This window comes from uncultured Chitinibacter sp. (assembly GCF_945957625.1).
Classification (GTDB): domain Bacteria; phylum Pseudomonadota; class Gammaproteobacteria; order Burkholderiales; family Chitinibacteraceae; genus Chitinibacter; species Chitinibacter tainanensis.
In genome coordinates this window covers 112775-166489 of sequence record NZ_CAMFLP010000006.1, presented here as the reverse complement: position 1 = coordinate 166489, position 53715 = coordinate 112775, and the positions used below count along the sequence as shown (strand labels likewise).

62 protein-coding genes, 1 tRNA gene, 1 other RNA gene and 1 pseudogene (1 of these 65 running past the window's edge) are annotated in these 53715 nt (G+C 58.6%); 36 read left to right on the top strand and 29 right to left on the bottom strand.

Annotated features, from left to right (window positions below):
* Positions 1-283: 283 nt before the first annotated feature.
* The 10 genes from QV747_RS09515 to QV747_RS09470 all read left to right on the top strand — a co-directional run bounded on the left by QV747_RS09515 (position 284) and on the right by QV747_RS09470 (position 7694).
* Positions 284-895: a MotA/TolQ/ExbB proton channel family protein gene (locus tag QV747_RS09515; RefSeq protein WP_028449071.1), complete on the top strand. Its 612-nt coding sequence runs from the start codon at positions 284-286 to the stop codon at positions 893-895.
* 146 nt (positions 896-1041) lie between these two features.
* Entirely contained in the window at positions 1042-1461 is a 420-nt protein-coding gene (locus QV747_RS09510; protein ID WP_273431100.1) for a biopolymer transporter ExbD, read from the top strand.
* Between the two features lie 57 nt (positions 1462-1518).
* The gene (locus tag QV747_RS09505; protein WP_273431099.1) at positions 1519-2136 is read left to right on the top strand and encodes a hypothetical protein; all 618 of its coding nucleotides are present in this window, start codon (positions 1519-1521) and stop codon (positions 2134-2136) included.
* Between the two features lie 128 nt (positions 2137-2264).
* A complete protein-coding gene (locus QV747_RS09500; protein ID WP_273431098.1) occupies positions 2265-2696 on the top strand; it encodes a cupin domain-containing protein in 432 nt (143 codons plus the stop codon).
* Positions 2697-2738: 42 nt separating this feature from the next.
* Positions 2739-3791, top strand: coding sequence for a tetraacyldisaccharide 4'-kinase (lpxK, locus tag QV747_RS09495; protein WP_273431096.1), 1053 nt, complete (start codon positions 2739-2741; stop codon positions 3789-3791).
* A gap of 5 nt (positions 3792-3796) precedes the next feature.
* Entirely contained in the window at positions 3797-3976 is a 180-nt protein-coding gene (locus QV747_RS09490) for a Trm112 family protein (protein ID WP_028449075.1), read from the top strand.
* Between the two features lie 4 nt (positions 3977-3980).
* Positions 3981-4763, top strand: coding sequence for a 3-deoxy-manno-octulosonate cytidylyltransferase (gene kdsB / locus QV747_RS09485; protein WP_273431095.1), 783 nt, complete (start codon positions 3981-3983; stop codon positions 4761-4763).
* Between the two features lie 119 nt (positions 4764-4882).
* Positions 4883-5539: an adenylate kinase gene (gene adk, locus QV747_RS09480; RefSeq protein WP_028449077.1), complete on the top strand. Its 657-nt coding sequence runs from the start codon at positions 4883-4885 to the stop codon at positions 5537-5539.
* 200 nt (positions 5540-5739) lie between these two features.
* The gene (locus tag QV747_RS09475) at positions 5740-6984 is read left to right on the top strand and encodes a 6-phosphofructokinase (protein ID WP_273431094.1); all 1245 of its coding nucleotides are present in this window, start codon (positions 5740-5742) and stop codon (positions 6982-6984) included.
* Between the two features lie 35 nt (positions 6985-7019).
* Positions 7020-7694 (top strand): MarC family NAAT transporter, encoded by a 675-nt coding sequence (locus QV747_RS09470; RefSeq protein ID WP_051258737.1) that lies wholly within the window; start codon positions 7020-7022, stop codon positions 7692-7694.
* A gap of 226 nt (positions 7695-7920) precedes the next feature.
* Here QV747_RS09470 and miaA read toward each other — a convergent pair whose 3' ends face one another.
* Positions 7921-8865 carry a tRNA (adenosine(37)-N6)-dimethylallyltransferase MiaA gene (gene miaA, locus QV747_RS09465; RefSeq protein WP_273431092.1) on the bottom strand — a complete coding sequence of 315 codons (945 nt, stop codon included), beginning with the start codon at positions 8863-8865 and terminating at the stop codon, positions 7921-7923.
* On the bottom strand, positions 8865-10901 hold the full coding sequence (mutL, locus tag QV747_RS09460; protein ID WP_273431091.1) for a DNA mismatch repair endonuclease MutL: 2037 nt from the start codon (positions 10899-10901) through the stop codon (positions 8865-8867). Before mutL ends, miaA begins: the two co-directional genes overlap by 1 nt.
* Positions 10902-10987: 86 nt before the next feature.
* On the opposite strand from mutL, the gene QV747_RS09455 reads away from it, so the two are divergent.
* Positions 10988-11374, top strand: coding sequence for a response regulator (locus tag QV747_RS09455; protein WP_028449083.1), 387 nt, complete (start codon positions 10988-10990; stop codon positions 11372-11374).
* A 61-nt stretch (positions 11375-11435) separates the two neighbouring features.
* Here the strand turns inward: QV747_RS09455 and QV747_RS09450 are convergent, their stop codons facing one another.
* Both QV747_RS09450 and tsaE read right to left on the bottom strand, forming a co-directional pair.
* Positions 11436-12836, bottom strand: a complete 1401-nt coding sequence (locus tag QV747_RS09450) for an N-acetylmuramoyl-L-alanine amidase (protein ID WP_051258738.1) — start codon at positions 12834-12836, stop codon at positions 11436-11438.
* The gene (tsaE, locus tag QV747_RS09445; RefSeq protein WP_028449085.1) at positions 12797-13288 is read right to left on the bottom strand and encodes a tRNA (adenosine(37)-N6)-threonylcarbamoyltransferase complex ATPase subunit type 1 TsaE; all 492 of its coding nucleotides are present in this window, start codon (positions 13286-13288) and stop codon (positions 12797-12799) included. Before tsaE ends, QV747_RS09450 begins: the two co-directional genes overlap by 40 nt.
* Here tsaE and queG point away from each other — a divergent pair.
* Positions 13283-14362, top strand: coding sequence for a tRNA epoxyqueuosine(34) reductase QueG (gene queG / locus QV747_RS09440; RefSeq protein ID WP_273431088.1), 1080 nt, complete (start codon positions 13283-13285; stop codon positions 14360-14362). The two genes, tsaE and queG, sit on opposite strands and share 6 nt — an antisense overlap.
* 34 nt (positions 14363-14396) lie before the next feature.
* On the opposite strand, the gene QV747_RS09435 is transcribed toward queG, so the two are convergent.
* Both QV747_RS09435 and QV747_RS09430 read right to left on the bottom strand, forming a co-directional pair.
* Positions 14397-16280: a PAS domain-containing hybrid sensor histidine kinase/response regulator gene (locus tag QV747_RS09435; protein ID WP_273431086.1), complete on the bottom strand. Its 1884-nt coding sequence runs from the start codon at positions 16278-16280 to the stop codon at positions 14397-14399.
* A complete protein-coding gene (locus tag QV747_RS09430) occupies positions 16277-17590 on the bottom strand; it encodes an HD domain-containing phosphohydrolase (RefSeq protein WP_051258740.1) in 1314 nt (437 codons plus the stop codon). The genes QV747_RS09435 and QV747_RS09430 overlap by 4 nt, the downstream gene beginning before the upstream one ends.
* 62 nt (positions 17591-17652) lie before the next feature.
* Between QV747_RS09430 and pxpB the strand changes: the two genes are divergently transcribed.
* From pxpB to pxpA, 3 genes are read left to right on the top strand one after another with little or no spacing between them, the layout of a single operon-like run.
* A complete protein-coding gene (pxpB, locus tag QV747_RS09425; protein ID WP_273431084.1) occupies positions 17653-18294 on the top strand; it encodes a 5-oxoprolinase subunit PxpB in 642 nt (213 codons plus the stop codon).
* Entirely contained in the window at positions 18294-19271 is a 978-nt protein-coding gene (locus QV747_RS09420; RefSeq protein WP_052190643.1) for a biotin-dependent carboxyltransferase family protein, read from the top strand. The genes pxpB and QV747_RS09420 overlap by 1 nt, the downstream gene beginning before the upstream one ends.
* 5 nt (positions 19272-19276) lie before the next feature.
* Positions 19277-20008 carry a 5-oxoprolinase subunit PxpA gene (gene pxpA / locus QV747_RS09415; RefSeq protein WP_273431081.1) on the top strand — a complete coding sequence of 244 codons (732 nt, stop codon included), beginning with the start codon at positions 19277-19279 and terminating at the stop codon, positions 20006-20008.
* A gap of 8 nt (positions 20009-20016) precedes the next feature.
* On the opposite strand, the gene QV747_RS09410 is transcribed toward pxpA, so the two are convergent.
* Together QV747_RS09410 and QV747_RS09405 are read right to left on the bottom strand one after the other, a co-directional pair.
* Positions 20017-20820 (bottom strand): alpha/beta fold hydrolase, encoded by an 804-nt coding sequence (locus QV747_RS09410; RefSeq protein ID WP_273431079.1) that lies wholly within the window; start codon positions 20818-20820, stop codon positions 20017-20019.
* Positions 20821-20860: 40 nt separating this feature from the next.
* A complete protein-coding gene (locus tag QV747_RS09405) occupies positions 20861-21664 on the bottom strand; it encodes a fused MFS/spermidine synthase (RefSeq protein WP_273431077.1) in 804 nt (267 codons plus the stop codon).
* A 214-nt stretch (positions 21665-21878) separates the two neighbouring features.
* On the opposite strand from QV747_RS09405, the gene murI reads away from it, so the two are divergent.
* Entirely contained in the window at positions 21879-22688 is an 810-nt protein-coding gene (murI, locus tag QV747_RS09400) for a glutamate racemase (RefSeq protein WP_273431075.1), read from the top strand.
* A 74-nt stretch (positions 22689-22762) separates the two neighbouring features.
* Here the strand turns inward: murI and QV747_RS09395 are convergent, their stop codons facing one another.
* Positions 22763-22966: a hypothetical protein gene (locus tag QV747_RS09395; protein ID WP_028449092.1), complete on the bottom strand. Its 204-nt coding sequence runs from the start codon at positions 22964-22966 to the stop codon at positions 22763-22765.
* Between the two features lie 170 nt (positions 22967-23136).
* Between QV747_RS09395 and QV747_RS09390 the strand changes: the two genes are divergently transcribed.
* The 7 genes from QV747_RS09390 to QV747_RS09360 all read left to right on the top strand — a co-directional run bounded on the left by QV747_RS09390 (position 23137) and on the right by QV747_RS09360 (position 27940).
* Positions 23137-23514, top strand: a complete 378-nt coding sequence (locus QV747_RS09390) for a CidA/LrgA family protein (protein WP_273431073.1) — start codon at positions 23137-23139, stop codon at positions 23512-23514.
* Positions 23511-24239, top strand: a complete 729-nt coding sequence (locus QV747_RS09385; RefSeq protein WP_273431071.1) for an LrgB family protein — start codon at positions 23511-23513, stop codon at positions 24237-24239. The genes QV747_RS09390 and QV747_RS09385 overlap by 4 nt, the downstream gene beginning before the upstream one ends.
* A gap of 158 nt (positions 24240-24397) precedes the next feature.
* Positions 24398-24817: a hypothetical protein gene (locus QV747_RS09380; RefSeq protein WP_273431069.1), complete on the top strand. Its 420-nt coding sequence runs from the start codon at positions 24398-24400 to the stop codon at positions 24815-24817.
* 220 nt (positions 24818-25037) lie between these two features.
* Positions 25038-25439, top strand: a complete 402-nt coding sequence (locus QV747_RS09375) for a hypothetical protein (RefSeq protein WP_273431067.1) — start codon at positions 25038-25040, stop codon at positions 25437-25439.
* A 149-nt stretch (positions 25440-25588) separates the two neighbouring features.
* Positions 25589-26011 carry a MaoC family dehydratase gene (locus QV747_RS09370; protein WP_047393107.1) on the top strand — a complete coding sequence of 141 codons (423 nt, stop codon included), beginning with the start codon at positions 25589-25591 and terminating at the stop codon, positions 26009-26011.
* A 166-nt stretch (positions 26012-26177) separates the two neighbouring features.
* Positions 26178-27317 (top strand): DUF3419 family protein, encoded by a 1140-nt coding sequence (locus tag QV747_RS09365; RefSeq protein ID WP_273431065.1) that lies wholly within the window; start codon positions 26178-26180, stop codon positions 27315-27317.
* Positions 27314-27940, top strand: a complete 627-nt coding sequence (locus QV747_RS09360; protein ID WP_273431063.1) for a class I SAM-dependent methyltransferase — start codon at positions 27314-27316, stop codon at positions 27938-27940. The genes QV747_RS09365 and QV747_RS09360 overlap by 4 nt, the downstream gene beginning before the upstream one ends.
* Here the strand turns inward: QV747_RS09360 and QV747_RS09355 are convergent.
* The 3 genes from QV747_RS09355 to fabI all read right to left on the bottom strand — a co-directional run bounded on the left by QV747_RS09355 (position 27895) and on the right by fabI (position 31195).
* Positions 27895-28905: a hypothetical protein gene (locus tag QV747_RS09355; protein ID WP_273431061.1), complete on the bottom strand. Its 1011-nt coding sequence runs from the start codon at positions 28903-28905 to the stop codon at positions 27895-27897. The two genes, QV747_RS09360 and QV747_RS09355, sit on opposite strands and share 46 nt — an antisense overlap.
* Positions 28906-29032: 127 nt before the next feature.
* Entirely contained in the window at positions 29033-30373 is a 1341-nt protein-coding gene (locus QV747_RS09350; protein WP_273431059.1) for a bifunctional enoyl-CoA hydratase/phosphate acetyltransferase, read from the bottom strand.
* 54 nt (positions 30374-30427) lie between these two features.
* Positions 30428-31195, bottom strand: a complete 768-nt coding sequence (gene fabI, locus QV747_RS09345) for an enoyl-ACP reductase FabI (protein ID WP_034618964.1) — start codon at positions 31193-31195, stop codon at positions 30428-30430.
* Between the two features lie 320 nt (positions 31196-31515).
* Between fabI and QV747_RS09340 the strand changes: the two genes are divergently transcribed.
* Positions 31516-32322, top strand: a complete 807-nt coding sequence (locus QV747_RS09340) for a ferritin-like domain-containing protein (protein WP_273431056.1) — start codon at positions 31516-31518, stop codon at positions 32320-32322.
* Positions 32323-32369: 47 nt separating this feature from the next.
* Here the strand turns inward: QV747_RS09340 and QV747_RS16635 are convergent.
* The 4 genes and pseudogenes from QV747_RS16635 to QV747_RS09320 form a co-directional block, all read right to left on the bottom strand.
* Positions 32370-32465: pseudogene (locus QV747_RS16635) on the bottom strand (PEP-CTERM sorting domain-containing protein); the annotation flags it as partial.
* A 604-nt stretch (positions 32466-33069) separates the two neighbouring features.
* Complete coding sequence (locus tag QV747_RS09330) at positions 33070-33693, bottom strand: lytic transglycosylase domain-containing protein (RefSeq protein ID WP_047393458.1); 624 nt, start codon at positions 33691-33693, stop codon at positions 33070-33072.
* A gap of 206 nt (positions 33694-33899) precedes the next feature.
* Positions 33900-35615, bottom strand: a complete 1716-nt coding sequence (locus tag QV747_RS09325; RefSeq protein WP_273431053.1) for a proline--tRNA ligase — start codon at positions 35613-35615, stop codon at positions 33900-33902.
* Between the two features lie 70 nt (positions 35616-35685).
* Positions 35686-36066 carry a hypothetical protein gene (locus tag QV747_RS09320; protein WP_047393123.1) on the bottom strand — a complete coding sequence of 127 codons (381 nt, stop codon included), beginning with the start codon at positions 36064-36066 and terminating at the stop codon, positions 35686-35688.
* A gap of 121 nt (positions 36067-36187) precedes the next feature.
* Between QV747_RS09320 and QV747_RS09315 the strand changes: the two genes are divergently transcribed.
* On the top strand, positions 36188-37279 hold the full coding sequence (locus QV747_RS09315) for an imelysin family protein (protein ID WP_273431050.1): 1092 nt from the start codon (positions 36188-36190) through the stop codon (positions 37277-37279).
* Between the two features lie 103 nt (positions 37280-37382).
* Here the strand turns inward: QV747_RS09315 and QV747_RS09310 are convergent, their stop codons facing one another.
* Positions 37383-37571, bottom strand: coding sequence for a 4-oxalocrotonate tautomerase family protein (locus QV747_RS09310; protein WP_028449109.1), 189 nt, complete (start codon positions 37569-37571; stop codon positions 37383-37385).
* 112 nt (positions 37572-37683) lie between these two features.
* Here QV747_RS09310 and QV747_RS09305 point away from each other — a divergent pair, with 112 nt between their 5' ends.
* Positions 37684-38655, top strand: a complete 972-nt coding sequence (locus tag QV747_RS09305; protein ID WP_273431048.1) for a PhnD/SsuA/transferrin family substrate-binding protein — start codon at positions 37684-37686, stop codon at positions 38653-38655.
* Between the two features lie 56 nt (positions 38656-38711).
* Positions 38712-38797, top strand: a tRNA-Tyr gene (locus QV747_RS09300).
* Between the two features lie 87 nt (positions 38798-38884).
* On the opposite strand, the gene QV747_RS09295 is transcribed toward QV747_RS09300, so the two are convergent.
* Entirely contained in the window at positions 38885-39895 is a 1011-nt protein-coding gene (locus tag QV747_RS09295) for a serine/threonine protein kinase (RefSeq protein WP_273431046.1), read from the bottom strand.
* A gap of 167 nt (positions 39896-40062) precedes the next feature.
* Here QV747_RS09295 and QV747_RS09290 point away from each other — a divergent pair, with 167 nt between their 5' ends.
* Together QV747_RS09290 and QV747_RS09285 are read left to right on the top strand one after the other, a co-directional pair.
* Positions 40063-41220, top strand: coding sequence for a GGDEF domain-containing protein (locus QV747_RS09290; protein WP_273431044.1), 1158 nt, complete (start codon positions 40063-40065; stop codon positions 41218-41220).
* Positions 41217-42824 carry a dipeptide ABC transporter ATP-binding protein gene (locus QV747_RS09285; RefSeq protein ID WP_273431042.1) on the top strand — a complete coding sequence of 536 codons (1608 nt, stop codon included), beginning with the start codon at positions 41217-41219 and terminating at the stop codon, positions 42822-42824. Before QV747_RS09290 ends, QV747_RS09285 begins: the two co-directional genes overlap by 4 nt.
* A 78-nt stretch (positions 42825-42902) precedes the next feature.
* Here QV747_RS09285 and QV747_RS09280 read toward each other — a convergent pair whose 3' ends face one another.
* The 3 genes from QV747_RS09280 to hpnC are packed head-to-tail and all read right to left on the bottom strand — an operon-like array spanning position 42903 to position 44721.
* Entirely contained in the window at positions 42903-43268 is a 366-nt protein-coding gene (locus tag QV747_RS09280) for a hypothetical protein (protein WP_273431040.1), read from the bottom strand.
* Positions 43268-43858 carry a thermonuclease family protein gene (locus QV747_RS09275; protein WP_047393137.1) on the bottom strand — a complete coding sequence of 197 codons (591 nt, stop codon included), beginning with the start codon at positions 43856-43858 and terminating at the stop codon, positions 43268-43270. Before QV747_RS09275 ends, QV747_RS09280 begins: the two co-directional genes overlap by 1 nt.
* Positions 43855-44721: a squalene synthase HpnC gene (gene hpnC, locus QV747_RS09270; protein ID WP_273431038.1), complete on the bottom strand. Its 867-nt coding sequence runs from the start codon at positions 44719-44721 to the stop codon at positions 43855-43857. The genes QV747_RS09275 and hpnC overlap by 4 nt, the downstream gene beginning before the upstream one ends.
* A 111-nt stretch (positions 44722-44832) precedes the next feature.
* Here hpnC and QV747_RS09265 point away from each other — a divergent pair, with 111 nt between their 5' ends.
* A complete protein-coding gene (locus tag QV747_RS09265; RefSeq protein WP_273431036.1) occupies positions 44833-45237 on the top strand; it encodes a helix-hairpin-helix domain-containing protein in 405 nt (134 codons plus the stop codon).
* Between the two features lie 98 nt (positions 45238-45335).
* Here QV747_RS09265 and QV747_RS09260 read toward each other — a convergent pair whose 3' ends face one another.
* The 6 genes from QV747_RS09260 to QV747_RS09235 all read right to left on the bottom strand — a co-directional run bounded on the left by QV747_RS09260 (position 45336) and on the right by QV747_RS09235 (position 48702).
* Entirely contained in the window at positions 45336-46121 is a 786-nt protein-coding gene (locus QV747_RS09260; protein WP_028449116.1) for a peptidyl-prolyl cis-trans isomerase, read from the bottom strand.
* A gap of 29 nt (positions 46122-46150) precedes the next feature.
* A complete protein-coding gene (locus tag QV747_RS09255; protein ID WP_028449117.1) occupies positions 46151-46414 on the bottom strand; it encodes a BolA family transcriptional regulator in 264 nt (87 codons plus the stop codon).
* A 15-nt stretch (positions 46415-46429) separates the two neighbouring features.
* Positions 46430-46732 (bottom strand): YciI family protein, encoded by a 303-nt coding sequence (locus tag QV747_RS09250; protein ID WP_028449118.1) that lies wholly within the window; start codon positions 46730-46732, stop codon positions 46430-46432.
* Between the two features lie 17 nt (positions 46733-46749).
* Positions 46750-47493 (bottom strand): septation protein A, encoded by a 744-nt coding sequence (locus QV747_RS09245; protein ID WP_273431032.1) that lies wholly within the window; start codon positions 47491-47493, stop codon positions 46750-46752.
* Positions 47494-47615: 122 nt separating this feature from the next.
* An RNA gene (gene ffs / locus QV747_RS09240) (signal recognition particle sRNA small type) lies at positions 47616-47713 on the bottom strand.
* Positions 47714-47763: 50 nt separating this feature from the next.
* Positions 47764-48702, bottom strand: a complete 939-nt coding sequence (locus QV747_RS09235; protein WP_273431030.1) for an asparaginase — start codon at positions 48700-48702, stop codon at positions 47764-47766.
* Positions 48703-48761: 59 nt separating this feature from the next.
* Here QV747_RS09235 and smpB point away from each other — a divergent pair, with 59 nt between their 5' ends.
* A complete protein-coding gene (gene smpB / locus QV747_RS09230) occupies positions 48762-49220 on the top strand; it encodes an SsrA-binding protein SmpB (RefSeq protein WP_028449121.1) in 459 nt (152 codons plus the stop codon).
* A gap of 108 nt (positions 49221-49328) precedes the next feature.
* Here the strand turns inward: smpB and QV747_RS09225 are convergent, their stop codons facing one another.
* Together QV747_RS09225 and plsY are read right to left on the bottom strand one after the other, a co-directional pair.
* Complete coding sequence (locus QV747_RS09225) at positions 49329-50126, bottom strand: PEP-CTERM sorting domain-containing protein (RefSeq protein WP_288791499.1); 798 nt, start codon at positions 50124-50126, stop codon at positions 49329-49331.
* A gap of 160 nt (positions 50127-50286) precedes the next feature.
* The gene (plsY, locus tag QV747_RS09220; RefSeq protein WP_273431025.1) at positions 50287-50916 is read right to left on the bottom strand and encodes a glycerol-3-phosphate 1-O-acyltransferase PlsY; all 630 of its coding nucleotides are present in this window, start codon (positions 50914-50916) and stop codon (positions 50287-50289) included.
* 85 nt (positions 50917-51001) lie between these two features.
* Here plsY and QV747_RS09215 point away from each other — a divergent pair, with 85 nt between their 5' ends.
* The 5 genes from QV747_RS09215 to QV747_RS09195 form a co-directional block, all read left to right on the top strand.
* The gene (locus QV747_RS09215; RefSeq protein WP_028449123.1) at positions 51002-51361 is read left to right on the top strand and encodes a dihydroneopterin aldolase; all 360 of its coding nucleotides are present in this window, start codon (positions 51002-51004) and stop codon (positions 51359-51361) included.
* A 179-nt stretch (positions 51362-51540) separates the two neighbouring features.
* Complete coding sequence (locus QV747_RS09210; RefSeq protein ID WP_273431022.1) at positions 51541-52485, top strand: Tim44 domain-containing protein; 945 nt, start codon at positions 51541-51543, stop codon at positions 52483-52485.
* A 120-nt stretch (positions 52486-52605) separates the two neighbouring features.
* Positions 52606-52980: a hypothetical protein gene (locus QV747_RS09205; protein ID WP_273431020.1), complete on the top strand. Its 375-nt coding sequence runs from the start codon at positions 52606-52608 to the stop codon at positions 52978-52980.
* A 6-nt stretch (positions 52981-52986) separates the two neighbouring features.
* Complete coding sequence (locus QV747_RS09200) at positions 52987-53640, top strand: Crp/Fnr family transcriptional regulator (RefSeq protein WP_047393164.1); 654 nt, start codon at positions 52987-52989, stop codon at positions 53638-53640.
* A 64-nt stretch (positions 53641-53704) separates the two neighbouring features.
* Positions 53705-53715 carry the 5' end (the start) of a Crp/Fnr family transcriptional regulator gene (locus tag QV747_RS09195; RefSeq protein ID WP_051258746.1) on the top strand. Its footprint extends 643 nt past the window's final position, so only the first 11 of its 654 coding nucleotides appear in the window; the start codon lies at positions 53705-53707; the stop codon falls past the right edge of the window.

Sequence of the window (53715 nt, the reverse complement as noted above, 5' to 3'; positions counted from 1 at the left end):
GGTTAAGTTATTGATTTGTATGCTTATTGATCTGGCGCAAAATATGAGAAAATGATGACGAAACTGGCCGGTAGCGCTTGAAAATGGCTGGCTGGCGCAACTTAGTCACAAAGTTATCCACAGAAATTGTGGGTAAACGGATTTTTCTCAATCAGATCTGTCGCTTAGTCTCTGGCAAGCGGATTGCGACACTTCCCCCGCGCGCAAATAGCGGCTAAAGTTACGCGGTTTTCTGGCTTTACTCCAGAGCCTCCGGATTTCTTTTGATTAGGGTTCCCATACTATGTTCGCCATCATCCAGGCAGCGGGCTGGCCAATCTGGCTGATTATCGCCGCTTCCATCGCCACAGTGACCATCATCATCGAGCGCCTGCTAAGCCTGCGTAAATCGCAAGTCTTGCCGGCCGGCCTGTTGGCCAAAGTGGTGCAGGATTATCGCGCGAACGGCGTAAATGCCGAAACCCTGAATAAACTGGCCGCCTCTAGCCCATTGGGCCGCGTGTTTGCCGCTGGCCTGAAAAACGTGAAAAGCTCACGCGAAATCATGAAAGAGTCGATCGAAGAAGCCGGCAGCGCCGTGGCCCACGATTTGAATCGCTATCTGTCGACCTTGGGTACTTTGGCTTCGGTGACGCCGCTGTTGGGCCTGTTTGGCACGGTAGTGGGCATGATTGAGATCTTCGGCTCGCAGTCACCCACCGGCGGCAGCAACCCGGCTGCGCTGGCCTACGGTATTTCGGTGGCCCTATATAACACCGGCTTTGGCATTATCGTGGCGGTACCTGCGCTGATGTTCTACCGCTATTTCGCCAGCAAAGTGGATGATTTTGTGGTGGAAATGGAGCAGCAAGCCATCAAACTGGTCGAAGTCGTTCACGGCGAGCGCCACCAATAATTCGCTAAGAACGGGCGGCAAGCCCACGGCCAGCATAGAGCTGACGCGAAACCTATCTGTACTTGGTAGTGAATGTCGGTTTCTTGTCGCTTTGGTCGCCGGGCGTTTCGCGCCGTTCTTGCAGCCTGTTGAAGGACTGAAAAGCCATGAAATTTCGTAAAGGACGCGGCCGCGTTGAGCCGGAAATCAATTTCATCCCGCTGATTGACGTATTGCTGGTGATTTTGATCTTCCTGATGGCCACAACCACGTATTCCAAATTCGCCGAGCTGAAAATCAATCTGCCTACGGCCGATGCCGAAAAACAGCAGGAGCAGCCGAAAACCATTCAGGTGGCGATTTCGGCGCAAGGCCAGTATGCGATCAATGGCCAGACTGCGGCCTTTGGTAGCCCGGATGATTTCTCTGTGCAACTGCGCCGCGCGGCGGGCGAGAGCTCTGATCCGATGGTGATCATCAACGCCGACGCCCAAGCTACCCACCAAGCGGTGGTAAACGTCATGGAAGCCGCCCGCCTTGCCGGCTTTGGCAAACTCACCTTTGCCACGCAAACCACGGGTAAATAACCCGGTACTACTCACCAAAACGGCGCTGCGGCGCCGTTTTTTATTGCAGGACGCAACATGCAGTGTGCTCAATTAAGCGCGACCGAATGGCCCTATCAGGGGCTTTTATTTAGCCCCAGTACGCCCGATCCGCAGCAGCGGGTCTTGGTGTATCTGCATGGTGCGGGGGAGCGGGGTGAGGATTTGAGCCTACTCACGCGCTATGGCTTGCCGGCGCTTTTGGCCAGTGGGTCGCTGACGCTGGATTTTGCGGTGCTGTGCCCACAAACTGCGGCCGGCCAAGATTGGCAAATCCCGCAGCTCTGCGCCTTGCTGGCTCAGCTTAGGCAAGAAGGTAAAACAGTATTGCTGGCGGGGTATAGCCTTGGTGGCCTTGCGATTACTGATCTGCTGGCGCATACCCATGCAGAATGCGCGGGCTATTTGGTGATTGCCGGTCAGGCCCGCATGTCGCCGCTGTCCGTTGGCTCCGCGGCGATATTGACCGTGCAGGGTGACTTGGATGATTGGGCCGATACGCAGCAGTGGTTGGCCCAGTTACAGGCGCAAGGGCATGCGGCGAGTGCTGTGGTTTTGCCTGGCGAGGCGCATTTTATTTCTGAGCTGATTTACCAGCAGCCGGTCATTCTGCGCTGGCTGAACGCACGCGGTTTTGGTTGGCCTGTGGCGCAATAATGGTGTGGCCACGTTCGCACGGCGTTCACGCCGCCGTGCTGGCATTTAGCCTGCCACCTAGGGTTTTCCACTATACTGCGCGCCGCTAGCCCGGCCCCGATCGGGCGCATAACTTGCGGAGCGATGAAATGAAGCAACTGGCATTCCTATTGTCGGCCTTGTGCCTGAGCGTGTTGGCGCAGGCCGAAGAAGGCAAAGAAGTTTACAAAAAAGAAGTGACCGCCACCGTGGTGTTTAAATCGGGCAAAACGGCCAATGGCCAGCCGATTTTGTATCCGACCACCGACGCCCCCGAAGCCACCATGCTGCATGTGGAAATCCCGGTTGGCAAAGAAACCGGCTGGCATCAACACCCGGTGCCGGGCTACGCCTATATCCTCAATGGCGCGCTCACCGTTTACCTGAAAGACGGCAGCAGCAACACCTTCCGTGCTGGCCAGGGTTTTGCCGAAGTGGAAAATACCCTGCACAATGGCAAAAACGAAGGCAATGAGCCGGTGAAACTGGTGGTGGTATTTACCGGGATTGCCGGGCAGCCGGTTACCGTGAAAGCCCAATAATCCTTGCATACGGCTGCCCCGGCGTGGGTGGCCAGAGATCTCATGAAGCTTGAAGCCCTGTTGCTGCGCATTTGGTATTGCCCTCGGCCACCCCTGCTGGCGTGGCTGTTGTGGCCGCTGTCTGGTCTGTTTGCAGTGCTGGCGGCGGTGAATAAAGCGTGTTTCAAGCTCGGGCTGAAAGCCACCACCCAGCTGCCGGTGCCGGTGGTGGTGGTGGGCAATATTACCGTTGGCGGTACGGGCAAAACCCCGCTGACGATTGCGCTAGCGCGTCGGCTGGGCGAGCTGGGCTGGCAGGTGGGGATTATCTCGCGCGGCTATGGTGGCGCTGCGCAGCTGCCGACCGAAGTGCTGCCCGATAGCCTGCCGGCCACGGTGGGCGATGAGCCGCTGCTGTTGCGGCGCGCTACGGGCGTGCCGGTGTTTGTAGCGCGGCAACGTGCCGCGGCCGGGCAGGCGCTGCTGGCGCGCTATCCGGCGGTGAATCTCTTGCTGTGCGATGATGGCCTGCAGCATTACGCGCTGGGGCGTGCGCTGGAAATTTGCGTGGTGGATGGCGCGCGTGGGCTGGGCAATGGTCTGCGCTTGCCGGCCGGCCCTTTGCGTGAAAGCCCGGCGCGCTTGCGCACGGTGAATGCCGTGGTGGTGAATGGGGTATCTGCCACTGAATCAATCAAATCAAGCGCCATAGATGAATACCTGGCTGGGTATCTGGGCGATTATCAAATGACGCTGGCCGCCGGCGCTTGCTATCGGCTCGATCAGCCCAACCTGACGGCTACCGCGGCCAGCCTGCCGGTGCGCGGAGTTTTGCATGCGCTGGTGGGTATCGGGAACCCCGAGCGCTTTTTTGCTACGCTGCGCGCGCAAGGCTACGCATTTCGCCCGTGTGCGTTTCCTGATCATCATGCGTTTGTGCCGGCCGATCTGCCGGTTTTGGGCGCTGATGATGCGCTGATCGTGACGGAAAAAGATGCGGTCAAGCTGGCGGCGATGAATCCGCCGCCGCCAAGTGATAGAATCTGGGTTTTGCCGGTGGCGGCGCAGTTGTCGCCCGATCTGGCCTGCCGAATCGACGAATTTTTGAAGAGATAATCACAATGGATGCCAAATTGCTGGAAATTCTGGTTTGCCCGGTCTGCAAGGGCCCACTGGTGTTCAACAAAGCCCAGCAGGAACTGATCTGCAAGGCCGACCGGCTGGCATTCGCAATCAAAGATGGCATTCCAGTCATGCTGGAAAGCGAAGCCCGCGCGCTGGCCGACGGCGAAGAGGCTTAAGCGCATGAGCTATGTGGCCATCATTCCGGCGCGTCTGAAATCCACCCGTTTACCGAATAAACCGTTGGCCGATATTGCCGGCCAGCCCATGATTGTGCGCGTGGTGGCGCAGGCGCTGAAAGCGCAGGCCAGCCAAGTGGTGGTAGCGACCGATGCCCCCGAAGTGGCTGCCGTGGTAAAAGCCGCAGGGCAGCAAGTTTTGCTCACCCGCGCCGATCACCCCTCGGGCACCGATCGGCTGGCCGAGGCCGTGGATTTATTGCAGCTGCCCGATGAGGCGATTGTGGTGAATGTGCAGGGCGATGAGCCGCTGCTGGATCCCGCCCTGATTGATGCCGTGGCCGCCCAGCTGGCCGCCAACCCGGCGCTGGCGATGGCAACCGCCTGCCATCCTATTCATGATGCCGCCGATTTTTTTAACCCGAATGTGGTCAAAGTCGTGTGCGATGCCGCGCAGCGCGCCATGTATTTCAGCCGTGCGCCGATTCCGTGGGATCGCGATGCATTTGCCGAAGATAACGAAGACGAAGACTGGGTATTGCCCGCTGAGCTAGGCGCACAAAGGCATATCGGCCTATACGCCTATAGGGCAGGGTTTTTGCGCGCCTATGCCAAGCTGGCCGCTTCGCGCCTAGAAGACATCGAAAAACTGGAGCAGCTGCGCGTGTTGTGGCATGGCTACCAAATCGGCGTGTATCAGGCCAGCGTAGCGCCGGCTGCCGGGGTGGATACGCCGGAAGATCTGGCCCGCGTGCGGGCGGTGTTTGCTGGCGAGGCTGAGGCCTAAATGAATTTGATGCGTGATGTGCTCGCACGCCACGCGGTGCATGCTGATGAATTGGCTCCAGCAGAAGAAGCCAAAACAATGATTGGATTCACTTTTTAATTAACACGGGGAACCGAGCAATGCGTTTAATCCTTCTGGGCGCACCAGGCGCTGGTAAAGGCACTCAAGCTAATTACATCCGCGAAAAATTCAATATTCCACAAATCTCAACGGGCGACATGCTGCGTGCGGCGGTGAAAGCCGGCACGCCGCTGGGTTTGGAAGCCAAGGCGATTATGGATGCGGGCGGCTTGGTGCGCGATGACATCATCATCGGCCTGGTGAAAGAGCGTATCGCTCAGCCAGACGCAGCCAATGGTTTCCTGTTTGACGGCTTCCCACGCACCATTCCACAAGCTGAAGCGATGATCGCTGCTGGCGTGGATATCGACTACGTGGTGGAAATCGATGTGCCAGATGCCGCGATTGTGGAGCGTATGGCTGGCCGTCGTGTGCATGTGGCTTCTGGCCGCACTTACCACGTGACGTTCAATCCACCAAAAGTGGAAGGTAAAGACGACGAAACCGGCGAAGATCTGATCCAGCGTGATGATGATAAAGAAGAAGTGGTACTGAAACGCTTGGGCGTTTACCACGAGCAAACCGAAGTATTGGTCGGCTTCTACGGCAAGATGGCCGCTTCGGGCGACGCTAAAGCGCCTAAATACATCAAGATCGACGGCACGCAATCGGTTGACGCCGTACGCGACGCGACACTGCAAGCGCTCGGCGCCTAAGCCGCTCGCCGCCGCGACACCTACACCGCCCTTCGGGGCGGTTTTTTTTATGCCGCACTTTCATGTGCGTGTTAGAGGACGTGGCTTGGAGTGGGGTAGGGCTACGATCTTGCCGTTTAGCGGCTAAAAGCCGCCGTCAAAGCGGCAACGGCTGTTGCAGTGCGCAAAAATAGCAGGATCAGGCTGACTTGGAGCGCCCCATGCCGCGCAATGCTGTATACGCCCAATCGGGCGGTGTAACCCCGGTGATTAATGCTTCTGCAGCGGGTTTGCTGCTGACGGCGCGGCAGTATCCGGTGCATTTTGGCCGGCTGTTTGCCGCGCAAAACGGCATTCTGGGCGTATTGAATGAAGCGTTGATCGATACCGCCGTGCTTAGCCAGCGTGAGCTGCAGCAGCTGAAGAACACCCCGGGCGGTGCTTTTGGTTCCTGCCGGCATAAACTCAAAACCGACAGCGAGCTGCGTCGGCTGCTGGCCGTGTTGCAGGCGTGGGATGTGGGCTACTTTTTTTACAATGGTGGGGGCGATTCGGCCGATACCTGCCTGAAAGTGGCAGAGCTAGCGCGCGCGGCCAATTACCCTTTGCAGGCCATTCATATCCCCAAAACCATTGATAATGATCTACCGCTGACCGATTGCTCGCCTGGTTTTGGCTCGGTGGCCAAATATGTGGCCACCAGCGTGCGCGAGGCGGGGCTGGATGTGGCCTCGATGGCGGCGAGCTCAACCAAAGTCTTTGTGCTGGAAGTGATGGGCCGCCATGCCGGCTGGATCGCCGCGGCCAGCGCGCTGGCCAGCCGCCACGATGCCGAACCGCCGCATCTGATTTTATTGCCGGAAGTGCCGTTCGAGCGGGCGCGTTTTGTGGCCGCCGTTGAAGATACCGTGGCCAGGTATGGCTATGCAGTGATTGTCGCGGCTGAAGGTGTGAAGGATACCCAGGGGTTGTATCTGAGCGAAGCCGGTGGCAAAGACGCGTTCGGCCATGCCCAGCTCGGCGGGCTGGCCCCTAATCTGGTGGAGATTATCAAAGCTGCGACTGGCTTTAAATGCCACTGGGCGGTCGCTGATTATCTGCAGCGCGCGGCACGGCATATCGCCTCTGCTACCGATGTGCAGCAAGCGTTTGCTGTGGGGCAGGCCGCCGCCCAGTTGGCGGTGGCGGGGCAAAATGAAGTGATGGTCAGTATCGAGCGCCTGAGCGATGAGCCCTACACCTGGGAAATCGGCGCGGTGCCGCTGGGCATGGTGGCCAATATCGAAAAACCGCTGCCAGCGGAGTTTATCAGCGCGGATGGCTTTGGTATTACCCCTGCCGCGCGCCGCTATTTGCTGCCGCTCATCCAGGGCGAGGCGCCGCCGGCCTTTATCGATGGCTTACCGGACTATGGCCAGTGGTCGTGGGTGACAGAAGGCGCTAAACTACCCCCGTATCGCCCATAAGGCGGCTACCCACCTAGCATAGCGGTCCATACCCCATGGAAAAAATCCTGTTTGAAATTCTAAGTACCATCCTGGCCACCATCTCGGCGCTGTTACCCATTGCCAACCCCTTGATGACCGTCGCCATTTTGCCGGGCCTGGCGGCGCATTTATCCGATGCCGAGCGTGACGCCCAAGTGAAGCGCGCCTGTATCTATATGGCCGCCATTCTGGTGACCTTTTTGCTGGCCGGCGCGCTGATTATGGATTTTTTCCAGATCTCGATTCCCGGCCTGCGCATTGCCGGTGGCCTGATCGTGAGTTATTTCGGTTTTGATATGCTGTTTGCCGAGCCGCACGACCCCGCCGCCAATAGCACCCCGGGTAAGCGCGATATTTCCTTCACCCCGCTGGCCATGCCGTCCTTGTCGGGCCCCGGCTCGATTGCGGTGGTGATCTCGATGTCATCAGGGGTACACGGCCAGACCGCTTTGCCGATCTGGTTAGGTTATCTGACGGTGGTGTGCGGCATTTTGCTGGTGGCCTATATCGCCTGGATTACCCTGCGCGCCTCCAGCAAGCTGTACCGGTTTCTGGGCGAGGATGGCATTAACGCGATTTCCCGCATCATGGGCTTTTTGCTGATCTGTATCGGGGTGCAATTCATCATCAACGGCGTTGGTGGCCTCTTGCACGACCCGCATTTCTGGCCGCACGCGGTCAGCCGCTAAAAATAATTAACGGCGCCTCGGTGCCGTACAGATTGATGACAAACCCCACTCGCAAAGCGAGGCTCCCCTCAAGGAGGGGACGGGAGGGGTGGGAATAAAACATAAAGTCTGCAGATTTAAACCCTTATTTCCTAGGCTCGGCTTTGCCGAGACTTGAAAATCGTGGTTTTCCACTTTGTCAGCAGCAAAAACGGCGCCTCGGCGCCGTTTTTGCTGTGCTGGCGGCTTAAATGGCGGCCCAGCGCGCCACCTGGCTGGCAATTTGCTGTGCGGCATCTGGGGCCAAGCAATCCAGCCGCAGCACATCATCCATACCGCGCAACCAGGTGAGCTGGCGTTTACACAGCTGGCGCGTGGCCACGATGCCGCGATAGCGCATCTCGGCGTAGTCGCATTCGCCGGCCAAGTGTTCCCACATTTGCCGGTAGCCCACGCAGCGCATCGAGGGCAGCTCGATATTGAGCTGGTATTTCTGTTGCAGGGCACGCACTTCATCGGCAAAACCATTCGCCAGCATCAGGTCATAGCGTTGGGCAATGCGTTCGTGCAGCACGCCGCGCTCGGAAGGCTCCAGCGCGATTTTCAGCAGGCGATAGGGCAAGGCCGCCGCGCCAGGCTCGGCCAGAATCGCTGACATGGGCCGCCCAGCCAGTAGGCAAATTTCAATCGCCCGCTCAATCCGCTGGGTTTCGCTGGGCATCAGTCGAGCCGCAGTGGCGGGGTCGAGCGCGGCGAGCTTGGCGTGCATATGCACCCAGCCATGGGTGTTGGCCTCGTGCTCCAGTTCAGCGCGCAAGGCCGGGTCAGCAGGCGGCAGCTCGTGCAGGCCATTTTGCAGCGCATTGAAATACAGCATAGTGCCGCCGACCAGCACGGGCACTTTGCCGCGAGCGCTAATTTCGGCCATCAGCGCCAGCGCATCGGTGCGAAACTGCCCAGCGGAATAGCTCTCTTCCGGGCTAATGATATCCAGCAAGTGATGCGGGGCGCGGCGCTGCTCCTCGGCATCGGGTTTGGCCGTGCCGATGTCCATATCCTTAAACACCAGCGCCGAATCAACCGAGATCAGCTCCACCGGCAAGCCCGCTTCCACCAGCGCAATCGCCGCTGCGGTTTTACCGCTGGCTGTGGGGCCCATTAAAAAAATCGCGGGGGGAAGTGCGGCTGACATTATTGGCCTCGCATAAAAAGTTTATCCAGATCATGCATCGACAGGCGAAACCACGTTGGGCGGCCGTGATTGCATTGGCCTGAGCGCTCGGTGGTTTCCATTTCGCGCAGTAGGGCGTTCATTTCCGGGATGGTGAGGGCGCGATTGGCGCGCACTGATCCATGACAGGCCATGGTGGCCAGCAGCTCGTTGCGCCGGCCGGCGAGCACTTGCGATACGCCCACCATGCGGATATCGCGCAGCATGGCTTGCGCCAGCTCCACCGGGTTGGAGTGTTGCAACAGCATCGGCACTGCGCGCACCGCCAGTTGGGTGGGCGAGGAGACGGATAATTCCAGCCCCAGCGCGGCCAGCTCGACACCGTGATCTTCGACAGTGGCCACATCGAGTTTATCGGCGCTAAATACATGCGGGATCAGCAGCGGCTGCATCGGCATGGCGTGCAGATCAAGGGCCGTTTTGAGTTTTTCGTACACCACGCGCTCATGCGCGGCATGCATATCGACCACGATCAGGCCGTCTTCGGCCTGGCTGAGAATATACACGCCATGCAGCTGAGCCAGCGCAAAGCCCAGTGGTGGGATCGCGGCATCATCGGCGGCGGGGATGGCCTCGCGGCGGGCAGCGCCGGCCGGCAAATAGGCATCCACGCTGCGGGCGGCCACCGGGCGCTGGGCTGCCAGTTGCTGCATCCAGGCGGGTTTGTCGCTACTGGCTACGCTGCTGGCTGTGGCTTCAGCGGGCGCTCCGCCGGCGCGCAAATCGCCAAAAAGCTGGTCATACAATGCCAATGGCGCTGCGCTCACTGTGGGCGAGGCGGCGGGGCTGGCCTGATAGCGGGGTGGATTTTCCTGTGCGAGCCGCGTGGCTGGCTCGCTGGGCATCGGTAGCGGCATCGCCTGCTGATGGCGGTAGGCGTGTTGCGCATAATCTTGCGGCTTCATTTCGCCTTGGGGTATGTCTACCTTAGCTATGATTTCTCCGGTTTCTGGGTCGATACCCTCCGGGGTATTGCTGGCGCCGGCCGTGGTTTTGGCCAGCGCCTTGGAGAGGCTGGTAAACAGAAAGCGATAGACGGCCTGGCTTTCGCGAAAGCGCACCTCGATCTTGGTGGGGTGCACATTGACATCCACGCCTTCGGGGTCGAGCTCCAGAAACAGGCAAAACGCCGCATGCAGATTGTGATGCAGTACGTCGCGATATGCTTCGCGCAGCGCGTGCTGTACCACTTTATCGCGCACAAAGCGGCCATTCACAAAAAAGAACTGCGCTTCGCGGCTGGATTTACCCAGCGTTGGCGAGCCGGCGATGCCATACAGCCGCAGGCCTTTGCCATCGGCGCCAAAGCCTTCGTCCACCATGATGCCGGTGTTGACGAATTCTTCGCCAATAATCGCCGCCGCGCGGCGGGCCAGATCGCCGGCGGGCCAGCGCTGCTGGGCGCGGCCATTGTGCAAGGTGGTAAATGCCACGCTCGGGTTGGCGAGCGCAATCCGCTCGATCATGGCGGCGCAGTGGGCGTATTCGGTGGCGTCGGATTTGAGAAATTTCTTGCGTGCCGGCACCTGATGATACAAATCGTGCACTTCAATCGTGGTGCCCGCGGCCAGCGCGGCCGGCTCCGGCTCAAGTAATCGGCCATGATCGGTCTCAACGCGCCAGGCATGTTTGGCCAGCTGGCCGTCTTCACTGAGCCGGCTGGTGAGGGTCAGGCGTGACACCGAGGCAATCGAGGCCAGCCCCTCGCCGCGAAAGCCCAGCGTACCTACGCGGGCCAGATCGTCCATGCTGGCGATTTTGCTGGTGGCATGCCGGTGCAGCGCCAGCGCTAGCTCGTCTTTGGCGATGCCGCAGCCATCGTCAATCACCTTGATCAGCTTGGTTCCGCCGCCGTGCAGCTCGATTTGCAAGCTGCGGCTGCCGGCATCGATGCTGTTTTCCAGCAATTCTTTCAGTGCCGAGGCGGGGCGCTCGACCACTTCGCCGGCGGCAATCTGGTTGACCAGATGGTCTGACAATAACTGGATACGTGGCATGGCGAGGGATGTTCTAAGATGAAGCTAGGCAGGCTGCCAGTATACCAGCCGGGCCGGGGATCAATCAGCAAACAAGGTGTGCGAGCATGTCGATGAAAAAAATCAGCTGTGTGATCGTTGACGATGACGCGATTATGCGCAATTTGATGGCCAGCCTGCTGCGGCGGCTGGAATTTAATGTGTTGGCCGATCTCGGACAGGGGCACGAGGCGCTGCGCATTTGTATGGATCGCAGCCCGCAGCTGGTGCTGCTGGATATCAATCTGCCGCAAACCGATGGCATGGAATTACTGCCGCAATTACTGCACCTCAATCCGGCGCCCAAGGTGATTATGGTGAGCGGTGAGGCCACGGGCGAGAAAGTGCGCGAAGCTTTGGCGCTGGGCGCGAGCGGCTTTGTGGTGAAACCCTTCACCCCGGCCCGCCTGCTGGATGCCATCAGCAAGGCGATGGGAGTGAAGATCGAGATGTAGTGGTTTGCTGGGTATTGCGCTGCCAGCCTTTCATCTATTGGCTTTCAACGCTATACCCTGCTTATTGCTGCGCCAGCTTGGTGCGCGACAAGGGCGGGTTCTTCGCAAAATAGCGTTTGATCCCGCGAAACAGCGCTTGCGCCATTTTTTGCTGATAGTCTTCGTCGATCAGCTTTTTCTCTTCTTCCGGATTGGAAATAAACGCCGTTTCCACCAGCACCGATGGAATATCCGGCGCCTTGAGCACCGCAAAGCTGGCCTGCTCAACATTGGGTTTGTGCAGGCGATTAATCCCGCCCAGCTCGCCCAGCATCACTTTACCGAGCTTCAGGCTGTCGTTGATGGTGGCGGTGGTGGTGAGATCCAGCAGCGTGCGGCGCAAATCTTCCGCGCCCGATTTAATTTTCACCCCGCCAATCAGATCGGCATCATTTTGCGTTTGCGCGAGCCAGCGCGCCGCGGAGCTCGAGGCGCCGCCTTCCGAGAGCGCAAACACCGAGCTGCCATTGGCATCGGGCCGGGTAAAGGCATCGGCGTGAATCGAGACAAACAAATCGGCCTGCACCGCGCGGGCTTTTTTCACCCGTACGCCCAGCGGTACAAAAAAATCAGCATCGCGCGTCATCACCACGCGGAAATTCGGCTCGTTTTGCAGTAATTCGCGCAGTCGCTTGGCAATCTGCAGCACCACGGTTTTTTCATGCGTGCCCGATGGCCCTACCGCACCGGGGTCTTCGCCGCCGTGGCCGGGGTCGAGCACCACCGTGATCAGCCGATCAACTTTCAGCTTGTCGCGATCCACGCTGTCGTTAGCGCGGGTTTTCTCGCCCTGGCTGGCCTTATTGTCGGCGGGCTTGGCCTCGGCGGTTTTGGTTTCGCCGGCTTTGCTGGCTTGGCTGGCAGATTTGTCCGGTTTGTTAAAGGCCGGCGGATTAGGGTCGGTTTTGAGCTGGCCGTTGTCGTTCAAAAAGGCCAGTAGCTCGTCGGTTTGCACCGCCGGATACAGATCGATCACCAGCCGGTTTTTGTATTCGGCCACCGGATCAAGGGTAAAAATCTGCGGTTTGACTTCGGCTTTGAGATCCAGCACCAGCCGCACTACGCCGGGCTTATTGCGGCCCGCGCGCAAAAGCTTGATATAGGGGTCGTTGTCGCCGACTTTGCCGGCCAGGCTTTGCAGCTCGCTGTTTAAATCCACGCCTTCCAGATCGACCACCAGCCGCTCTGGGTCTTTGAGCGAAAACTGCTTAAAGCTCAGTGGCGCATTCGATTCAATGGTGACGCGGGTATAGGCATTGGCCGGCCACACCCGCACGGCGATCACGCTGGCCGCTGCGGCGGCGAGCCCCACTGGGGTCACCGAGAGCAGCAGCGTGCCCGCCAGCGTGCGCAGCACGGCACGGCGAGCGAGCGGGGTTTCGCTCAGGGCGCTGGTGAATGAGGGTGTAACTTGTTCTGACATGCCAAACCTAAAGTAGTGAGCGCGCGCAGGGTGAAGCGCCGGCCTGCGCCTTCCGGGGTCAGGGTAATGATCCAGTCGGGGGCGGGTAATTGGCCCTGGGCTTTATCCGCCCATTCGATCAAACACACCGAGTCTGGATTGAAATAATCACGGAAACCGGCGTCTTCCCACTCGCTTGGATCATTAAACCGATACAAATCAAAGTGATAAAAGTATAAGTTAGAAATTACATAAGGTTCAACCAAGGTATAGGTGGGGCTTTTCACACGCCCCGCATAACCGAGGGCCCGCAGCAGGCCGCGGGTGAGGGTGGTTTTGCCGGCGCCGAGGTCGCCTTCCAGAAAGATGGTCATGCCGCCCGCCAGGGCTGGGGCCAATTGCTGGCCGAGCGCCAGCGTGGCGTCTTCATCGCTTAAAAAACCAGAGAAGGCGGTATCATTGTGCGTATGCATGCATCGAACCCAATGGATTATCAGGCGCTGGCGACTCGGATTAAAGAGTGGGCCAGCGAGCTTGGCTTTGCCCGCGCTGCGATTACCGGCGTGGATTTAGCACACGCCGAAACCGGGCTGGCCGACTGGCTGGCGCGCGGGTTTCATGGCGAGATGGATTATATGGCAAGGCATGGTTTAAAGCGTGCCCGACCGGCAGAATTAGTACCAAATACCGTGGCGGTGATCAGTGTTTTCATGCCGTATCGCGCTGGAGGCCTTGATCCACATGCCGTGCTGGCCGATACCGAGCGGGCGTATATCTCGCGCTATGCTTTAGGTCGAGACTATCACAAGGTGCTACGTAATCGCTTACAGCAATTGGCCGACCGGCTGGCGGCGCAGATTGGCCCCTTTGGACATCGGGTGTTTGTGGATTCGGCGCCGGTGCTGGAGGTTGAGCTGGCCAAGCAGGCGGGGCTGGGTTGGCGTGGCAAACACTCTTTATTGCTCAATCGCGACTTTGGCTCGTTTTATTTTCTGGGCGAACTATTTACCGATTTACCGCTGCCGCCTGATCCGCCGTTACCGAAAGAGCATTGTGGCAACTGCACGGCCTGTATCGACGCCTGTCCGACGCAGGCGATTGTGGCGCCGTATCAGGTGGATGCGCGGCGCTGTATTTCCTACCTGACCATTGAGCTGAAAGGCCCGGTGCCGCTGGAGTTTCGCCGCGCCATCGGTAATCGCGTGTATGGTTGCGATGATTGCCAGCTGGTGTGCCCGTGGAACCGCTTTGCCGCCACCAGCGCCGAAACCGACTTTGCCATTCGCCATGGTCTTGATGATGTGACGCTGCTGGCATTGTTTGCCTGGAGCGAGGACGACTTTAATACCAAGATGGCCGGTAGCCCGATTTACCGCATTGGCTATGCCAAATGGCTGAGTAATCTGGCGCTGGGCCTGGGTAATGCTACCCCCAGCCCAGCCATCGGCGCGGCATTGGCCGCACGAGCGGATGACCCTAGCCCGCTGGTGCGCGAGCATGTGGCTTGGGCTTTGCAGGAAGGTGGGTATGTAGCTAAAGGCTTTTAGTTGTATGGCCTGTGGCTAGATACGGTGCGGGGTATTAGTCTTTGCGCGACTCGCGGCCATAGCAGGCCAGTACATCATCAATAGTTAGCAGCGCCTGACTAATCTGCAGCGGCTTACTCAGATAGGCGACAAAACCACTGGCCAGTGCGTCGTTAATTTGCTCGGGCAAGGTGTTACCAGAGAGCGCCACGCAGGGGATATCACGGGTGCTGGCATGATTTTGCAGCTGGGTGTAAATGCTTTGCCCGGTGCCATCGGGGAGCTGCTGGTCAAGCAAAATCAGATCGGGTTTGAGCTGCTTGGCCATGGCGATGCCATCTTGCCCGGTTTTGGCCACATACACATGGTATTGCGGCCGCTGTTTGAGCAGCACATTTTGCAGCAGCTTTTGCGACAGCAAATCGTCTTCGATATACAGCAAGGTGCGGCTGCGATCATCGGCCGGGGCGGTGATGATGCTGGCCTGCGCCTTAAATGGCTCCGCGCCTGGCAGTTCGATCCAGAAAGTACTGCCCACATCCAGTTGGCTGCTGACGCCGACTTGCCCTTGCATCAGTTGCGCCAGCTTGCGGGTAAACGCCAGCCCGATGCCAGTGCCCTCGATCCGATCCAGGTGCGAACCGACGCGGTTAAAGGTGGTAAACAGCTGCGCCTGATCTTCTTCGGCAATCCCAAGCCCGGTATCGCGCACATTGATGCGCCAGCCGTGCTCGCCCGCGCGCTCCACCTGAATATCCACCCGCCCGCCTTGGCGATTGTATTTAATGGCGTTCGAAATCAGATTGAGCAGCATTTGCCGCAGCCGGCGCTCATCGGCCAGCACCGTGGCGGCGGGTAGCGCGGCGGCGCTGAGCGTCACCTGATTATCCCGCGCCAGCAGCTGGGTGAGATTCAGGCATTCCTGAATACAGGTGGGCAGATTGATGGGCTCTAGTTTGAGCTTAAGCTTGCCCGCCTCGATACTGGCCAGATCCAGCACTTCATTGATTAATTCCAGCAAATGCCGGCCGGCCTGATGGATATAGCCACCCAGCACCTGATGCTCATTGCCGCTGTCGTTTTCAATCACCTGGGCAAAACCCATCATGGCATTGAGCGGGGTACGCAGCTCGTGGCTCATGTGGGCGAGGAAATCGGATTTGGCCTGATTGGCTTGCTGAGCCTGATCGCGGGCTTCGCGCAGCTGGGCTTCGATGGCTTTGAGTGCCGAAATATCATGCAGGCAAAACAGCCGGCCGATCGGCGCATCGCGGTATTGTTGCGGGCAGCTGGTGATTTCATACACTCGCCCATCGCGCAGAGCAAAGGTTTGCTGCTCGCTCACAAACGGGTCGTGATAAAGCAGCCGCAGCCAGTCGTCAAAGCGACGCGCGTCGGGTAATTGCTGTTTGAATTCGCTTAAGGGTTGGGCAAACAGATCGGGCAGACGCTGTTCAATCGGCCAGACTTGCAGCAGGCGATGGTTGTAATGCTGGATAACGCCATCCAGATTGGTAACCAAAATGCCATCTACCGTGGATTCCAGCGTGGCGGCCAAGAGGGCGCTGGTTTTGTCGCTTTCTTCTTCCAGTTTTTTGCTGGCGCTGATGTCTTGCACCGAGATAATGCACACCGGCCCATCGCCGCTATCCACCAGGCGGATGGTTTTACTCACGCTAAACAGATGCCCTTGCGCGTGGCGGTATTCGCCTTCGACGCGGGTGACTTCCTGTAGCCCGCATTGGCGCACGTCTTCCCAGAAAAACACATCCTGCAGACCAACTTCGATCTGGCTGATCGGCAGGCCCAGCAAGGTGCTCAGCGGATAACCGAGCAGGCTTTCGCAGGCCGGGTTGGCGGCCACGATGACTTCCTGCTGCGGGTCCACCGCCAGAATGGCGATCGCACAATAATCACTCAGCAGGTGTGGGGCGATCATGCTTGGGGCTCGCTGGGGCTAAAGTAATACGTCATCCGTTTGCGCGGATTCAGGTAGCTCAGCACCGGCCGCGCCAGCTGGCTGGCTTTAAGCGCCTTGCTGATATTCAAATCCGGATGACGTTCCAGATCCAGCACCATGGCCTGCTCGGCCGGGATAGACGGATCATAAACCAGCACTTGCGGCTTTAAGGGGCGCGAGGCATTCACTGCCACCACCAGCCCGTAATATTCATTGGATAACTGCACCAGTGTGCCCGGCGGGTATACGCCCAGGCTGCGAATCAGCATATTCATCGCCGCCGGATCGAATTTGGGCTTTTGCTGGGCAAACATCAGCGATAAGCCCTCATGCGGCGTGAGCGAGGTGGCCGGATTGATTTTATTGCAGTGATTGTCGTAGGTATTCACCACCGCCAGAATCCGCGCCAGCGGGTGGATTGAATCAATGCCCAGCTGCTTGGGGTAGCCACTGCCATCGCAGTGCTCATGATGCTGGGCGATAATCAGCTGCGTTTCGGCATCGAGCCCCGCGCGGCGGGCGGTATCGACGCCCCATTGGCAATGCTGCTCGTAGAGGCTTTTTTCGGCGCGATTGAGAGGCTCGGTTTTTAGCAAAATCCGGTCGGGCACTTCGACCTTGCCGCAATCGTGCAGCAGGCTGGCCAGCGCCAGTTTTTCGATTTGCGCCCGGCTAAAATTCATTTCCCGCGCCAGCATCATTCCCAGTACGGTGGTATTGAGCGAATGAAAATACAGATCATCGCCCAGCGCCTTGTCGTTCATCAGGTGAATGGCAATGTCGTTGTCGGTGAGCAGCGTATCGAGCATGGTGCCCACCAGCACTGTGGCGGCGGTCACACTGTCTTTGGGGTTGCTGTGCACCTCGCGATTGAGCTTGCGCACCGTGCCGGCCGCCGAACTAAAGGCCTTGGTACACTCGGCCAGTAGCGCCCGGCGGCGCTCTTGTTCGAGCTGCCGCTGGCGTTTGGCCGCCATTTCGGCGGCAATGGCCGGGTCGATTTCGATGGGGGCGGCTGCGCTGACCGCCGCGGGCTCGAGCGCCTGAGTGGCTGCTTCAGCCGGGGGGCAATCGCTCTTTTCCGGGCTGTAACGGATTTGTTTCAAGCCAAGATTTTTAATTGTCTTAATTTGCTCGTCAGATTTGAGCTTGAAACTACCGAAAGGGAACGGGTGGTCCATCCAGTTCAGATCCAGATGGATAAACAGGCCGACTTGCAGTTGCTCCGGTGAAATATATGCGGCAGATTCGTCTTGGGGCATGGCCTGGCGGGGGATCTCGGTGGGCATTCAATCGTCTATTAGTATGAGCTAAAAATGTTACTTTTGCAGTGTCGACGGAGCTAGCCACGATGAGTTCGCCAATGATTCATCCGCTGGGGGAGGCCGCGCTGGTGCTGGATGCCGGAGTGAGTGCGCAAACACGCTTGCTGGCCATGGGGTATCTGGCTGAACGCAAATCAAACCGGCTTTTCCAGCTTATACCCGGGGTGGGTAATATCACGATGCGCTTTAATCCGCTGCAGCTGGCAAGCAGCGAGGCGCTGGTGCTGCTGCAAAGCCTGTGGGCGCAAGCCGAAACGGTCAGTTTGCCGCCACCGCGGCAGTTTGAGATCCCGGTGGTGTATGGCGGGGCCGCCGGCCCTGATCTGGCGCTGGTGGCCGAGCATTGTCAGCTCAGCGAAGCGGCGGTGATCGAAGCGCATGCCAGCCCGTGGTATGACGTGCTGTGCATTGGGTTTTTGCCGGGGTTTCCCTATTTGGCGGGCTTGCCCACCGCTTTGCACACCCCGCGGCGCAGTGTGCCCCGGCATCAGGTAGCCACTGGCGCCGTTGGGATCGGTGGTGCGCAGACGGGGATTTATCCTTGCCCCAGCCCGGGCGGCTGGCAGCTGATTGGTCAAACCAGCGTCAATTTGTTTGACCCGACCCGCGCCGAGCCCTGTTTGCTGCGCGCTGGCGATCAATTGCGCTTTGTGCCGCAGGAGGCCTGATGGGACACAAACACATACTGCTGCGGCTGGAAAAAGCCGGCGTACAAAGTACGGTGCAGGATCTGGGCCGGGTGGCCGCGGCCAGCTGGGGCGTGCCGGCCGGTGGCGCCGCTGATCCGCTGGCGCTGCAGCTGGCCAATCTGCTACTGGGCAATCCACCTGAAGCCGCTGCGCTGGAAATCACGCTGGGTGGGCTGCGCGGGCAGTTTGAACACACGACCTCGTTTGCGCTGGCTGGCGCCGATTGCGAAGCGCGACTGGATGGCGAGCGCCTGCTACCCAATGCTGTGTACCGCGCCTGCAAAGGGCAGCAGCTGGTGCTGGGCACGCCGGCGCACGGCATGCGCACTTATCTAGCCTTGCCGGGCGGGCTGGATGTACCGCTGCTGGCCGGTAGCCGCGCTACCTTGCTGCCGGCGGCGCTGGGCGGCTGGCAGGGGCGGCCGCTGCGCAAGGGTGATGTGTTGCGTGGCCTGCGGCGTGATAAACACTGCCCGCCCTGTGCCATGGCCTTGCCGCCCCGTGGGCATATCTTGCGCTATTTGCCCGGCCCGCAGTGGGGCGAGCTGGGGAGTGAAGGCCAGCGTCGCTGGCAACACACGGCCTGGCAGCTCGATCAGCAATCCAACCGGATGGGCTTGAAGCTCAATGGTGCCGAGCTGGTCATGGAAACCCCGCTGCAGCTCCGCTCGCATGCGGTCTTGCCGGGGACAGTGCAGTTGCCGCCAGGTGGCCAGCCGATTGTGCTGCTGGCCGATGCGCAGCTCACCGGCGGCTATCCGGTGATCGCCCAGATTATTCAGGCTGATTTGTGGCGACTAGGGCAGTTGCGCGCCGGCGAGCGCGTGCAGATGCAGCAGGTCGATGAAGCTAGCGCGCTGGCAGCGCTGCGCGAGCAGCAGCAGTGGTTTCGCCGATTGGCCCAAGTGCGGGCTAGCTTGCGCCCGCTGCAGCCAGCGCAAAGCAGCGTAGAATAAGGGCTATGCAGACTCATATTGATTTAAACGCCGATCTGGGCGAGGGCTTTCCGCTTGATGCCCAGCTGATGCCTTTACTCAGCTCGGTGAATATCGCTTGCGGTGGCCATGCCGGCGATGTGGATTCGATGCGCGCCACCGTGCGGCTCGCGCGCCAATATGGCGTGCGCATTGGTGCGCACCCTAGCTACCCGGATCGCGAGCAGTTTGGCCGGCGCAGCATCGATCTGACCGAGAGCCAGCTGGTGTTTAGTCTCACCGCCCAGCTGTGGGCGCTGAAGGCCGTGTGTATCGAAGAAGGCGTCTCGGTGGCGTATGTGAAGCCGCATGGCGCGCTGTATAACGATGCGGCGGCGTCGCGCCCGCTGGCGCAGCAAATTGCGCAAATGATTCGCGAAGTAGACCCCGATCTGGCGCTGATGGGCCTGGCTGGTTCGGCGCTGATCGACGCTGGCCGTGCGGCAGGTTTGCGAGTGATTGAAGAGGGCTTTGCCGATCGTGCGTATCTGCCCGATGGCCAGCTGCAGCCGCGCAGCCAGCCCGGCGCGGTGCTTACTGACCCCACTGCCGTGCTTGAACAGGCGCTGTGGCTGAGCCAGCGCGTTGATTCCCTGTGTTTGCATGGCGACAACCCCGCTGCGCTCGTGCAGGCCCAGCTGATTCGCCAGGCGCTGGAGCAGGCGGGGATCCGTATCGCAGCCGATTATGATCCGCATGCCGGTTTGTTTGTGAGCTAAAGCGCGGCTTAATCCCAGCGCTGAGCGGCCAGCCAGGCGCACAGGCGTGCGCTGAAAGCCGCCGCGCTGCTATCCCACATCATCGCGTGCCCGGCTGCAGGCAGCCGCTCGGCGCTCACGCCCCAGGCTTGCGCGGTGAGTGCAACATCGGACCACGGGATAATATTGTCATGCTCGGCTCCGAGCACCCAGACCGGATAATTCACCGTTTGCGGCCAGTTTTTCCACCATTGCGGCAGCCATAATTCGCCGAGCGCGGCCATCGATTCGGGCTGGGCGCGGCTGGCAAAGGCTTCCACCTGCAGCATGGGGGTTTCTGGCGCGAATAAAAGATGCCGCAGCATCGCGGCATCCAGCTGCGTGGTGTGCCCGAGTGCAAAACCCTGCAAGCCCAGCAGCAATTGCGGATGCACGGTGCTCATGTATTGCAGCGAGCCGGCCAGCCCGTAAGGCGGAATACTGGCCAGCAAAATCAGCGCTTTAGGCGGTGTGGCGCGGGCGATTTCCTGTGCCAGATAGCCGCCCAGCGAATGGCCGAGCAAAATGCAGGGCTCGCCAATTTGCGCCAGTGCCTGCCGCACATCGGCCAGATAATCGCCGAGCTGGTTGTGCGCTAATTCCCAAAAGCCGCTGCTTTGGCCGTGCCCGCGCAGGCTCAGTGCATGGCTGGTGTAGCCGGCAGCGGCGAGCTGGGCTTGCACCCCTTGCCAGCACCAGGCGCCGGCAAAAGCGCCGTGGAGCAGTAAGAGGGGCGGTGCGCCATTGGCTTGGCTGGGTTTAAGGCTAATCAGTTCGAGGTCGGGTGCGGGCATGGTGGGAACAAAAATAAAGGGAAGAATGGGCGCCAGGCGCTTAGGCGCCTTCGCGCGGGCCGGGCAGGCCCGGCTCGAGGCCATCGTGGCGCTGCAGAGCGCGGCTCAGGCGCTGGCCGAGTTTGGCCAGATCCACACTATGCGCCGCGCTGCGCTCGCGGCACCGGCTTTGCAGCAGGCGATTGGCCGGCAAGCGGCCACTGGCCAAGGCATACACAATCCGATTGGCGCTGTGATCGGCGCCGATCGCGAGCGTGGCGCCATGAAAGCTGGTGCGGATGCGCTGGTAATAGCAATCAAAGCGCGGATCACTGCCCCAGAGATTAACCACCAGCACCCCATCCGGGCGCAGTTGGCGACGGCAGGTGTCAAAGAAAGTCTGGCTGGCCAGCCGCTCCGGCATGCCATTGGGGCCGTAGGCATCGATCAATAGCACATCGAAGGGCGCGTGCCGTTCTGGCAGCCAATCGCCCCCATCGGCGCAGCTAATCTGCAGCCGCGGGCTGTGGGGCACAGCAAACTGCGGGGCCAGCGCGATCACGGCCGCGCTGATTTCGGCCACGGCAATCTGGCTGGTCGGTAGGTAATGATGGCAGTACTTGGCCAGCGAGCCACCGCCCAGACCGATCATGCCGATATGGTGGGTATCTTCCTGCAGCAAAACAAAACCAAGCATGCTGCGCGTATACCCCAGGATAAGCTCATTCGGATGTTGTTTATTCATCCGGCTCTGGACGGTTTTTAGATCAAACATCAGCGAGAGCTCATCACCTTCGTCATAGACAAAGGGTTGGCCGGTTTCGCTTTCGGCCAGCAAGCTGGCAAAACTGGGGCTCTGACTCACGGGGCAAGGCCTGAAGGAAGAAGGCTTCACGCTACCGTCGCGCGCGCAGCTTGTCGAGCCTGCGCCCTCGTTTGCCACCCGTGATGCACACTGGCTTGATCTGCGCCAAGCTTGGCGCGGATTCTGCGCCGGCGGCGGCAGAATGCCCGTGCAATGCCTATCACGCCCCGCGCGCGCAAGGTAGAATGGCGGCTTTTGTGGCTGCGGCGTGCGTATGCAAACTTCTTTGCCTTCTCATCCGATTGGGGTGTTTGATTCCGGGGTGGGTGGACTGACCGTGGTGCGGGCCCTGATGGATCGCCTGCCGTTTGAAAACATCATTTACTTTGGCGACACCGCCCGCGTGCCCTACGGCGTGAAATCGGTGGCCACCATCGAACATTACACGCAGCAGATCGCCGATTTTCTGCAGCAGCAGCAAGTAAAAATGCTGATCATCGCCTGCAACACCATGGCGGCGGTGGCGGCGGACAAAGTGCGGGCCAATTCGCCCGTGCCGGTGCTGGATGTGATCGAGGCCGGCGCGCGCAATGCCGTGGCGCATACCCGCACTGGCGGCATCGGCGTGATCGGCACGCCCACTACAATTAATTCCAATGCCTATGCCCGCGCGATTCATCAGCTGAACCCGGCTACCCGCGTGTATTCACAAGCCTGCCCGCTGTTTGTGCCGCTGGTGGAAGAGGGCTGGCTGGATCATCCGGTCACGCGCATGACCGCGCAGGAATACCTCAAGCCGGTGTTCGTTGAATCGATCGATACGCTGGTGCTGGGCTGCACGCACTATCCATTATTAAAACCGCTGCTGCTGGATGTGTGCGGCAACCGCATGCAGCTGGTGGATTCGGCCTTGTCGATCGCGGATCAGACCGCCGAAATTCTCAATAGCAGTGGCCTGGCCAATAACGCCCATCAGCTGCCCGAGTACCGCTTTGTGGTCACCGATCTGCCGGTGAAATTCCAGACCATCGGCGAGCGCTTTCTGGGCCGCAGTCTGGGCAAAATCGAGCTCACCCAGCTCTAAACTTAAGCTCGTGCCCCACGCAACAAAGCCCGCAGCAGCGGGCTTTGTGATTTTATGACATTGTGCATTATTGCCTAGGCGGCGCGGCGGCGGCTTTGGGCCCGATCGAATAAAATACACTCAATGGCCGCACACATCGAATGGGCCTTAAAGACCGAGAAGGCACTCGGGCGTTGGCGAATCAGCGTGTGCAGGCTGTCTTTCAAGACATTCAGTTCACTATCAGGTAACTCATACAGCCAATCGTACGGGGTAGAACCATAATTGGGGCGTGGCATGATCAAACCTCTGTGCAACAACAGCATTAGTAATGACATTGGCTTTCAGCTTGAACCGATTTTGCGCTGATTTGAAGCTGTTGCTGATAAGTGGTTTGGTGTCTTGAATTTGTCAGTTTTGCTGTGGCTGGGGCAGTTGCTGCGCTTGGCATGGCCGGGGTGAATTAATCATGTTGTACGGCATCACCATTATTTTCGCGACTTTATTCGCTGGCGAAGCACTCAGCCGGCTGTTGCAGCTGCCGATTCCGGGGGCGGTGATGGGCATGCTGCTGCTCACGCTGATCGCGATTTTACGCCGTGGTCTGGATCGACGAGTGGTGGATGCCGCCGGCGCCATGCTGCGCTATTTGGGAGTGCTGTTTATTCCGGCCGGGGTGGGCTTGATGACCTTGGGCGACGAAATCGGCCGGCAGGGCTGGGCCTTGCTCGCTACCTTGCTGATCTCCACAGTGATGACCATGGCCGGCACGGCTTGGATGCTGCAACATCTGTTGCGCCGCAAAGACCGGCTGAATAAAAACGCCATTCAGGATGAGCTGCCATGAATACCTTGTGGTTGTTGTGGCTGCAGTTAAGTCATATTCCGGCGTTCTGGATTGCGCTGACCTTATTGGCCTTTGGGATTGGCGATGCGCTGTATGTGCGGGCGGGGGGCTTTCCGCTGCTCAATCCGGTGCTGATCAGCGTGTTATTGCTGATTAGCCTCTTGCTGTTCACCCATGTGCCGTACCCGGTGTATTTTGCCGGCGCGCAGCCCATTCATATCCTCTTGGGCCCGGCCACGGTGGCGCTGGCGATTCCGCTGTATAGCAATTTGCAGCGGGTACGCGATTACGCACTGCCCCTGTTGCTGGCCTTGCTGTTTGGCTGTGTGTTGGGAATCGTCTCGGCGCTGGCATGCGGGCAATTGTTTGGACTGTCGGCCAGTAGCTTGGCCTCGATTGCGCCCAAATCGGTAACCACGCCGATTGCCATGGCGCTGGCCCAGCATGCCGGTGGCAATGTCTCGCTGGCGGCGGGGTTTGTGATTCTGACCGGCATTTGCGGCGCCGTGTTGGCCGTGCCGATTTTCCGCCTGTTGCGCATCGAGCATGAAATTGCCCAAGGCTTTGCGCTGGGGATGGCCGCGCACGGGGTGGGCACATCGCGGGCGATTCAGCTCTCCGAAACCGCCGGTGCGTTTTCCGGCTTGGCGATGGGGCTGAATGGGGTGCTGACCTCCTTGCTGCTCTCGGTGGTGCTGGGCTCTTGGTGGTCGGTTTTTGGTTGATTATTGCTAGGGGTATTGCCGTGAAATCAAAGTATTCAAAGGCGTTTTGGGTAATACGTGCCGGGGTATTTTGTAATATGCCATCGACGTGTGTTGGCTGATGGCTGGCGCGCGCTAGCCGTGCTCTAATGCCAGCTCCGGACGATGGAGGAACAATAATGACAATCCGCATGACCCTGGCGCTAAGCGCGCTCTTACTGTGCAGCCCACTCGTGCACGCGCACGACGAGGCCACCATGGCCGCAATGAAAGCCCCTCATGGCGGTCAGCTGAAAATGGCCGGCTGGTATCACTTTGAACTGGTGCAGCAGGGCCGCAAAGCCGTGCTGTACATCACCGATCACGCGGGCGTGGCCAAGCCCTCGGCAGGCGTGAAGGGGGAGCTGAGCACCGTGAGCAATGGCAAAACCCAAACGCTGACGCTAAGCCCTGCCAAACCCAATCTGCTGCAGGGCCAATGGGCCAGCGCACCGGCGAAGGGTGCTACCATTCAGGCCAAGATCACCTTTCCGGATGGCCGCAGCGAGCAAACCAGCTTTGGCCCCGCCGCCGCGATGGATCACAGCCAGCATCACTAAGATCGCTTTGCGAGTCCCCAGCGCCCACTGTGTGTATGCACAGTGGGCGTTGTTGTTTTACCGCGTTGGTCGCGCAGGAATAGCTGGCATTAGTGCACAAATGGGCGAGTTCCCTCCTTGTAAGGTGGATTCTTACGCAGACTGGTCATGATGGCGCTTGCTACGCTGTGGGCATTCATTAGCTGCGCCCACCGGCGCTATTTTGCTCAGGAGGTGCCCGATGGCCCGTGCTTTACCCATGTGGATGTTGTCAGTGTGTTTATTGGTATTCAGTGGCTGGGCACAGGCGCGCGGTGAGCATGGCGGCAGCTGGGAAAAACTGGCCAGTAAAAATGTGGGTATTCTGGGCGAGCGCGATAGCATTCATGTGAATCGTGGCCCGTATAACAAGCTGCGCCTGAGTGTGCACAAGCGGGCGGTAGAGTTTTCCCGGGTGTTTGTTGAGTTTCGCAATGGCGATCGGATCGAAGTGCCAGTGCGCGAGCGCATCCACGCCGGCGGCCAAAGCCGGGTGATCGATCTGCCCGGCCGCGGGCGCTATATCAAAAAAGTCATTCTCTGGTACAAAACCGCGCCGGGTAGTCTGGAGCGGGCGCAAGTGGCGGTGTGGGCGCGGCGCTAGGGCTGTAGCGGGTGGGTGAATCTGTCATTGTTTTGTGCAGTGCAGCGTGATAGGCTCAAAGCCTTAGTGTTTACGCAAGTGTTTGTTTCAATTGGTTTGCTCAGGTTTGTATTGCCTTAATTTGCACGACTCAGCTCGGAGACGCCCGCATGCCGTACTACTTCGAAGACCTGACGCTCGATCTGAGCGCCGAATACCGCAAAACTCTCACCGAAACTGATGTGGTGCTGTTCGCCGGCCTCACCGGCGACAACAACCCAATGCACATCGATGCCGAATTCGCCGGCCAAACCCGCTTTGGCGAGCGCATTGTGCACGGGATGCTGACCGCTAGTTTTCTTTCTACCGTGATCGGCATGCACTTGCCCGGGCCGGGTTGTATTTACATGGCGCAGAATATCCGCTTTGTAAAACCCGTTCACATTGGCGAAACCGTCCGGGCCACCGCTCGCGTCGTCGAGCTATGGCCCGACAAGCAACGCGCCAAGCTGATTACCGAATGTTTTGTGCGCGATACCGTGGTGCTGACTGGTGATGCGTTAGTGTGGGTGCCCAAACGGCCAGTGGGTTGAGCGTTTGCCAAAATCTTGCTCACCAAGCGCTTAGCGTTCACGGCCCGTTCGTTGCGCGGCTAGTTTGTGCTGTGCGCCGTAGTGCTTAATCCCAATGTGAGCCACGACCGCGTTACCCGCATGTATTAGAATCGCCGCCAATTCTAAAAAGAGCGAGGGGCATGGTATGGCATATTCTCAATCCTGGCGTGATGCATGGTTTGCGCGGGTGTTTTCGCGGCTGGATGTCTTCAAAATTTTATTTGAAGACACGGATATTGAGCGGCGCTATTTTGCGCTTCAGCCTGATTCACGTGTGTTGGTGATTTCAGGCGCGGGCTGTGGCGTGGCCAGTATGCTGGCGCATCGTCCTGCCAGCATTGATGCGGTGGATATGAATCCGCACCATCTGGCGCTCACCGGCCTGAAAGTCGCCGCCACCCGCCAACTCAGCTGTAGCGATACGCTGTATGCCTTGTTTGGTCATGGTCGCCATGCGGATGCGCCACAGCTGATCAATACCTTAACGCAGGAGCTGCCAGCATGGATGCAGCAGTATTGGCGCAAGCATGCGGGCAAATTCAGTCATGATTTTTACCGGCAGGGTTTTTTCTACCGCATTATCGGGACTTTGCATCGCCAGATGCAGCTGGATGCCGACTGGCTGCGGGCTTTAGCGGGGTTGCCGGTGGCTCAGCGTCAGCAACTGGCGGGAGCGCGTTATCGGCAGGTATTGGGCAAAAGCTGGATCCGCGCCGTGGTCGATTCGCCATTACCTTTGCTGGCGCAGGGGATTAATTTCCGCCAGCGTGATCTAAATTTACACAGCAATGCCGCCCAATCGATGGGTCAGGTGTTGCTGAATCTGGTGGATCAGCTTGCCACTACCGATGTGGCGCGCAACTGGATTATCTGGCATTGCCAGTTGGCTCAGTTTGATCATCAGGAGCGAGCCTGTCGGCCGCCGTATTTGCGGCCTGAGTTACATCAGCAAGCGCATGGTGCTCCTACCGCCACTCACTTTCACCGTGAAAACCTGTTTCATGTACTGGGGCGTGCCGCCGCTGGGCAGTGGACGCATTTTGGTCTGAGCGACGCGATGGACTGGATGCCACCTGAAGTGCAACGCCAAGTGCTACAGGAAATCTGTCGCACAGCTGCACCCGGTGCGCGGGTCATCGTCCGCAGTGTGGCGGCAGATGACTTGGTGGCCAAGCTGGGCATGCAAGCCCAGCTGCAGCGACTGGATGCCATTTCCGAGCGTGCCACGGCCGAAGAATGCAGCCGTCTTTACCGGCGCACCGATCTGTATCAGGTGCTGGCATGAGTCACGAACTGGAAGAACACAGGGCGTTTTTAAATCGCTATTACCAGCATGTCCGCCATGTGTATGATCTGAGCCGCAAATTTTTCCTGTTTGGGCGCGACCGGGCTTTACGGGACTTGCTGGCGGGGCAGTGGGAAGATCTGGTCGAAATCGGCGCGGGCACGGGTCGCAATTTACGTTGGCTCGCGCGCCGCCGGCCAGCCCATTACACCGGTATTGATGCCGCGGATGCAATGCTATTGCAGGCGCGCCGGCAAGCTCCAGCTATGCGCTTTCTGCATGGGTTTGCGGAAACCTGCGACATCGCGGGGCTACATGGGCGCGCGCCCGCACGGATTTTGTTTGCCTATTCACTCTCGATGATGCCACAGCCGGCTGCTGTGCTAGCCAATGCGGCCGCTGCCTTGGCGCCGGGGGGGGAAATCTGGATTATCGATTTTGCCGATGCGGCCCATTGGTGGGCGCCGGCACGGCGTGCGCTGCAGCGCTTTCTGACGCCATTTCGGGTTTATCCGCCGCCAGTCAGCCTGTATACCCCGTATGAGACCCGGCTAGAATATGGCCTGGGGCGCTATTATCAGCTGGTGCGGTTGCGGCCACGGTTGGCCAGTTGCCAAGCTTGAATCGCTGGTAGTACATCGCGGCGTAGTTCATCACCCAACAGTAAATCGGCATGGCCATAATCCGCCCTGCAAGCCGCCGCGCGCTGACAGGGTAAAAGAGTGAGCTGCGGCGGCTGGGCACTGCCCGCCGGAAAAGCACGGGCTAGCTCATCGGCCAGCACCTGCGCCCGCGCCGAATAAGGGTTGGCGCCATAAACCAGCAGCACGGGCAGGTCGGCCAGTGCGGCAGGCTGATAGCTGGGTTCGTGACCATCAATCCAGCGCAGTAGTTGGCGTGCCACGCCGATGGGCACGTTATCAAAGGTTTGGGTGATGATCTCGGCAAGGGGAATCTGCTGCAGATTATTAAAGTTCGCCCATTTCTGCCAGCTGGCTGTTTTTTGTAACAGTGGCGCGAGTAAAGCGAGTATAGGATTTAGCCAGCGATAGGGTATGCGGCTAAAGCCGAATATCTGCAAGCCTCGCAGAGTCATACGTGCAGGGGTACTGATGGGGTAGCCGCTTAAATCGACAGGGGCTTCCACTAAGGCCAAGGTGCTTAGGAATGACTGGTTTTCCCCATGTATGAGGTTAAGTGGCCGCTGCTGCGCCAGTGCCGCCAGCCATTGCAAACCGCCCAGCGAAAATCCTACCGCATGCAAAGTCGTGTAGCCGGCAGCCGTGCGTAAGCTCGTGCACCAGTCATGCAGTGCTCTGGCTTGTTCGGCGAGCGTGCAATCGCCAGCCAGTGGCAGCAAATCAATGGTGAAGACATCCATCCCCGCCCCCTGCCAGTGCGCGATCCAGTCGCAATGCGCCCGCAGCGAAAAAGCGCGCGGATGAATCCCAAAGCCGCTGAGCAAAATCACCGCCTCCCGACTTGAGGTCGTGGCGGCTGGGTGACGCCAAAACTGAAACTGCAGTCCGCGCGGCCCGAGTAGCAGCTCAGGGAGAGGTCGGTAAGTATGCTGAGGCACGATGAACAAGGGCCGCTGGTGAAGAATAGGGCATGCTACTGATTGCCGGCAGGACTGGCAATTTGCGTGCCCCGTGCTGCCCTGCTTGAGCGCAAAAAAGCCCCGCACAGGCGGGGCTTGGCTAAATGCTAGGGGCTTACTTCCTCGCGTGCGCCACCAGCACCATTACGGCGGCGGAGGCTAGGCGGGTTTTCACATCATCGGCGCGGCTGGTGAGCACAATCGGAACGCGGGCCCCAAGCACAATTCCGGCCGAATCGGCGGCGGCGAAGTAGCTCATTTGTTTGGCCAGCATATTGCCGGCCTCAATGTCGGGCACGACCAGGATGTCAGCTTGGCCGGCGACTGGCGAGTTGATTTTCTTGGTTTTGGCGGCGGCCATTGAAATGGCATTATCAAAGGCCAACGGGCCATCCAGCTGCGCGCCGTGAATCTGGCCACGGTCGGCCATTTTGCAAAGCAGGGCGGCATCCATGGTGGAGGGCATTTTGTCGGAGACGGTTTCTACCGCCGATAGCAGCGCGACTTTCGGGCATTCAATGCCCAAAATATGCGCCAGATCGATGGCGTTTTGGGTGATATCGACTTTGTCGGCCAGGGGGGGGGCGATATTGATCGCCGCATCGGTCACCAGCAGCGCGCGCTCATACGCCGGCACATCCATCACAAACACATGGCTAATACGCCGCGCACCGCGCAGCCCAGTGCTGCCGCTCATCACGGCCGACATCATTTCATCGGTATGCAGGCTGCCTTTCATCAGGGCGCTGGCTTCGCCGTTGCGACAGAGCTCAACGGCCTTGAGCGCCGAGGCGTGGCTATGCTCGGTGCCAACGATGCGCACGCCGGCCAGATCGACACCGACTTGCTGTGCCAGCGCGCGGATTTTGCCCTCTGGCCCGACCAAAATCGGCACGATCAGTTTCTCATGCGCGGCGGCCATCGCGCCGAGCAGGGAATCCGGGTCGCACGGATGCACCACGGCCGTGGGTACGGCCGGGAGCAGATCGGTTTTGGCGCGTAATTCGGCAAAGACATGATGGGCGCGCAGGGTAAATTGCGGTGCTTCGGCGTATTGGCTGCGCTGTTTTTCGGTGGGGGCTGCCACTTGAATGGGGCCGGAGCAAAGCCGATCGCCATGCTGGTTTTCACACACGGCTTCCAGTGTTACGGTGTGATTGCTGGCGTGTTTTTCACTCACGGTGAGGGTGAGATTGAGAATATCGTCTTCATGCACCCAGCCACTGCTGCGCAGGCCATGCTCGCGGATCAGCGAGCCGGGGCCGGGGAAGGAGTTGGTGGCGGTGGCGGTCAGGAATAAAAACACGCCGGTGGCGGGTACTTTGATCTGGCCTTCTTCTTCCACCTTGCCGCCCATCATGCCCAGCATCTCCACATCGCTGCGGCGAATCAGATGCTGACGGTGATATTGCTGGCCGAGGGCCAGATCAGCAAACAACACATTTTGCGTACTCATGATCAACTCCTGCGGCCCCGGGCCGCCTGCTGTGGCCGGCGCACCGGCCGAGGTTTAGCCCATGATGTTGACGCCACCATCGATATAAAAAGTGGAGCCGGTCAGGCGTTTGGCGCCATCCGAACATAAGAATACCGCCGCGGCGCCCACATCATCGATGTCTACCAGCTCGCGCATTGGCGCTTGCTGGGCGGCTTGCGCCAGCATAGCGTTAAATTCGGGAATGCCGCTGGCGGCGCGGGTCATGATCGGGCCGGGCGATACCGCATGGACACGGATTTTCTTTGGCCCCAGCTCATTGGCGAGGTATTTCACGCTGGCTTCCAGCGCGGCTTTCACCGGGCCCATTACGCCATAATTGGGTACCACGCGCTCGGCACCCAGATAGCTCATGGTGAGTAGAGTGCCGCCTTCGTGCATCAGTGGCTCGGCCAGCTTGCACATGCGGATAAACGAATGGCAAGACACATCCATGGCCAGGGCAAAGCCTTCGGCACTGCTATCCACCACGCGGCCGTGCAGGTCGTCTTTGAGGGCAAAGGCAATTGAATGCACCGCCATATCTAGCTGGCCCCATTGCTGGCGGATTTTGCTAAACACGGCTTCAAGCTCGCCCGGCTCTTGCACATTACATTTTTCCAGAATCGCCGGCTCCAGCTCGTCCAGCAGCGGGGCGATAAAATCGCGGGTGCGCTCGGTTTGGTAAGTGATCGCCAGCTCCACACCCTGGGCTTTTAAGGCCTTGGCCACCCCGTAGGCAATCGAATTGGCATTGGCCAAACCTAGAATCAGGGCGCGTTGCCCGCTCATTGCTGTGCTCATGGTAGATATCCTGTTGATTAAAATGGCGAAAGTGGTAAGCAAGCGCTGGCGCAGTCAGCCGGCATGCTGCACTGCGAGATACTTTGCATGCTAGCCTTTGCCGCCTTGTTGTGCAATGCAATATAACCGGCCAATATGACCAAACCAAGATGGCCACGTCAGGTGCATTGATCCCCGGCCATGTATTACCACTCTCGGCAATAAATCCATAGCTTAGCGCCCGATACGGCAGCGGGTATCTTGGCGTGCAGTGCTTTCGATCTAGATCAAAAGTGCAACTTGTCAGCGGCGGGCGAAGCGGCAATACTCTTGTCGCTGCAATGGAAGGAAAACCCGTGTTTAGTGCTGCCTATCAGGCCCTTATGGCCACTGACCCCCAAGAAAAAATCGCCCTGGTGCAGGCGATTGTGATCCCCGCCGTGCTCCCCATGGCCGAGGCTTTACCGATTCAAACGGTTAACCCACCAGGCCGGCCCGCGCGGCCGGAGCTGGTGCTGCCGGCGAAAGTACCCAAACGCAGCAATTTGCGCCTAACTGAAAACCGCGCCGCCATGCTGCATGCCTTTGCCCATATCGAATTTAACGCGATCAATCTGGCGCTGGATGCCATTTACCGCTTTCGCGAGATGCCGCTGCAGTACTACCACGACTGGCTGCAGGTCGCGCGCGAAGAGGGCTATCACTTTAATCTGCTGTGCGCGCATCTGGCCGATCTGGGCTATCAGTATGGCGACTTTGCCGCCCACAACAGCCTATGGGAAATGGCCGTGAAAACCGATGCGGATGTCATGGCGCGTATGGCGCTGGTGCCGCGTATTTTGGAAGCGCGCGGGCTCGATGCTGTGCCCCCCTTGCAAGCCAAGCTCGGCGCGGTGGGCGATCAACGCGCCTGCGAGATTCTGGATATTATCCTGCGCGATGAAATCGGCCATGTACGCATCGGCAATCGCTGGTTCCACTGGTGTTGCGATCAGCGCGGCCTGGAGCCGATTGCCACCTTTGTTCGCCTGGTACGCGAATACGATGCACCCCAATTTCGCGGCGCGATGAATCATTTGGCGCGGGTGGAAGCGGGCTTTAGCGATGAAGAGCTCGCGCTGCTGGCCACTTTGCGTGAAGGTGAATAATTAAGCTTAAACAAACCGGCAGGACGCGCCTACCGGTTTGCGCACACTTAGCGGACGCTACGCTGACGACGTCGTGCTCCCAAAAGTCCCATCAAACCCAACCCCATCAGGGCATAAGTTTCTGGCTCTGGCACAGGCGCAATACTATTGCGAACATAAATAGTTTCTGGCACCCCTGACAGTGCGCCATTTACGCCATCTGTTACAAGCCCACGTGCGAAATCTTGTGGGTCGACGTGGGTGAAGTTGCTCCAATACTCCGAAGCAAAAATATAGTTGGCGTGATTATTGAACGTGGTCGGATTGCTGATTTGACCTGGGTTGCCAGGCGCAATGAAGTCTGACCAGAGTGGTTTATTCGCCCATTCTTGAACTGTGGCAACGCGCCAGCCTTCAGCTGCGCGATAGCTCGCAGGCTGAATATTGCCTGAGCCCCATTCGTTTGGTGCGATCGGTCCGGCATAAACCCAATCCAGACCAGAGCCTTTAAAGTTTTTCAAAATTACGCTATCCGGAATCAGCGTGTTTGAGTCAAAAATCACTGCATGGGCGGTACTGTGTACACCAATCGCAAGTGCGGCGGCTAAAAGTAGTTGTTTCATTACGGATTTCCATCTGTTTGATTAATAAAAAGCCCCGACTTCAGCGTGAAGTGCGGGGCTCAATTATGTTATTTTTATTTCAAACTTATGTCTGTGACCTTGCTTTCCCTGTCTTTTTTCTGTCTCGGATTAGAAGGTCGTCTGTTCACTTTTGCGCGACTTTCTGTCCGGTCGGGTTATCCCAGTCGTAATAGCCTTTCCAAGCGTTGTAGACCAGATTGGGGTATTCCGGCCGGCCGAGGCTGCCGTTGTAGCGGCCGAGCGCCCGAAAGAGATCGCCGTTTTCGATATCCAGATAATGGCGCAAGATGGTGCAGCCATAGCGCAGATTGGTGTTCATATCGAATAGGCTTTGGTCGGGCGTGCCGATGGCGCGTTGCCAGAAGGGCATCACCTGCATCAGGCCGCGTGCGCCCACCGGGCTGATGGCGTAGCGGTTAAAGCGGCTTTCGATGTGAATCAGCCCCAGCACCATTTGCGGGTCTAGCCCGGCGCGGGTGGCTTCGTATTGAATGGCGGTGAGTAATTTGCGGCGGACAAATTCATCGGGAATGCGCGATTTTAACCGCTCGGACATCTCATCCAGCCAGGCTTCCCCTTCGGCTTTATTGGCAAACATCAGGCGTGGCTCGATGCGATCGGCAATGCTGCGGCGCAGGCTGGTGGCTACCGAGTCCGAGAGAAATTCCTCGCGCTGTGCGCCGGCATGGGCGGCGCCGGTAAGGAGGGCAAGGCAAAGGCTAAGGGGGAGAGCGAACTTCAACATCATGAATTTGCAACCAAAATTACTGTCGCCATTGTGGCGGCTGATGGCGCTAGGGTCAATCGCTGCACGCCCCAGTGTGAGCCAAACGGCAATCTGGTGCCCGAATGCAAACAGCCCATACGCGGGGTATGGGCTGTTCAGGCTTGCTAGGGGTATGGCTTGCAATGGCTTTCAATGATTGGCCTGGCAGGTTATACCCCGGCGGGTACTTAGGCCAGTTGCTGCTGGATAAAGCTCAGTGCTTCGCCCACAGCGATTTTTTGCATTTCACCGGCGCGGCGGGCCACGTATTCGACTTCGCCATTGGCCAGCGCTTTGTCACCGACGGTAATGCGATGCGGAATACCGATCAATTCCATATCGGCAAACATCGAACCCGGCCGCTCGTTGCGATCATCCAGCAGTACTTCGATGCCGGCGGCACTAAAGTCGGCATACAGCTGCTCGGCGGCGGCTTTGACGGCGTCTGATTTGTGGTAACCCACTGCCACGATGGCCACGGCAAATGGTGCCATCGCTTGCGGCCAGATAATGCCGCGCGCGTCGTGGTTTTGCTCAATGGCGGCGCCCACAATCCGTGATACGCCAATGCCATAGCAGCCCATTTCCATTGGCGTGAGCTGGTTTTGCTCGTTCAGGAATTCGGCTTTCATGGCTTGCGAGTATTTGGTGCGCAACTGGAAGATATGGCCGACTTCAATCCCGCGGCACAATTCCAGCACGCCGCCTTTGCCATCCGGGCAAACGTCGCCGTTCACCACATTGCGGATGTCTGCCACCACTGCAGGCTCGGGCAGATCACGGCCAAAGTTCACGCCGGCCAGGTGGAATTTCGGCTTATTCGCGCCGCAGACAAAGTCGCTCATCACAGCCACGGTGCGATCGGCAATCACGCGAATGTTCGCATTGATGCCAACGGGGCCGATAAAGCCGGGTGGGCAGTTCAGATTGCTGCGGATTTCTTCTTCAGTGGCGAAGCGGAAATCGAGCATGCCATCTACTTTGCCGATTTTCACTTCGTTCAGATTATGGTCGCCGCGTAGCAGGGCCAGCACAAACTCGCCGGCGGTGGTCACCAGCGCAATGGCTTTCACTGTGCGCTCGATGCCAATGCCGAGCAGAGCGGCCACGTCTTCGCAGGCGGTTTGTTTCGGGGTGTCTACTTCGCGCAGCGCTTCGCTGGCGGCCGCGCGTGGGGCGGCGGGCGGCAGTGCTTCAGCCAGCTCCACGTTGGCGGCAAACTCAGAAGTCGGGCAGTAGGCCAGCAAATCTTCGCCGGCATCGGCCAGGACATGGAATTCATGCGAGCCATCACCACCAATGGCGCCGGTATCGGCGGCCACGGCGCGGAACTGGAGGCCCAGGCGGCTAAACACGTTGGAGTAGGCGCCGTACATCACTTTGTAGGTGTCTTGCAGCGAAGCCAGATCCGCGTGGAAGGAATACGCGTCTTTCATCATAAATTCGCGTGCGCGCATTACGCCAAAACGTGGGCGGATTTCGTCGCGGAATTTGGTTTGCACCTGGTAGAAATTCACCGGCAGCTGTTTGTAGCTTTTGATTTCCGAACGCGCGATGTCGGTGATGACTTCTTCGTGGGTTGGGCCAAAACAGAAATTACGCTCGTGGCGGTCGGTGATTTTCAGCATTTGCGGGCCGAAGACATCCCAGCGGCCGGTTTCTTGCCACAGCTCGGCCGGTTGCACGGCGGGCATCAGCAGCTCTTGGGCGCCGGCTTTGTTCATCTCTTCACGCACCACGCTCTCTACCTTGCGCAAGACGCGCAGACCCAGAGGCATCCAGGTATACAGGCCCGAGCCCAGCCGTTTGATCAGGCCCGCGCGCAGCATCAGCTTGTGCGAGAGCAGTTCGGCCTCGGAAGGCGCTTCTTTCAGGGTAGAGAGAAATAAGTGTGAGGTGCGCATAATGGCAAAATCCAATAGAGAAGAGGGTCGTGGCCCCGGCAAAGGGGCCATTTTAGCTGATTGGCGCTGATTATTCAGTACGCTCGGCCGCTTCACCCTGGGCGCGTTCGGCTTCCAGACGGGCGATTTCGGCGGCTTTTTGCTCGGCGCGTTTGGCGGCAAATTTCGGGCGCAGCAGATTCATCAAAATAATGTCGCGACCTTTCATCAAAGCCAGCAGCCACACCACCAAAATTGCCGCGTACGACCACGAATCATTGCGCAGGCCCGGCGCCAGCGCCGCCATCAGCGGGTTGAGGGCAAACTGCACGCTGCCCAATACCACCAGCAGCAAAATCACCGTCGAGATGGCGCGCTCACGCAGGAAAGTCCCGCGCAGCAAAACGCGCTGCTCCCAGGCCGAGAGGCCAGCTAATTCAGGAACGGAATCCGGGCGGAAATAGAAGGTCATAACGCTGTTATCCAGTTAACACATTGGCGGGCAATGTTACGGGAAAGTGCATATAAAGCAAGCCCGTACTTCCCGTTTGGCCGCCTACGTGGTATCTGTTAGGCCATAACAAGGAGACGAAATGATGTCACATGCTTTACGCCCGCTTGTGCTGGGTTTCAGTCTGGCCCTGCTGACCGCGCCAGCCAGTTTTGCGGCCAAAAAAGCCAGCGCCCCGGTCAAAGCCGCCAGTAGCGCCAGTGCCGTGGCGGTCACGCCAGCGCAGCCGCCACTGGGCAATGCGCAATTTATGCTCAATCAGTTCAACGAGATTTTGCTGCCAGCGCAAAATGCGCTGGCGACGGCGGCCGCCGGCCTGCCGGATGCGACCCGGCGCTTCTGTGCCGCCAGCGCGGCAGACAAGCCCGCGGCGTTTAGCGCGCTGCAAGCGCAATATGTCGCCACGTTGCTCGCTTGGCGGGCAATCGAAGTTGCGCCGATTGGCCCCAGCGCCGACCCGGAAGTGGGCCAGCTGATGGAAGGCGCGAGCCGCGCGCCGGCGGAAATCCTCACCCTCACCAAGTTGCAGCCGGCGGCGCAGATGGTGGATGGTCAGGCGGCGTATGAAGCGAAAAAACTTCCTGCTTGGGGTATGGGCTTCAAAGCTATTGAATCATTGCTTTACACAGATACACCCCAGCAGAGTATTGCCCGGCTGAGTGCGGCGCCGGCTTGCCAGTATTTGCTGTGGCAAAGTCAGGTGGTGAGCTATCAGGGTGAAACGCTGCGCCGCGCCTGGGTAGGGCTCAGCCGCGGGGTGCAATATGATTTGAGCTATCCGCGCACTTACCAGACGCAATATCTCAATCGCCTGATCGAAGGCGTGCGCGAGCTGGCCAGTCAAAAAGTCGGCTTTAACGCCAATGGCTGGCTGGATGCGGCCAGCGGGCAAACGGTAGCCAGCTTGCAGGCCAATGTGGGCGCGCTGGCGCGCTTATTGCGCGGCAATCCGGTGGGACTGGAAGAATTTGTCACCAGCCGCAACGATGCCGAGCTGTGGCGCAAGGTAGAAGTGCCGCTAAGCCGGCTCGAGCTGGCCGCCAGCCAGCTTTCGGCAAGCCCCAGCCGGGATGAGGCTAAGGCCCTCGCGGATGCGGCCAATGCGCTGGCCGATGTGCTGCAGCACGAAGTGGCGCCAAAGATGAGTATTCAAATCGGCAAAAAAGCTCAGTAAAGCAAGCGAGCCAGCGGCGGGCGTGCAGGCGGTGGTGCCCCGCGCGCTGCCGCTGCACCCCGCTGTGCGGGGCGGCTTGAGCTGGCCCGCGTGGGCTGGGCGTTTATTCCAGCGTATCTAGCAGCTGGCCGCCCCAGCCCCAGTTTTCTTCCCGCGTTTCTTCAAAATTGATAATCACGTATTCGCGCGGTTTGCCGGCCACCCGTTCCATGGTGGCGGTCATTTCGTCGACGATTTGCTGTTTTTGCTCGCGGCTGAGTTCGCCTGCTAAACGCACTTGAATATACGGCATGAAAAAGCTCCTGATGGCTAAGGGATGCGTTGCGCGCCGAGTACTTGTCACGGTACGGTCATATTAGCGACTTATGATGCGCGCTCTGTGATGTTTGTGGGAAGACTGCGCCATGCTACACCGATCAATCGCCCTTATGCTGCTTTTGGCGAGCTGGTTGCCCGCCGCCCACGCCGACATCACGGTCGGGATTTTGGTGTCGCGCAATGCCGAGCAAACGCTGGAAGACTGGCAGCCGGTGCTGGACGATATGGCCGCCGCCATCGGCCAGAAAGTGACCGGGGTAGTCACCAGCGATCGCGACGAGCTGCTGCGCAAATTCAAAGACAAGCAAATCCAGGTGGCCCGCGTGGATAACAAGCTGGCGCTCGATGCAGTGGAAACCGCCAATGCGCAGGTGTTTGCGCGCCTGAGCCTGATTGGCAATCTGAACGAATACCGCAGCCTGCTGCTGGTGCGCAAAAACAGCGGCATTGTCGATGCCGATAGCCTGCTCAAACAGCCTAAAACTCTGCGCTACGCTGGCGGTAAAACCGGAACGACTGCCGAATATCTGATTCCGCATTACCATTTATTCTTTAAGCGCAATGTCTTGCCTGAGCAGTTTTTCAAGCAATATCAGCAATTTACCGCAGAGGGTGCTTTTGTAGCGCTGGCGCGTAATCAGGCCGATGTGGCGGTGAGCAATACCTTTGAGCTGGAGCAGCTCAAAGAGAAATACCCGCGCGATTTCGCCCAGATGCGCATTGTGTGGCAATCGCCGCCGTTTGCCTTTGATCCGCTGGTGCTGCGCAATGACCTGAGCAGCAAAGATAAAGCGGCGATCAGTCAGTTTTTCCTCGATTACGGCCGCAAAGGCAATACGGCGCAGGCGCGGCAGCGCTTGTACTATGCCGACCAGCTGGCCGGCTTTGTTAAAGCCGACAACCGCAGCCTGCGCCAAGTGACCGACTTGCAGCTATTTCATGATTTATTCCGGCTCAATTTTGATACGGCTTTAAGCCCGGCGGCCAAAGAGGCCAAGCAAAAAGCCTACTATCAGCGCTTTGATCATCTGGTGGGTTTGCTGGGTGGGGCGAAATAAATCGCCCAGCGGGCTTGACGGGCTGACTGGCCTCATCTAATATGCGCCTTCTCTCGGGGGAGGTTACCCAAGCGGTCAACGGGTCCGGACTGTAACTCCGGCGGCTTAGCCTTCGAAGGTTCGAATCCTTCCCTCCCCACCAGAATTAAAAAAACCCAGCCTTGTGCTGGGTTTTTTGCTTTCTGTCTCCAGACCGCTTTGTCTGGCGAACTGCAATGGACCGGCCTGCTTACCAGTTGCCGCCGCCTAGCAGCGGTGGCTCGGCCATTGCCAGCAACTGCTGTTGCAGCTCTTGCGTGCGCTCTTGCCAGTAGTGCTCGCTGCCAAACCAGCTAAACGCAGCCGGAAAGGCCGGGTCACTCCAGCGGCGCGCCAGCCAGGCGCTGTAATGCAGCAAGCGCAGCGTGCGCAGTGCTTCAATCAGCCGCAGCTCGCGGTAATCAAAATCGGCAAATTCCTCATAACCCGCCAGCAGATCAAGCAGCTGGGTCTGCTGCTCATGCCGCTCGCCCGAGAGCAGCATCCACAAATCCTGAATTGCCGGCCCACTGCGGGCGTCATCCAGATCGACAAAATGCGGGCCGGCTTCGGTCCACATAATATTGCTCAAATGGCAATCGCCGTGCAGGCGCAGGGTTGTGAGCGCGGGCACGGCAGCATAGCACTCGGCTACAGCGGCCAAGGCCTCGCCAGCCACGCGCAGATAATTGGCGCGTACCGCCAGCGGTAAGAGTGGGCAATCGGCCAGAAAGCCCAGCGGCTCCTCACCAAAGCTCGCCAAATCAAGGCTGGGGCGGGCGGCAAATGGCGTGCGCGCGCCGACGGTATGAATCCGCCCTAAAAAGCGGCCAATCCATTCGCGCGTACCGGTCTGATCCAGCTCGGGAACGCGGCCGCCCCGGCGAGGAAATAGTGCAAATTGAAACCCGGCATACGTATGCAGGGTATTGCCCTCTAACTCAATTGGGGCAACGACGGGGATCTCATACCCTGCCAGCTCTAAGCTGAATGCGTGTTCTTCCAAGATCTGCGCGCGGCTCCAGCGTGCCGGGCGGTAAAACTTGGCCACCAGATGGTTGCCCCACGGGCTAGGCTCGTCCAGCCCCAGCTGGTAAACGCGGTTTTCATAACTATTGAGCGCCAGCAAATGGCCGCTGGTGCGCAGGCCCAGCCCATCGATGGCATTCAAAATCACATCGGGGGTGAGCTCGGCATACGGGGGCAGGGTAGAGTCAGTCATGGTCGGGTCGTTTTCAATCATGGCCCGACCATACGGCAAAAGCCGCGGGCTGACCAGTGTTCGCTTTGCGTGGCAGTGTGGGGTTGGCGCTGGCGAGCGGGGCTGGGTTTGGGGATAATTGGCTGAGCAGCTGGCGCGATGCCGCTGCCTTTCGGATAAAGCTGCCCATGCCCCACTCACAAACCGCCCCGGTCGATGGCCGTCTGGCTGATCGGCTGAATCTCGATCTGCGCCAGCAGCGCCAGCGGCTGATGCTGAGCCTACTGTGCCTCGCCCTGCTGGCGATGTTGCTACAGGCGGCCAGTGGCTACCCGCTGTGGCTGGCGCTGAGTTTGCCGACGTTGGCGGTGTTGAGCTTGGGGCGCACGGCGTGGGCGCTACAGCAAGCCGATAGCGGCTGGGAACCCCGTGCCGACTGGCTGGCGGTGGGCTGGTTGCCTCTGCTGGCCACCCTCGCCGTGCTGGCCAGCCCACGGTCATGGTTGCCCACCGAGCTGGTATTGCCATTTATGCTGCAGCCGCAGCTATTACTGATGTCGGGTCTGCGGTTTCGGCCCTATGCGCTGGCGGTGCTGGGCAATCTGGGGCTGGCCACCTTGCTGATCGTGCTGGCGCCAGCCAGCACCCTTAATCAATTACTGGGCTTATTGTGCGTGGCGCTGGCTACCGCGCTGGGGCTTAATTCGCTGCATCGCCGGCAAAGCCAGCAACGCTGGTTGCGCAACATGCGCCAGCGCGTGGTTGAAACCAGCGAAAAAATGGCCGAGCGCCAGCAAAAAATGCGCAAGCTCGCCTTTGAAGACCCGCTCACCGGGCTCGCCAATCGGCTGGAGCTGATTAATCAGCTGCGCCGCAGCTTAAAAAACCCGCTCGAAGACGCGCGCCATTGCGTGGTGTATCTGATCGACCTCGATTTCTTTAAAACGGTGAACGATGAATACGGCCACGCTGCTGGCGATGCGCTGCTCACTGAAGTGGCGCAACGTTTTCGGGGCTTGGTGCGCCGTGGCGATCTGGTCTGCCGCTTGGGCGGGGATGAATTTGTGATTGTGGTGCGGGGCGTGAGCCGCGCGGCCGAGCAAGGGCTCATTGCCGATAAAATCTTGGCGGCGCTAGCGGAGCCGGTACTGTATCAGGGCCAGCGCTTGCCGCTGGGGGGCAGCATCGGCGTGGCGCCGTGGTTTCCGCATTTGCGCTCGCCCGCCAGCTGGCTGGCTTGCGCCGATGCGGTGATGTATCAAGCCAAAACCGGTGGGCGCAATCGCTATGTGATCGCCGACCCTGATACACCCTATCAGGTCGAGAGCGACAAGGGGGCCGAATGAGTACGCCCCCCTTGCTGGCGCTCGAAGCGCTGAGCCTGCAATTTGCCGGCCACGCCACGCCGGTGGTGCGCGAGGTTACGCTCAGCATCGCGCGGGGCGAAAAAGTGGCACTGGTGGGGGAATCGGGCTCGGGCAAAAGTGTGCTTGCCCGCGCGCTCTTGCAGCTGGATGCCGGCTTGCAATGTCAGGGCCAGATCCGGCTCGAAGGCCAGCCTTTGCTGGGCGTGCCCGGCGTGAATTGGCGGCAGATTCGTGGCCACCGCATCGCGATGATTTTTCAGGAGCCGATGAGCGCGCTCAATCCCTTGCAACGGGTGGGGCAGCAAATCGCCGAAGTAGTGCAACTGCATCGCGGCTGGCCGGACGCGCAAGCCTGGCAAGAGGCTGCGCGCCTGCTGGCGCAAACGGGGATTCACGATGCGGCCAAGCTGCAGCGCTACCCGCATCAGCTCTCGGGCGGTCAGCGTCAGCGGGTGATGATCGCCATGGCGCTGGCGGGCGAGCCGGATTTACTGATTGCCGATGAGCCCACCACCGCGTTGGATGTCACGGTGCAGGCGCAGATTTTGGCCTTGCTGGCGCAATTGCAGCAGCAGCGCGGGCTGGCGGTCTTGCTGATTTCGCATGATTTGCATCTGGTGCGCCGTTTTGCTGAGCGGGTGGCCGTAATGCAACAGGGGCAGCTGGTGGAGGTGGCCGCGACCGAAACGCTGTTTCAAGCCCCGCGCCACGTCTATACCCGGCAACTGTTGGCGGCGCGGCCGCAGCGGGTGGCGCCGGCCGTGGCGGCTGGCGCACCGGTGCAACTGGCTGTGCAGGGCCTAAGCCATGCTTATCCGGCCCCCGGGCGCTGGTTTTGGCAAAGCCGGCTGCAAACCCAATTGCAGCCGCTGGATTTCTCGCTGGCGCAAGGCGAAACGCTGGCGATTGTTGGTGAATCGGGCAGCGGCAAAACCACGCTGGCACTGGCGCTGCTGCGCTTATTAGCTGCCGGGCGAAGCAGTGGCGAAGTGCGCTGTTTCGCGCAGGTTTTCTCGGCGCTGCGCGGGGCGGCGCTGGCACGCGCGCGCCGGCATATGCAGCTGGTGTTTCAAGACCCATTTGCCTCCTTGTCGCCACGGCAAACGGTGCTGGAGTTAGTGGAAGAAGGCTTGCTGGTGCATGCGCCTGCGCTCAGCGCCGCCGAGCGACGGGAGCGGGTGTGTGCGGTGTTGGCCGAAGTCGGACTGCCGGCGGATATTCTCGGGCGTTATCCGCATGCGTTCTCCGGTGGGCAACGCCAGCGGCTGGCGCTCGCGCGGGCGCTGATTGTTGAGCCGCAAATTTTACTCTTAGATGAGCCCACCTCGGCGCTGGATGCCAGCATGCAGCAGCAAGTGCTGAGCTTGCTGGCTACGTTGCAGGCGCGGCGTGGCTTGAGTTATATCCTGATCACCCATGATCTGGCGGTGGTGCAGGCCTTGGCGCATCAGGTGTTAGTGCTTAAAGACGGCGTGGTGGTCGAGCGCGGCCCGGTGGCGCAGGTGTTTGCCCAGCCGCAGCAAGCCTACACCCAGCAGCTATTGCAGGCGAGTGAGGGGTATGCGCCTGAGGCGCTTAATTGAATTGGTTTTGCTGGCTATACCACTGGTGAGTACTTCGGTGGTGGCTAACTCGTTACAGGCAGCGCGCCGCACGCAACTTTAAAACTTGATGCAAGGCCGGCCCTTGGCCAGTGAATAACATTCGCAGTTGGCAAAACGCCCATCGGGGTTTACTTGCAAGACATGTGGCCCCAGCTTGCACCAGCGCCCGCTGGCGGGCTCTTGCGCATGATCCACATCCCAGTCGCGGCGGCTTTGGCTATGGGCGGGAATCTGGTAATTACCATGATCGTCATCCCATACCACCACCGCTTGCGCACTACGATTATTGATTTCGCCATTCAAAGGCCACGGCCAGTGGCCATCGCGCTCTTTTTCCTGCTGCACGGCAAATAGCGCCGCCGCCGCGGCGGCCAGCAATAGCAGCATTACCAAGACCATAACCCGTACTCGGCGCGCAGACATTAGTTGGCCTCGCGCTTGGCTTTGCGCCAATCCCATGGTGGGGTGGGGTTACTGTCTTGCCACAAGCCGCTGCGCTGGGCGCGGGCCTGTTGCTCGGCATCCTGGTACGCCTGATAGGCGCTGCGCGCTTGGGTTTTGGCGTAGCGGGTGTAATGCCAGGCCAGCCCCGCGGCCACTTGCTGCTGATTGATGTCTTGCCCCTGGTATTCGATCCGCGCGACGCCACGGCCATAGCGATCGACATCATCAATCTGCACGCTGACGGTTTTGCGGTAAATCAGGTCGGATAAATGCTGTTTGGATTTCTGCCCATACGGCATGGCTTTTTCTGGCGCGTCGATATACGCCAGCCGCAATTTATATTGCTGGCGCTCGCTATCAAGCACGGTAACGGTATCCCCATCTGCCACCCCCACCACTTCACCGCTAATGCGCATGCCGGCTTGCAGCTGGCCGGGCTCGGCCGGGCGCTGGCAGGCCCAGCCGATCACGGCAAAGGCCACAATCAGCAAGGCGCTGAGGCGCTGTTTCCAGTTGCTGGCGGTGAAGAGACGCAGCACGGCGCGCTGCTGTTGTTGGGTGATTTTCATGAGTGCGAACATCCTGCGCTCGGGCGCGTGACAAACCAGGTGGCCTTGATGGCCTGATACAGAATCAGCGGCCAATCAAGGCCGCCAAGGGTTGGGCGGGCAGTATACACGTCGTAATCCACCGCCTTCAATTTACTCAAAACGCGATCGGCCGAGAGCACGATGGTGCGGATTTCCAGCCCGATGCGGCCGGGTAGGGCGCGGCCCAGTGGCGAGCCGGCAACGAGCATTTTGCGCGTACGCTCGCATTGAAAAGCCAGCAGGCGTTTCAATTCGGGGGTGGCTTGGCCGGCTTGCAGCATGGCTTCGCTCACGCCAAACCGCGCAAGCTCATCTTGCGGCAGATAAATGCGATCTTTGCGCAGATCAATCGCCACATCCTGCCAGAAATTCACCAGCTGCAAGGCGGTGCAGATGCCATCCGATTGCGCCAGCATCCGTGCATCCTGAAAGCCGAAAATATGCAGCAAAATCCGCCCCACCGGGTTGGCCGAGCGGCGGCAATAATCGATCACTTCGCCAAAATCGGCATAGCGGGTTTTCACTACATCCTGCCGAAACGCCGAAAACAGATCTTCAAACAGGCTCAGTGGAATCTGATACTGCGCGACCACCGGTGCTAGGGCCTGAAAACGGGCGGTGAGCGGCATTTGGCCGGCGGCAATGCGCGCTAATTCTGCGCTGCAGGCCTCGAGCGCCGCCAAGCGCTCGGCGGTGCTAGCCTCGCCCTCATCGGCCAGGTCATCCGCGTAGCGAGCCACGTGATACACCACGGCGACCGGGCGGCGGAACCGCCGTGGCAAGAGCCAAGAGCCGACGGGAAAGTTTTCGTAATGCTGAACCGTTTGATCGGCAGATAACATGCATTTTCCTTAAAAATAGCTGACGCTCACTGGTGTTCTGGGGCCGGAATGCTATAGTAGCCAGACGTAATTGGTATTACGTGTTGATTCAATAATTTTAAGGGGATTCTGATGTTCAAAAAACTACTGCTGGGTGTGATCGCTTCAATTTCTCTGTCTTGCGCGGCGTATGCAGCCGTGGATTTGAATACCGCCACCCAGCAACAGCTGGAAGCGCTCAATGGCATTGGCCCGCAAAAAGCCAAAGACATCATTGATTACCGCAGCAAAAATGGCCCATTCAAATCTGCAGAAGACGTGATGAAAGTACCCGGTATCAAAGAGGGTACTTTTGCCAAGATCAAAAGCGAAGTAACTGTCGGTGGCAAAGCCGCCGCTGCGGCACCGGCCAAAGCGGATGCAAAAGCCACGGCTAAACCAGCCGATGCCAAAGCCGCGCCAACGGCTAAGCCTGCCGAGGCAAAAGCCGCCAAAGCGACCGTTGCGTCAAAAGCCAGCGCACCAGCGAAAAAATAAGCGGCACTGTGGCGGCCAGCGCTGTCTGGCTGCTCGCGCTGCCGACAATAAAAAACCGGATCAATTGATCCGGTTTTTTATTGAACCAAGGCGCCGAATTATTCGGTCACTTTGGCTTTGGCTACCAGGTCGTCAACCAGTTTCTGGATGCGCTGACCTTGTACTTGTTGCTCCAGTTGTGGCTTCACTTCTTCGAAAGAAGGGCCTTTGGCTTCGCGCACGTCATCCAGCTTGATGATGTGGAAACCGAACTGAGTTTTCACTGGATCAGAGATTTTGCCTTTTGGCAGTTTCGCCAGCGCATCGCCAAATTCTTTCACGTAAGCGCTTGGGTTCGACCAGCCCAGATCGCCGCCTTGCGCGCCTGAACCTTTGTCCAGTGACTTAGCTTTTGCCAGCTCGTCGAATTTTTTGCCTTTTTTCAGGTCAGCTTCGATCGCATTGGCTTCAGCTTCGGTCGCTACCAGAATGTGACGGGCTTTGTATTCTTTGCCGCCAAAGTTGGCTTTGATCTTGTCGTATTCTTTTTTCAGATCCGCGTCGGTGATTGGGTTGGCTTTCACATATTGATTGATGTAAGCGCCGATCACGATGCGTTGTTTCAGCATATCCAGCTGAGCCATGGCTTCTGGGCTTTTATCCAGACCTTTTTTGATGGCTTCTTGGTAAACCACTTCGTTTTTCACCAGCTCGTCTTTGATTTTAGCGCGCAGTTCTGGTGAATCTTTTTGGCCGCGTTGGGCCAGTTCTTTCACAAATGCATCAGATTTGGCTTGTGGAATGGCGACGCCATTGACGGTGGCCACAGTACCTGGGGCCGCAATCACACCGGCAGAGAGGGTGGCAGCAGCAACGGCCAGCGCCAAACGGTTTGCTTTAAACATGCGTGTTCCTTCGTTAAAAATAGCCAACATCAAAATTCATCCGGCGTGAGCGCACGGATACTCAGTGCATGTATACGATGGGGAATCAGATCAGATAAGGGCTGGTAGACCATACGGTGCCGTTCCAGCGCTTTTTTACCGATAAACTCACTCGATACAATCGTTAATTCATAGTGTCCACCGCCGCCGGCTGCACCGGCATGGCCGGCGTGGGCTGCGCTATCGTCAAATAGCTCAAGGCTTTCGTAGCGCAGCGGTAACAACCGTTGGCGGATCTCATCAGCGAGGCTCATGATACCAGACTCTGCTTAGGGTAAAACATGACGGAAGGGTTTTACAACCACATCGGTAAAAATCCCGTCTTTGCTGTAAGGATCTTCACTGGCCCACGCCTGCGCCGCCGCCAAATCAGTAAATTCTGCCACGATCAGGCTGCCGGTAAAGCCCGCCGGGCCCGGGTCAACATGATCAATCGCCGGAAACGGGCCGGCCAACACCAGCCGGCCGGCATCGACCAAGGCTTGAATTCGCGCTAAATGCGCCGGGCGCACTGCTAAGCGGTCAGCCAGAGAATCCGGTTTGTCGGTACCGATAATCGCATACAAAGGCATGGTAATACTCTTAAAGATTATTCAGTTTTTGTTTCATTCGTGCTGTCTTCAGGCAGCATGTGTTTGGACAGATACATGCTTTGTGCCACGACGAATAGCAAGGTCAACACCAGGGTGCCAAAGACTTTGAATTTCACCCACAGCGCTTCCGAGAAAGCGTGGAAGACATAAATATTTAGCGCGCCCATGGCGAGGAAAAACACCGCCCATGCGTACATGGTTTTGGTCCAGATCGGGCGCGGCAGCTGCATGGCGCCGCCCATGAGTTTTTCGATCAGGTTTTTTTCCCGCAGATGCCAAGCCCCGACCAGCACCACGCTAAACAGCCAGTACAGTACGGTGGGTTTCCACATAATAAATTGCTTGTTGTGGAAGATGATCGTGAGGCCGCCCATGACGGTAATCAGCACCAAGCTAATCCACAGCATCTGGTCTACATGCTTGTGGCGGAACCAGCTGTAAATCACCTGCGCAAAGGTCGCGACGATGGTGACGCCGGTGGCGAGATAGATATCGTCGGTATAACTATATGCGCCAAAAAACAGCAGGATAGGGAAGAGGTCGAAAAGGAATTTCATATGCGCTGCGTGTTCGCCAAATGAGTTGCGGCGATTATGCAGGCAGGGGCGGCAAGACACAAGGCGAAAAAAAAACGCCGACCCGGAGGGATCGGCGTCAATGACCACTGGAGATACACGAAGCATCAGCTTGCGTAACGTATAGTGCGCGTTTTGGCTGGCTAGGGTATTGATGTGGCGCAATATTTGGCGCGCTCTGGCACAGGGAAAACCCTAGTGGTCGGGCTTGGGGCTACGATTCGGCCGAGAACATGCAAGGCGCTGTGGGCGCTACGCAGATGATCGCAACAGAATAAAAAGGGAGAGGTGGCGAGCCCGACCCCCGGCACTAGCATCAAAAGCTGTGGCTGCTTCCTTCCGGACCTGACCAGGTTCACCTTCTAGCTATGCGGGGAGACCCGCCGTCGACAGCGCCGCCACTTGCGTGGCAGCAACAGTGAGGCCGCGACTATATCACAGCAGCGCTACCGATTGCCAGCGCTGCTGCAAAATAGCCGGCTCGGCCCGGCCTAGCTGAGTGTAAAGCCAAGTCACTGCCGCCTCGGCGCTGCGCCGGCCGGCCGGCCAGGCCCCGAGTTGATTCAAGCTATCGCCGGTCGCATACAAGCCCTGACGCACTTCACCGGCAATACATTGGGTGCAATTGATGATAATGCAGCCGGTGCTGGCCAATAGTTGCAAGGCATCGTGCAGCGCCCGGCAGGCAGGCAGATTGCCGCTGCCATAGCTTTCTAACACCAGCCCGTCCAGCTGTTGGCTAGTCAGCCACTGCGCCAACAGGGTTTCGCTCCCTGGATAGAGTTTCACGGCCACGATGCGCAGGCTAGGATCAACCCATTGCGGCGCGCCGTCGCCTGCCCCGCCTTGAGTCGGGGCATTAGGCGCCCCAAAGGCGGTGTCGGCGTCGGCGTCGAGCTTTTTGCTGGCCACGCCAGACAAAATCTCGCCCCCAAAGGCGATTTGTACCCCGGGCGCGCCTTGCGTGGCGGCGCGCAAAGCCAGCGCCACATTGGCTGGCGCATCGCTGCCGGGCTGCAACCAAGGCCGTTGCGAGCCGGTGATAATTACCGGTAATTCTAATTGGCCGAGTTGCCAGTGCAAGGCTGCAGCGGTCCAGGCCAGCGTATCGGTACCATGCAAAATGATGATGGCCTGATAGTGTGGCCGCTGCGCCTGAATGGTTTCGGCGATTGTGCGCCAGTGGGTCGGGCCCATGCTGGAGGAGTCAAGCGGCGGGTTGAGTTCATGAAAATCGATCGTCCAGCCGGGTATCGTTTGCTGGGCAAGATCTCTGATGGGCTGGGTAAGAATACCGCTCTGGGGTATTAGGCCGGTTGGGCTCGGGGCGCAGCCAATGGTGCCGCCGGTGTAAAGACAGAAAATCCGTTGCATGGTCAGTCAGTTGTTGCGGTGTTAGAATCGTTTCCTTTTGCTGTACAGGATGACACGGCATGGTCATCGCCGACAATCGCAAGGCGTTTCACGACTATTTTATTGAAGAACGGCTCGAAGCCGGAATGGTGCTCGAAGGCTGGGAAGTCAAAGCCATCCGGGCCGGCCGCGTGCAGCTCAAAGAATCGTATGTGATTTATAAAGGGGGCGATTTCTACCTATTTGGTTGCCATATCTCCCCGCTGCTCAATGCCTCTAGCCATATTCACCCGGATGTCGTGCGCACGCGCAAATTGCTGCTCAAAGCCCGCGAAATTGAAAAACTGGCCATGAAAGTAGAGCGCGCCGGTTACACCATTGTGCCCATCAATATGCACCTCACCCGCGGCTATCTCAAGCTGGAAATCGGCGTGGCCAAAGGTAAAAAGCAGCACGATAAGCGCAATAGCGAGAAAGAGCGCGAATGGCAGCGCGAGAAAGCCCGTATTGTGCGCGATCACACCAAACAGGCGCGCTAAGGTCTTTGCCGGATCCGTGCGCAGTGAAATCCAGCCCTGATCCGCACGTATGCTTAGCAATAAAAAACCGAGCAATTGCTCGGTTTTTTATTGGGGTGCTAAATGCCTTTATGCTTTGCGACGACGCGCAGCTAACAGGCCAAGCAGGCCAACACCCATTAAGGCGTAGGTTTCAGGCTCTGGTACGGGGGCTGTAACGGTATCCACCGTTACGCCAATGCCATTCAGGGAGAGTTTGGCAAAGGTGTTCGGCACATTGGCGAAATTCTGACCGTAAATACCAAAATAGCTGTCAAAAGACAGATTTAGCCATGGGCTTTTAGGAATCACAGCACCGTTCTCGATCAATGAGTCGCCAAAACTCATATTGGAGTACTGGCGATATACATTATTGAACGGATAGCCCGGTACATATTGCATCGATTGACGATCGTTGTAGGTTGAGTAGCCAACCCATTGCCAGCCACTGCCATTACCTGGCGTGAGTACCCCTACGGTTGTGCTTACCGATGTAAACAAGGCCGGTGTGTTCGTGCCTGCTGGCAGTTTGCTGGGGCCGGCATTTAATTTGATGTCTGCCAATTGTTCGGCATGAATGTCAGAGATTTGTTTGCCACTATTGGCTTCAACGGTAAACCAGCTATACAGATCAACCGGCTTTTCGTCTTTGTAGAAATTGCCATTGCCCGCGGCACTGGTTGAGGCGATGCTGCTGCCATCGGCCTTGGTGAACATCAGTGTGTTACCCGTTAATGTCGCCGAGAGCCCGGTGAGCCAGCTCTGGCTCCAGTCAATTTTATAAGTCACGTCTTTGCCGACGTAGCTTTGAAATGCGGCGTGCGCAGGCGCAATGACTGCGGTGAGGGCTAGTGCGATAGCCGCTTTGTAGCTTGTTTTCATTTCCATTTCTCGCTGTTATTTGCATTATGCGAAATGGATTGTACGCGAAGCTGAAACGGTTGTAAGCCTTGGGGTGCTGAAGCTTTGGGGGAGTGCTTGCATAGAAAGCTGAGCGGGCGGTTTGCCGGTATCGTGAGGTCAAACCGATACCTCCGCCCCACGGTAGCTAGTTCGATTTGGCTTTCTCGCCAATCTTGCCTTCTTTGCCGTTGATTAGCCCGATAATGTTTTGCTTGTGGCGCACGATCAGCAGGGCGCTGATGACGGCAACGGCCATCAGGTAGGGTTCCACCGGCAGTAGCCACCAGCACAGCAGGGGGGCGCAGATTGCGGCCACAATGGCGGAGAGCGAGGAGATTTTCAGCCCCTTGGCCACAAACAACCAAATGCCCAAGGTAGCCAGACCTAGCCACAAATTCAGGGCCAGCAAAATGCCGGCAGCGGTGGCAACGCCTTTGCCGCCTTTAAAACTAAAAAAGATCGGCCACATATGCCCGATGGTGACCGCCACGGCTACCAAGGCGATTAAGGCATCAAATTGCGCGCCTTGTACGCCCGCGAGTGGCGCGAGTTTTTGTGCGATGAAGACCGCAACCCAGCCTTTGAGTGCATCGCCCAGCAGGGTGAGGGCGGCGGCTTTTTTATTGCCAGAGCGCAAGACATTGGTCGCGCCGGGGTTGTTGGAGCCGTAGGTGCGCGGATCGGCCAGACCCATCAGCCGGCTAACAATCACCGCAAAGGACAGCGAGCCCAAGAGATAGGCGGCGATAATGAATAATACGAAGGTGAGGTTCATCCCGAATTCCACTACAATCACGAGCTTTGGATTCTAAGCTAATCCGTTCGCCCCCTCAAACGGCGTGCGGCGATAGGCCCCTGATATGGACATCATTTATCTGCAGCAAGTGCGCGCCGAAACTGTCATCGGCTGGTATGACTGGGAGCGCACCCAGTCGCAAACGGTCGAGCTGGATCTGGAAATCGGCCTGCCTTCGGCGCGGGCCTGTGTGAGCGATGATCTGGTCGATACCATCGATTACGATCAGGTGGTGACGCATTTGCGGCAGGTGATGGCCGAAAAGCACTTTTTGCTGATCGAGGCGCTGGCCGAGCATATCGCGCATATTTTGCTGCATGATTTTGGTGCGCCGTGGATCCGCGTGTCGGTCACCAAGCTCAATATCTTGAAAGATGTGGGCCGCGTGGGTGTCACGATTGAGCGTGGTCATCGCCCCGTCTAAATACCCTGGCGTGTATTGCCCCTTAGACTATTAAAAATAAAGCCCGGCGGCCTATACCCCGGGCTTTATTTTGGCTGCCGCGCGAACGTACACAGAGCGGGGGATTGAACTTTTACCCGTTTGCCCCCACTAATGCAGCAGTACGATTACCCATTGTCCTTTTTCACATAGGAAAATCCATGGCCCAATTTCGCCAAACCCTGATGGTGGTCTTGATGAGCACCACGCTATTTGCCTCGCACCTGGCCGAAGCCAAGCGTCTGGGTGGTGGCCGTTCGAACGGGATGCAGCGCCAAGCGCAACCGGCGCCACAACGCCAGGCCCAGCCATATCAGGCGCCGCAACAGCAGCCGGCACCCGCTTACCAGCAAAAGAAAAGTGGCAGCATGCTGGGTGGCGTCTTGGGTGGCCTAGCCGTTGGCGGTTTGCTCGGCTATATGCTGGGCAATAATGCTTCGGGCGCGGCACAAGGCGAGAGCGGTATCCCGTGGGGCACATTATTGCTGCTGGGCGGTTTGACCGCGGGTGGCGTGTGGCTACTGCGTCGACGCAAACCGCTGGCTCCGGCAGCTAGCCCCTATCAAGCCGCGCCGGTGCTGAACCCAGCCGGTTTCCCGGCCGGTAATCCGGCGCCTGCGGCGAAAACCGACTACCAGCCAACTAGCTATCAGGCACAACCACCTGCTAGTGGTGGCGGCTGGGGTATTGGCCAAGGCATTGGCGGTGGTGTGTACACTGCGCCAGCCACCCCGATTACCCGTTTGCCCGATGGTACGGAAGCGGCCGCTTTTCTGCGCCAAGCCCGCGCGAGTTTTCTGCATATGCAGGCGCTCCATTCACCCGAGCAGCTGGAAGAAATGCGCCGCTATCTGACGCCCGAGCTCTTTACCGCGCTGAAAGATGAAATTGGCAATAACAGTGATCTGGCCGAATTCCCTGAGCTGAATCTGCAATTGGTGCAGGCGGTGAGCGAAGAAGGCCGCATGATCGCCAGTGTGGAATTTACCGGCCGCGTGAGCGAAAGCCTGAATGCACCGGCAGAGCCATTCAAAGAAATCTGGCATTTTGTGCGCCCAATGCAGGGCGATCCACGCTGGTTGCTGGCGGGGATTCAGCAAGTCTGACGTTTTATTCTGTCGTAATTGGTCAAAGCCCGTTAGGTTGTTGCGACTTAACGGGCTTTTTGTCTTACAATTTACCTTGATTTATTGCCGAAAGGTGTGCTTGTGCAGGCGCTTAAACGAATGCTGGTGCTGTTGCCGCTCACCCTCTCCCTGACCGCATGCGATCAGGTGATGGAGCTGATCAACAAACCGAAAGCCAATGGCAAGGCCATTGGTGCGGCGTGTCGCCACAGTGGACGCGCGCTGGAAGATTGTTATCGACGCAATGCCAAAATCCCCAAAGCCGATATTTTCGCCGGCTGGAAAGAAATGAACGAATACATGCAGGCGAAAAAAATCGACATCGTGCCGCCGCCGCCGGATGTTACAACTGGGCAACTGGCGCCGGAAGAAGGTCATGGTGGTGCCGAAGCCGATACTGCCAGTGAAGCTGGCGAAGCCGCTTCAGCTCCGAGCGAGAAAGGCAGTAAACCCGAGAAAAAAGCCGGCCATTGAGGTGACATGACGTCCATTCTGGAAAAAGTAGATGTATTTGCCGGCTTGCCGAGCGAATCATTGCTGGAATTAGAAGCGCTGGCGATTCGCCGGCATTACGCCAAGGGCGTGCCGGTATTTTACGAAGGCGAGCCGGTTGAGCATTTGCTGGTGCTGATTGAGGGGCGTTTAAAGCTCTTTCATAGTAATGACGCTGGCCGCGAGTATGTTTATGGCGTGGCCGAGCCGGGCCTGTCGTTTGGCGGAATCGGCCTGCTTACCGATGAGGTGCGCACCGTCTGTGCCGAAGCCGAAGACGATTGCGTGTTTTTATCGATCGCGCGCAGTAATTTCCTCGACTTTGTGGCCACGCATCCGCAAATCAAAGACGCCCTGCTGGCGGGCTCGATCCGGCTGATTAAACATCTAACCAAAACCGTGAGCGATCTGGCCTTGAATGACGTGTATGGCCGGATACGCCGCGTATTTGAAATGCTGGCGGTCAATACCCCCGAGGGGGATCTGATCGAGGGGCAAATTACCCAGCAAGATCTGGCCGACCGGGTCGGCGCCTCGCGCGAGATGATTGCCAAGGTGATGAAAGAACTGGTGGCGGGTGGCTATGTCGAGACTGGCCGCCGCCGCATTTTGATTTTGAAAAAACTGCCCGAACGCTTTTAAGCCTGGCCTGAGTGCCGGCACGGGCGATTAATAACCCAAGCCAACCTGACTAATAGGTATTGTTATGCTGGAAAT

Coding starts and splice junctions, on each gene's coding strand:
- QV747_RS09515 (WP_028449071.1), top strand. CDS start 284: ATGTTCGCCATCATCCAGGCAGCGGGCTGGCCAATCTGGCTGATTATC.
- QV747_RS09510 (WP_273431100.1), top strand. CDS start 1,042: ATGAAATTTCGTAAAGGACGCGGCCGCGTTGAGCCGGAAATCAATTTC.
- QV747_RS09505 (WP_273431099.1), top strand. CDS start 1,519: ATGCAGTGTGCTCAATTAAGCGCGACCGAATGGCCCTATCAGGGGCTT.
- QV747_RS09500 (WP_273431098.1), top strand. CDS start 2,265: ATGAAGCAACTGGCATTCCTATTGTCGGCCTTGTGCCTGAGCGTGTTG.
- lpxK (WP_273431096.1), top strand. CDS start 2,739: ATGAAGCTTGAAGCCCTGTTGCTGCGCATTTGGTATTGCCCTCGGCCA.
- QV747_RS09490 (WP_028449075.1), top strand. CDS start 3,797: ATGGATGCCAAATTGCTGGAAATTCTGGTTTGCCCGGTCTGCAAGGGC.
- kdsB (WP_273431095.1), top strand. CDS start 3,981: ATGAGCTATGTGGCCATCATTCCGGCGCGTCTGAAATCCACCCGTTTA.
- adk (WP_028449077.1), top strand. CDS start 4,883: ATGCGTTTAATCCTTCTGGGCGCACCAGGCGCTGGTAAAGGCACTCAA.
- QV747_RS09475 (WP_273431094.1), top strand. CDS start 5,740: ATGCCGCGCAATGCTGTATACGCCCAATCGGGCGGTGTAACCCCGGTG.
- QV747_RS09470 (WP_051258737.1), top strand. CDS start 7,020: ATGGAAAAAATCCTGTTTGAAATTCTAAGTACCATCCTGGCCACCATC.
- miaA (WP_273431092.1), bottom strand. CDS start 8,865: ATGTCAGCCGCACTTCCCCCCGCGATTTTTTTAATGGGCCCCACAGCC.
- mutL (WP_273431091.1), bottom strand. CDS start 10,901: ATGCCACGTATCCAGTTATTGTCAGACCATCTGGTCAACCAGATTGCC.
- QV747_RS09455 (WP_028449083.1), top strand. CDS start 10,988: ATGTCGATGAAAAAAATCAGCTGTGTGATCGTTGACGATGACGCGATT.
- QV747_RS09450 (WP_051258738.1), bottom strand. CDS start 12,836: ATGTCAGAACAAGTTACACCCTCATTCACCAGCGCCCTGAGCGAAACC.
- queG (WP_273431088.1), top strand. CDS start 13,283: ATGCATGCATCGAACCCAATGGATTATCAGGCGCTGGCGACTCGGATT.
- tsaE (WP_028449085.1), bottom strand. CDS start 13,288: ATGCATACGCACAATGATACCGCCTTCTCTGGTTTTTTAAGCGATGAA.
- QV747_RS09435 (WP_273431086.1), bottom strand. CDS start 16,280: ATGATCGCCCCACACCTGCTGAGTGATTATTGTGCGATCGCCATTCTG.
- QV747_RS09430 (WP_051258740.1), bottom strand. CDS start 17,590: ATGCCCACCGAGATCCCCCGCCAGGCCATGCCCCAAGACGAATCTGCC.
- pxpB (WP_273431084.1), top strand. CDS start 17,653: ATGAGTTCGCCAATGATTCATCCGCTGGGGGAGGCCGCGCTGGTGCTG.
- QV747_RS09420 (WP_052190643.1), top strand. CDS start 18,294: ATGGGACACAAACACATACTGCTGCGGCTGGAAAAAGCCGGCGTACAA.
- pxpA (WP_273431081.1), top strand. CDS start 19,277: ATGCAGACTCATATTGATTTAAACGCCGATCTGGGCGAGGGCTTTCCG.
- QV747_RS09410 (WP_273431079.1), bottom strand. CDS start 20,820: ATGCCCGCACCCGACCTCGAACTGATTAGCCTTAAACCCAGCCAAGCC.
- murI (WP_273431075.1), top strand. CDS start 21,879: ATGCAAACTTCTTTGCCTTCTCATCCGATTGGGGTGTTTGATTCCGGG.
- QV747_RS09395 (WP_028449092.1), bottom strand. CDS start 22,966: ATGCCACGCCCCAATTATGGTTCTACCCCGTACGATTGGCTGTATGAG.
- QV747_RS09390 (WP_273431073.1), top strand. CDS start 23,137: ATGTTGTACGGCATCACCATTATTTTCGCGACTTTATTCGCTGGCGAA.
- QV747_RS09385 (WP_273431071.1), top strand. CDS start 23,511: ATGAATACCTTGTGGTTGTTGTGGCTGCAGTTAAGTCATATTCCGGCG.
- QV747_RS09380 (WP_273431069.1), top strand. CDS start 24,398: ATGACAATCCGCATGACCCTGGCGCTAAGCGCGCTCTTACTGTGCAGC.
- QV747_RS09375 (WP_273431067.1), top strand. CDS start 25,038: ATGGCCCGTGCTTTACCCATGTGGATGTTGTCAGTGTGTTTATTGGTA.
- QV747_RS09370 (WP_047393107.1), top strand. CDS start 25,589: ATGCCGTACTACTTCGAAGACCTGACGCTCGATCTGAGCGCCGAATAC.
- QV747_RS09365 (WP_273431065.1), top strand. CDS start 26,178: ATGGCATATTCTCAATCCTGGCGTGATGCATGGTTTGCGCGGGTGTTT.
- QV747_RS09360 (WP_273431063.1), top strand. CDS start 27,314: ATGAGTCACGAACTGGAAGAACACAGGGCGTTTTTAAATCGCTATTAC.
- QV747_RS09350 (WP_273431059.1), bottom strand. CDS start 30,373: ATGAGTACGCAAAATGTGTTGTTTGCTGATCTGGCCCTCGGCCAGCAA.
- fabI (WP_034618964.1), bottom strand. CDS start 31,195: ATGAGCACAGCAATGAGCGGGCAACGCGCCCTGATTCTAGGTTTGGCC.
- QV747_RS09340 (WP_273431056.1), top strand. CDS start 31,516: ATGGAAGGAAAACCCGTGTTTAGTGCTGCCTATCAGGCCCTTATGGCC.
- QV747_RS09330 (WP_047393458.1), bottom strand. CDS start 33,693: ATGATGTTGAAGTTCGCTCTCCCCCTTAGCCTTTGCCTTGCCCTCCTT.
- QV747_RS09325 (WP_273431053.1), bottom strand. CDS start 35,615: ATGCGCACCTCACACTTATTTCTCTCTACCCTGAAAGAAGCGCCTTCC.
- QV747_RS09320 (WP_047393123.1), bottom strand. CDS start 36,066: ATGACCTTCTATTTCCGCCCGGATTCCGTTCCTGAATTAGCTGGCCTC.
- QV747_RS09315 (WP_273431050.1), top strand. CDS start 36,188: ATGATGTCACATGCTTTACGCCCGCTTGTGCTGGGTTTCAGTCTGGCC.
- QV747_RS09310 (WP_028449109.1), bottom strand. CDS start 37,571: ATGCCGTATATTCAAGTGCGTTTAGCAGGCGAACTCAGCCGCGAGCAA.
- QV747_RS09305 (WP_273431048.1), top strand. CDS start 37,684: ATGCTACACCGATCAATCGCCCTTATGCTGCTTTTGGCGAGCTGGTTG.
- QV747_RS09295 (WP_273431046.1), bottom strand. CDS start 39,895: ATGACTGACTCTACCCTGCCCCCGTATGCCGAGCTCACCCCCGATGTG.
- QV747_RS09290 (WP_273431044.1), top strand. CDS start 40,063: ATGCCCCACTCACAAACCGCCCCGGTCGATGGCCGTCTGGCTGATCGG.
- QV747_RS09285 (WP_273431042.1), top strand. CDS start 41,217: ATGAGTACGCCCCCCTTGCTGGCGCTCGAAGCGCTGAGCCTGCAATTT.
- QV747_RS09280 (WP_273431040.1), bottom strand. CDS start 43,268: ATGTCTGCGCGCCGAGTACGGGTTATGGTCTTGGTAATGCTGCTATTG.
- QV747_RS09275 (WP_047393137.1), bottom strand. CDS start 43,858: ATGAAAATCACCCAACAACAGCAGCGCGCCGTGCTGCGTCTCTTCACC.
- hpnC (WP_273431038.1), bottom strand. CDS start 44,721: ATGTTATCTGCCGATCAAACGGTTCAGCATTACGAAAACTTTCCCGTC.
- QV747_RS09265 (WP_273431036.1), top strand. CDS start 44,833: ATGTTCAAAAAACTACTGCTGGGTGTGATCGCTTCAATTTCTCTGTCT.
- QV747_RS09260 (WP_028449116.1), bottom strand. CDS start 46,121: ATGTTTAAAGCAAACCGTTTGGCGCTGGCCGTTGCTGCTGCCACCCTC.
- QV747_RS09255 (WP_028449117.1), bottom strand. CDS start 46,414: ATGAGCCTCGCTGATGAGATCCGCCAACGGTTGTTACCGCTGCGCTAC.
- QV747_RS09250 (WP_028449118.1), bottom strand. CDS start 46,732: ATGCCTTTGTATGCGATTATCGGTACCGACAAACCGGATTCTCTGGCT.
- QV747_RS09235 (WP_273431030.1), bottom strand. CDS start 48,702: ATGCAACGGATTTTCTGTCTTTACACCGGCGGCACCATTGGCTGCGCC.
- smpB (WP_028449121.1), top strand. CDS start 48,762: ATGGTCATCGCCGACAATCGCAAGGCGTTTCACGACTATTTTATTGAA.
- QV747_RS09225 (WP_288791499.1), bottom strand. CDS start 50,126: ATGGAAATGAAAACAAGCTACAAAGCGGCTATCGCACTAGCCCTCACC.
- plsY (WP_273431025.1), bottom strand. CDS start 50,916: ATGAACCTCACCTTCGTATTATTCATTATCGCCGCCTATCTCTTGGGC.
- QV747_RS09215 (WP_028449123.1), top strand. CDS start 51,002: ATGGACATCATTTATCTGCAGCAAGTGCGCGCCGAAACTGTCATCGGC.
- QV747_RS09210 (WP_273431022.1), top strand. CDS start 51,541: ATGGCCCAATTTCGCCAAACCCTGATGGTGGTCTTGATGAGCACCACG.
- QV747_RS09205 (WP_273431020.1), top strand. CDS start 52,606: ATGCTGGTGCTGTTGCCGCTCACCCTCTCCCTGACCGCATGCGATCAG.
- QV747_RS09200 (WP_047393164.1), top strand. CDS start 52,987: ATGACGTCCATTCTGGAAAAAGTAGATGTATTTGCCGGCTTGCCGAGC.